A 44,311-nucleotide genomic window follows, 5' to 3' on the forward strand; every position below is an offset into this window, starting at 1 on the left:
ATTCAAACTCACACCCGCCTCCGCAGCCTCCACGGCAAGCCGACGATGCTCCTCCGGAGTGAGCCGTACCACGAACCGTCCCGAGTAGTTGCGATCAGCGTATGGCTCGGGAATCTTCCCGCCGTTGGCCTCCATGTCCGCAACGGCTTCGCCGACGACTTTCTGGATGCCGTTCAGGGTTTTCGCCGGGGATTCGTCCAACCAGCTCAGGCCGGGCAGTTCGGCGCAGGTTCCCACGTACTCTCCATCTTCGGCGGACCATTAGATCCGATATGAGTAATGGTTGACGATTACGCTGGTGTTCATGCTCATTTCATGCTCTCCTTCATGTCGATGGCTGTCAACACGACAAAGGCAGGAACATGCGATCCCCCGTGCCGATCGGACGAAAACCATACCGGGCATAGAATTCGGACGCTTTCACGCCGGCAGGTTCGACCAGCAGGGCGCGTGCGCCGATGATCTCCGCGGCGGCGCACGCGCGCAACGTGGCTTCTCGGAGAAGCTGGGAGCCGAGATGCATGGTCTGATATCGCATATCGACCCCCAGCATGCCCAACAGGACGACGGGGACCGGGTCGGGGCTGTTGCGTTTCAACCAGCCGTTCGCGTCATCGTGGGCGATGCTGTAGGCGCTGAGTGTGTAGTAGCCGGCAAGGGAGCCGTCAGCGAAAGTGCCGTATGCGACGGCGGTATGTTGCTTTGATGCGTCTTTGAGATGCCGTTGAAGCCAGTTGTTGACGACCGGCAGGCCGCAGTCGAATCCGGTGACGTCGTCGTCTGTGGTGAGTCTTCGTGGTTTGGTGAATGCGGTCATGCCCAGATCGGTTCGCTTTCCAGGAGCTCTTTCATCTGTCGGGGCATTGGCTCGTCCAGGGCGCGGATGAAAGCGTCCCAGTTTTCGTCGTCGAGGCGGATGATGCGGGATTCGTGTATGTCTCGTTCGGCGGCGTCGAGCAGATGGGTGAGCGCCCATTGCGAGGTGCTGAGTCCTTTGAGTTCGGCGGCTTGGTCGAGACGTTGCTTTTGTGTGGGGGTGAGCCGCATTTCGAATCGGCTTGCTTTGTTGGTTATTGTTTCCATACCAATAAGTGTACGGCGATTGTACGTAACAAACAATCTCCGTGGCGGCATCTTCCCGCCTTTCCCGCCAACAACCCACACGAGACTGGTTCAATAGGAAACATGGGCATCCTATGGAAGATCAGCAAATGGTACAACCGCTACCAGTTCCTCATGTGGATCATCGGAATCCTCACCGCGATAGCCGCACCCCTGGTCGGCTACGCATCCTACCTATTGAGCGCGAACGGCCGGCGTGCGGAACTCCTGTCGGACAGTCCCGAATATGCGGACGAGACGATCACGGCCAATCTCCTCCAATGGTTGACCGGACAGGCCCACGGATACGGGCGGCTGCTCGGCGTCGTCGCCGTCTTGGGAATCCTGGTCATCGTGTTCTGCATCGTGTTCTCCGTCGTCAACTGGATCGGAAGGCGCACCAAGGTCAGCGGCGTGGATGAGGCGGAGGAGCAGCAGGAGAAAGGTCGCCGTCACGCCCGTCGCACGCCATGTGCGCCGCAGCACTCCTGGCCGCCCGATATCGTGTCTCAGCGCTGTGAGATCTCGTCGATGCGCTTGAGCTCCTCGTCGGTGAACGTGGTGTTCTTCAGTGCGCCGATGTTGTCGAGGATCTGCTGCGGCTTCGAGGCGCCGGCCAGCACCGAGGTCACCTTGCCGTCGTGCAGCAGCCATGCCAGGCTCATCTCCGCGAGCGTCTGTCCGCGTTCGGCGGCGAGGCTGTTCAGGTCCACCACCTGCTTGTGCAGCTTGTCGGTCAGCGCGGAGTTGTTGAGGAATCGCGGATCGTGGGCCATGCGGCTGTCGGCGGGAATGCCGTTGAGGTAGCGGTTGGTCAGGAGGCCCTGCTCCAGCGGACAGAAGGTGATGAGCCCCTTGCCCAGGCGGTATGCGGTTTCCTTGAGGCCGTTCTTCTCCACCGTGCGGTCGAGGATGTTGTACTTGTTCTGGTTGATGATGAACGGCACGTGCAGTTCATCGAGAATGGCCGCCGCCTTCTCCATCGTCGGACCATCGTAGTTGGACAGGCCCACGTACAGCGCCTTGCCGGAGTTCACGGCCTGCGCGAGCGCGCCCATCGTCTCCTCGAGCGGGGTGTCCGGGTCCGGGTGGTGGTGGTAGAAGATGTCCACATAGTCCAGTCCGAGGCGTTCGAGCGACTGGTCGAGCGACGCAAGCAGGTACTTGCGGCTGCCGAGGTCGCCGTAAGGGCCCTGCCACATCTCATAGCCAGCTTTGGTGGAGATGATGAGCTCGTCGCGATGGTGCTTGAAGTATTTGGCGAGCAGCAGACCGCAGTTCTTCTCCGCCTGGCCGGGTTCCGGGCCGTAGTTGTTGGCCAGATCGAAGTGGGTGATGCCGTTGTCGAACGCGGTGAAGACGAGCGACTTCATCTGCTCGAACGGGGTGATGTCGCCGAAGTTGTGCCAGAAGCCGAGCGAGACGGCGGGAAGCTTGAGGCCGGAGCGTCCGGAACGGTTGTAGGTCATCGTGTCGTAGCGATGCGGGTCGGGCTGGTAAGAGGTGGTTGGCTCGAACATGGCTCTCCTTTGACGCCGTGTGAGGTGCCGATGTGCACCGTGGCACGGGTGTGTGTCGGTTGCGTTATCGGTTATCATGGTTCCAGTTCAAGTGAACTTGAAGGCAAATTTCGGGCGATGGTTCGGCGTGTTGCGGTGGGTGCCGATGATTGGTGCCCGGCGGGCCGTCGGCCGGGAAAACCGGGAAAGGTACGGCGGGGAGGTCGGATTGAAAACAGATACGGTGATGATTCCGGCGGAGTCTGCGCGGACTGCGGCCGGTGCTGTCGCGGATGAACCGGCCGGCGGCGCCGGAGCGGGAGAGGTTTCGAACGTCGACAGCGCGCAGGGCGCTCGCGAGAGAATCCATAAGACATATACGATTCGCGAGGTGGCCGCACAGTTTCATATGCAGCCGTCCACATTGCGCTATTACGAGGAGCAGGGCCTGCTCACCAATGTCGGCCGTACGGAGACCGGGCAGCGCGTGTTCGAGGACTGCCATATCAACCGTCTGCGTGCGATCTGCTGCTTCAAGAACGCGGGCATGACCATCGATGATCTGAAGAAATTCTTCGTGTACGAGTCCGATGAGCCCGAACACATCGACGAGATCCTGGACTTGCTGGAATCGCGTCGCGAGGCCTTGGACGAGCAGCGCCGCGCGCTTGACGAGGCGGCCATGCATGTGCAGCGCAAACTGCACTATTACGGCGACATCAAGCGCGCGCTCGAAGCGGGCGAACCATTGCCCGACTGGAAGTACTACAAAACCCGCCTCTACTCAATCGACTGCTGAGTCGCCGTCACAGGACGGTGACTTCAATAACCGAGCCGTTAAGCGGGCAGCCCGGTGGGCTGCCGGTAGGCGAGGGGAGCGGCTGTGCCGCGACGGATTTCTACTGAAGCCGCCGTCACAGGACGGTGACTTCAGTAGAAATCACAGGCTCGCCCTTCATCAGCGATTGCGCGGTGATCGGCAGCTCGGCAAGCGCCTTGGCGCGGTATTCGTGCGCGGCCATGATGGCGTCATGCCCCTGCCAAGTCGAATCGATCGAGCCGTGGTCCACGAAATCGACCAGCAGATCCTTCCAGCCTTCCTCCGGCGTGAACGCGGCCAGCTTGTCTTCCGAGCCGGAGACGACATGCTCGGCTTCGGCCAGCGCGTACTCGTATGAACGATAGGCCAGCTTGCGGCCAGGCACTGTGGCCTTGTCCTTCGACTTCTTGGCAACAGGCTGCATCACGCCATCCGCGCCCTCGCGTTCGGTGAGCTTGTACACCATCGCGCAGGTCGGGGCTCCGGAGCCGGTCACCAGCATTGTGCCCACGCCGTACGAGTCGACCGGTGCGGTCTGCAGGGCGGCCAGTGCATACTCGTCCAGATCGTTGGTCACGGTGATGGTGGTGTTCGTGGCACCCAGCGCGTCCAGCTGGTTGCGCACGCGTTGCGCCATCGCGGCCAAGTCGCCCGAATCGATGCGGATGCCGCCCAATTCGGGGCCGGCCACTTCCACGGCGGTCTTCACGGCCTCCTCGATGTTGTAGGTGTCGACCAGCAGCGTGGTGTTCTTGCCCAGTGCCGCGATCTGCGATTCGAAGGCGTCGCGCTCGGAATCGTGCACCAGCGTGAAGCAGTGCGCGGCGGTGCCAATAGCCTTCAGTCCGTACAACTGTGCGGCGAGCAGGTTCGCGGTGCCTTTGAAGCCGCCGACCACTGCAGCGCGCGCCGCGGCCACGGCGGCCCACTCGTTCGTGCGTCGTCCGCCCATATCCATGCAGGGGCGATCCTTGGCGGCCGACACCATGCGTGAGGCGGCGGACGCCACGGCGGAATCATAGTTGAGAATCGACAGAATCAGCGTTTCCAGCAGCGTGCACTCGCCGAACGTGCCTTCGACCTGCAGTATCGGCGAGTTCGGGAAGAACATCTCGCCTTCTCGATAGCCCTTGATGGATCCGGAGAAGCGGAAGTTCTCCAGCCACCTGATGGTCTCCGGACTGACCACATGCCGGTCGGCGAGGAATTTCAGGTCCTCGCTGTCCAAATGGAAGCGTTCGAGCTCGTCCAGGATGCGGCCAGTGCCGGCCACCACGCCGTAGCGTCGGCCTTCGGGCAGGTGCCTGGTGAACACCTCGAATACGCATTTGCGATTGGCGGTGCCGTCCTTGAGTGCTGCATCGAGCATCGTGTATTCATACATGTCGGTCATCAGAGCCGGCGAATAATCGACCATTCCAAGCCTTTCCGTTGTCGTGCACTGTGGTGTTCCACTGTGCCTCACTGTGTCGTGGCGCCTCACTGTGTTGCATCACTGTGTGCTCCACCGTGTGCTCCACCGTGTCGATTCACTGTGTTTGCTGTCCCGCTTACCCAAGCTCACTACTTTTGGTTAAGTTGACTATTAGTGTAGTCCGATGGCGGCACCGCCGTCGCATGCCCAAGAACACTAGCTGCGATGACTTTGCGGCATTGGACCTGCGAGTCAGCGAAGACAGTCATAGATGGCCTGTGGATTAATCCTGAAGAACGTCCGACGATGTCTGACGTCATGAGCCGGGCTGGACTGGGGAATGTCCCGGAATAAGCCGCCCAAAGACAAGTGCCGCGCTTGCGCATCGGACCCGGGCCGTCTCCCGAAACTGAGTACTGATGAGTACTGATGAGTATTGAGTAGACTCATGAATCATGAGATTCATCGCGGCATTATGGCGGTTGGCCATCGCAGGATTCTGCTTCGTCGGAACGTATGAGGCCTGGTCCAAGCCGCAGTATTGGGTGTATTTCACATTCCAGACCGGACTGGTGCTGGGCGTGGTGATGCTGTGGGCCGGTGCCGCCACACTGCTGAAAGGCATCCAGCCGCCTGCATGGCTCAAGGGGTGCGTCACGCTGTACGCCGTCGTCACCGCGCTGGTGGCGTTCCTCCTGATGCCGCCCGACGATCCCGCCTATGTGCCGCAGGTGATCGGCATCATGACCAACACGATGCTCCACAAAATCGGCCCGATCATGGCGGTGATCGATTTCGTACTGTTCGACCCGCATCGCCGGTTCCGCTGGCATTACATGTTGTCGTGGCTGATCTATTTCCCTGTCTATCTGACGTTCGTGCTCATCCGCGCGGCATTGTGGCCAAATTCCGGCCCGGCCGCGGGCGGCAATCCGTATCCGTACGCCTTCATCGATCTGAAGGTGCTCGGCTGGCAGGGTTTCGGCGTCAGTTGCGGCAAGCTGGCGCTCGCGTTTGTGGCGCTCGCGTTCGCAGTGTGGCTGTTGGATCGTGCGCTGCCCAAGAAGGTCCTGCTCGGTTAGTATGCCGCAGTGTGCATAGCGAACGTTGCATTCGTGCTGTACGCGTCATGTGGGTGCGCGTATGCTTGGCCGCATGGCTGAAATCAAAGATTTGCTTCCCAATCATCAGATCATCCGCGCCGACGGCCGCCAAGTGGACGAACTGCGTCCGGTGCGCATCACCCGTCATTTCACCGATGCCCCTGAAGGCTCCGTGCTCATCGAATGCGGCAACACCCGCGTGATGTGCACCGCCACGTTCACTCCGGGCGTGCCTCGCTGGCGCAAGGATTCCGGGCTCGGCTGGGTGACCGCCGAATACGCGATGCTGCCGCGCGCCACCTCCGAGCGCACTGATCGTGAGTCCGTCAAAGGCAAGCTCGGCGGCCGCACGATGGAGATCAGCCGACTCATCGGCCGTTGCCTGAGGGGCGTCGTCGATATGAAGGCGCTGGGCGAGAACCAGATCCAGCTTGACTGCGATGTGCTGCAGGCTGATGGCGGCACCCGCACCGCTTCCGTCACCGGTGCCTACGTGGCGCTGGTGGATGCGCTGAACTGGGCGGAGAAGAACAAGCACATCAAGTCCGCTGCCAAGGTGCTGAAGGATTATGTGTCCGCCGTGTCGGTGGGTGTGATCAACGGAACGCCGATGCTGGACCTGCCGTACATCGAAGACAGTCAGGCCATGACCGATATGAACGTGGCCATGACCGGTTCCGGCACGTTCATCGAGATTCAAGGCACCGCCGAACACCGCCCGTTCAACCGCGCCGAGCTCGGTACGCTGCTCGATTTGGCGGAGAAGGGCAATCGCGAGCTACAGGCCGCCCAGCGTGCCGCGCTCGCCTTGGACTGATTGATGATGCGCGCGCACGTATTCGGCCCGATACCCTGGTCGTGGCGTGCTTTGACGCGCGTCGAGACCGGATGGCGTGCTGAGCCGTGTGTTGCGCCATGTGTTGTGTCGTTGCGGCGGTGTGCGCGGTGCGCATGATTCACACACTGCGCGCTGGACTCGCACCCATGCACATGACTCGCACCCGTGCGCATGCCTCATACCTGCGCGTATGCCTCGCACCCGTGCGCATGCCTCATACCCGCGCGTATGCCTCGTACCCACGCGCTGGTGGATGCCCCGCCGCCGGAAACCGGCTGTATGTTCGCGGCTTGACGAGGTGGTCGCGAACATACAGCCTGGAACGGCTCCTAAACTAGCTGTATGTTCGCGCGTGGTTCGTCAGCTCGCGAACATATGGCCGGGAACAGCGCCTAAACTAGCTGTATGTTCGCGCGTGGGTCGTCGGCCCGCGAACATACAGCCGGTTCAGGGTCCTCGTCGGTCGGTTTCAACCTGATTCTTCTGGCGCGCCCGGTCAGGAGACTCACAGAAGGACGACTGCATGCCCATGACGCACACGATTACGCACATATGCCATCCGCCCGCCCCGCTCATGCCGCACATATCGCACATATTGCACATATCGTTTTTGCATACTGGACACATACCGGACATACTGGAGGAACTGCAATGAAAATCGTCGTCGCCACGCATAACGAAGGCAAACTGGTGGAGATCCGCCGCATCCTCGAGGAGGATCTCGGGCCTGCCGCCGCGGACATCGAACTGGTGTCGGCCGGCAGCCTGCATCTGCCCGACCCGGTGGAAACCGGTGTGACCTTCCAGGAGAACGCGCTGCTCAAGGCGCGCGATGTCGCCGGCCGCACGGGTCTGCCCGCCATCGCCGACGACTCCGGCCTCATCGTGGATGTGATGGGCAACGCGCCCGGCATCCTGTCCGCGCGCTGGGCTGGCGCACATGGGCATGACAAGGCGAACAACGCGCTGCTGCTCGCGCAGATCGAGGATATACCGGACGACAAGCGCACCGCACGGTTCCGTTGTGCCGCGGCTCTGGTGGTGCCGGATACCGCAGCCGGCATCGATGTGACCGGTGCTGATGTAACCGGTACCAATGGTGGTGATACTGAAGCAGCCGCTGGCTCGACTGCCGGCGGTGCTCCGGTGGTCGGACGATACGCCATCGCATCCGAGGTGGTCAAGCTCGGCGAAATGCCGGGTCGCATCATCCGCAAGGCCCGCGGCGAGCACGGTTTCGGCTATGATCCGCTGTTCGTGCCCGATGACCAGCCGGCAGGCCGTACCAGCGACGAGCCGGGATATGAAGGCGAGCCGCTGACCAGTGCCGAAATGACTCCGGCAGAAAAGAACGCTATTTCCCACCGTGGCAAGGCATTGAAGGCTCTGGTGCCCGAGATCGAAGCATTGCTGGCTGAGTGATGCGCTGAGATGCGGTGGTGTGCACAAAGCAGCAAATGGTTTGCACACCACTCAATCAGAATTGGTATTACCTTGTTGGGCTCCCCATGCTAGGGATGCCGGTGAAGCCGGCTGCGGGACGGTTCACAAACATGTCAATCCTGACGAAACAGAGCCAAGCCCGCTCACACGCCCATCAGTGTGTGGGCGATGGCCATCAGCACCAGCGCGATGATGGCGGTCAACGAGAGCGAGAACCCGGCGAGCTTGGCGTTGCCCAGCACCTTGTCTGTGAACAGCGTGGAGAAGATGGCGATCGGCGCCAGGCAGGCGATGACCGCCACAGCGCGCACGGACGCATCGAACGGCAGCAGGAACCAGGCCGCCAGAGCGAAGACGATGCTGAACGGCACACGCCACGCCACCACGGCCAGCACCTCTTTGACGTCATGCCTGGATTGCGGCAAGTCCATCAGCATGCCCACCATCAGCATGGAGACCAAGGCGTTCGCATTGCTCAGGGGCTGGCAGAACGTGGCGATCCAGTCTGGAACATGCACGTTGAGCAGGGTCAGCACAATCATCAGCATATAGGTGTCGAACGGCACGGAGCCGAAGAAGCTCTTGAAGATGGTGCGTCCCAGTGCGCGGCGTGCGAGTCGTTTGGCGTCGCGGTCCTTGGGTTTCTCGTAGGGCAAGGTCGGCGCGGAGCCGGCATGCTGCTCGGCAAGTGTCTTGCCAGGTTGAATATGCAGAAGCTGCTGGGTGAGCACGTTCGTGCCGGCTGCGACCATGATGCAGTTGCCGATATCGAACATCGCGGCGGGCACCACTGCGCCCGCGCCCCAGAATGATTGCACCACAGGGAAGCAGAAGCATCCGAGATTGAATCCGGCTCCGTTGAGCATCAGGAATGCGCGGTCGGTCACATTGCGTTTGCGCGTGGTGACGAAGATGAACGCCACCGGCACGGCTGAGCAGATGAAGGCGAACGCCGATAGCCAGAGCAGGGAGATGTCGTGCGGGTTCGTGGCGAATGAGTAGATGATCGCGCCGGGCAGCACCAGATTGAATTCGGCGGTTTGCAGAACGCGGTAATCCTTCTGGCCGAACAGGCCGAAGCGCCGGAACAGGTAGCCGGCAAGAATGATCAGCAGCAGGCCGACTGGCGTAAGTATGGCAGACACGACTCTCTCCTCGTTTTGCTTACTGTTTCACTATCCTCGCGGAGGGGGACGTCTCCCTGTGACGGCGGCCGCTGATGCCCATACCGTGGACGGAGCTGCCTTGCCGCCGTTGTCGATACTGTTGTTATTTGTTGCTGTTTATACCGTCGCTCAGCGTACGTGCTGCTCAGCGTACGTTTAGTGAGACTCTGCCAACCTTTTTCTCGCCAAACGTACGATGAGCGGCAGTCAGTGTACGTTTGGCGAGAAGTAAGGGCGTAAGACCTCAGCAAACGTACGCTGAGCGGGACTGAACATACGATTGCTGAGAAATGAGGAAGAAAACAACGGCAAGGAGAGGGGAATCGGGGAATCCCTACTCTGTGCGCGAGATGGGACTTGAACCCACACGTCTAAGACACAGGAACCTAAATCCTGCGCGTCTACCAATTCCGCCACTCGCGCATTGTTGCATACCGCTTGGCTGCAGGCGGGCGGAAACCGTCAGCCCACAGTTCCATATGCAAAACCCTAGGCGGACGAACCAACCTAGGGCAGTCGAGCCACTTGTCAGAATCGAACTGACGACCTGCTCATTACGAGTGAGCCGCTCTACCGACTGAGCTAAAGTGGCTTGTCTCGCGGAAGGCGTTCGCCACCCGCGCACAAAACAATAAGTGTAAGGCATGCCGTGGAAAAAGCCAAACGAGCGTGGTGTCTGTGTCGTGGTTCGCGTCGTCGTTCGCGTCATGGTTCGTGCGGGTCCTATGCCGTCGCTGTACCGGATCTGTACCAGATTCGTACCGGATTCGTACCGGATTCGTACCGCGGACTGCACGGGTAGATGGCCCGCAGATGTGCTTGGTACTGCCGCGCAACGTAGTTTCCATGGATGACACTATCCAGACACTGAATGTTTTTGTTCTGTTCATGTCTGAATTTGTGAGTATTCTGTTTGGTGATACGGAGTGATTCTGAGCTGTGTGCAAGGATGCTCCAGTCACCGAGGAAAGGAATATTCCATGGCAATCAATCCTCCTGTTGACGCCACCAAGACCCCTGCGTGGGTTGCGTTGCAGAAGCACTATGACGAGCTTCAGGCCGAGGGCATCGACCTCAAGAAGTGGTTCGCCGAAGATTCCGACCGCGTCAAGGAGCTCAGCTTCGACGCCGGCGATCTGCACTTCGACCTGTCCAAGAACCTGATCAAGCCGGAGACCCTGCGCCTGTTCGCCTTCCTCGCCGACGAAGTCAAGCTCGGCGACCGCATCAAGGCCATGTACACCGGCGTGCACATCAACAACACCGAGGATCGCGCTGTGCTGCACACCGCGCTGCGCCGCCCGGTCGAGGACGAGGGCAAGTACATCGTTGACGGTCAGGACACCGTCAAGGACGTGCGCGAGACCCTCGACAAGATCTACGCCTTCGCCGATGACGTGCGCTCCGGCAAGTGGACCGGCGTGACCGGCCGCAAGATCGAGACCGTGGTCAACATCGGCATCGGCGGTTCCGACCTGGGCCCCGTCATGGCGTACGAAGCCCTGAAGCCGTACGCGGACGCCGGCATCTCCGCCCGCTACATCTCCAACATCGACCCGAACGACCTGGCCGAGAAGACCAAGGGCCTCGACCCGGAGACCACCCTGTTCATCATCGTTTCCAAGACCTTCACCACCCTGGAGACCCTGACCAACGCCCGCGAAGCCCGCACCTGGCTGCTTGAGGAGCTCGTTGCCAACGGCGCCATCGCCGAGGGCGACGCCGCTCAGCGCGCCGAGGCCATCAAGAAGCACTTCGTCGCCGTCTCCACCAACCTGGAGAAGGTCGAGGAGTTCGGCATCGACCCGAACAACGCGTTCGGCTTCTGGAACTGGGTCGGCGGCCGTTACTCCGTCGACTCCGCCGTCGGCACCTCCCTGGCCGTGGTCTTCGGACCGGCCCGCTTCGAGGAGTTCCTGCACGGCTTCCACGAGATCGACGAATACTTCGCCAACACCCCGTTCGAGAAGAACGTCGTCGTGCTGCTCGGCATGCTGAACGTCTGGTACCGCAACTTCTTCAAGGCCGCTTCCCACGCCGTGCTGCCGTACGACCAGTACCTGCACCGCTTCCCGGCCTACCTGCAGCAGCTGACCATGGAGTCCAACGGCAAGTCCGTGCGTTGGGACGGCACCCCGGTCACCACCGAGACCGGCGAGATCTTCTGGGGCGAGCCCGGCACCAACGGCCAGCACGCCTTCTACCAGCTGATCCACCAGGGCACCCAGCTCATCCCGGCCGACTTCATCGCGTTCGTCAACACCCCGAACCCGACCAAGGACGGCGACCAGGACGTGCACGAGCTGTTCCTCGGCAACTACTTCGCGCAGACCAAGGCCCTCGCCTTCGGCAAGACCGCCGACGAGGTCCGCGCCGAGGGCACTCCGGAGGAGATCGTCCCCGCCCGCGTGTTCACCGGCAACCGTCCGACCACCTCCATCTTCGGCGTGGCCCTGACCCCGTTCGCCCTCGGCGAGCTCATCGCCCTGTACGAGCACATCACCTTCGTCGAAGGTACTGTGTGGGGCCTCGACTCCTACGACCAGTGGGGCGTGGAGCTCGGCAAGCAGCTGGCCAAGCAGATCACCCCGGCCATCTCCCAGGATGACGACGCCCTGGCCGCCCAGGACGCCTCCACCCAGAGCCTGATCCAGTTCTACCGCAAGAACCGCGAGTTCTGACCCTTTCCCTAGGTCCCCTCTGGTGAGGGGGCTGTCCCGCAAACAGCGGGACTGAGGGAGAGCAGCGTGACCACAGTAGGCTGTCTGGTGAGCAGTCTGGCGACCGCAGCTGTGTTGTCTGGTGAATGGTCTGGCGACCATTCACGTCGCGAGTTCTGACCCTTTCCCTAGGCCCCCTCTGGTGAGGGGGCTGTCCCGCAACAGCGGGACTGGGGGAGAGCAGCGTGACCGCAGCAGTAGGTGCCCGGCATCTTCGGATGTCGGGCACCTACTTTGTTATCCGATGAAATTCAGCGTGGAACAGCTCGGTTCTGGGCATATGCGGTACATCAGTGGCTCGTCGAATCCCGTTCTGGGCATATACGTATCACGAGGACGCCGAAAACAGCCTCTTCGTGATACGGTTATGCCCAGAATGCGTGTAATGGCACGGTTATGCCCAGAATAAATGCTGCGTAAATGCCCAGAATCTGTGATGGGGTGGGGCGTGCGGTCCGTTTATGCCCAGGACGGCTTGGATGGTTTGGAATGGACCGGTTGTGTCCTCCACGGTATTGTCCCGCCGATGGGTTGTCCTCCACAGCATTGTCCGCCGATGGATTATCCCCCACGGTATAGTCCATTACCCATGGCATCGTCCGCCATATTGCAGCGGCAGATGAACATTCCCATCATTGTTTATGACATTTGATTCGGCGATTATTACAAATACTCAAAACCTGTCTGGTATTGACGCGGGGCATATTTAAGATGCATTCCAGAAGCACCTGAGTGTTTGCCGAGAGGAGAAAGGCGTGGGGGGGGGTATACGGTTTCCGTCGCCGTTGTGGACGACGACCAACAAGCAGCCAACGCGCTTGCCGAACGATTGCGCGCAAGCGTCGTGAGCGTCTCCTCGTCTGCGCTTTTTCGTCCAGGCAAGGGGCGTGACGCAGGCAACGACATTGCTCCTCGGCAGGACCCGGTGTGCTTTGAAGTCTCGGTATTCACGGATACGCAGTCATCGGAATCCGCGCTCGCCGATTGCGCATATGACATCGTGCTTATGGATATCCACCTCGGTGATGAGGAGACGGGCATAGATGTGGTGCAACGGCTGTTTTCTTCAGGCTTCGATACTCAGATCATCTATGTCACGGGATACCCGCAATTTCATACGCAGGTGTATGCCACTGAACATCTGAGCTTCCTGACCAAGCCGGTCTCCGATGATGATCTTCATGCTGCGCTCGCCAAAGCCGTGCAGATTATCGACAGCCGCCGCAGCCGTCCGATCCGTGTGTATTCCGGTACCAACATGTATGCGATCGAACCTCGCGAAATCCGATACATCGAAAGCACCCGCCGAGTGCTGCACATCCATGCCATCGGTGTGGTGGACACCTATGCCACGTTGAGCCAATTTTGCCGGTTGCTGCCGCATCAGTTCCTGCAATGCCACAAAAGCTTTGTATTCAATATGGATTTCTTCAAGGTGTTCACCGGAGATCGCATCATTCTGCTCACCGGAGAGTCGATTCCGGTCAGCCAGCGCAGACGTGCATATACGCGTGAGCGCCTGAGTGCCTATTTTCGCGGCATCTGACGAATCTACGCGACCCTGATCGGGGCATGCGCTACATGCCGGCATACGAGCCAGAAATACAGTCAACGAATTTCCGGAGCAGACCACTGGCACGCCACTGGCAGGCCACTGGCACACCGCGTTCGGCACCCTGAGAACTGCGATTTTGACCCCAGCAATATCGTTAATGGCGTCGCTCTGGTGTCCCGGGAATTCGACATTAGCCTTGAAATCGTTCGGATATCGGGCGCGAGAGAGAAGGGCGCTATGGCGGTAATCGGAATTGACCGGGGAACCACGTATTCGGCTGCGGCGGTGTCCGTCGATGGGCACAGCGCGCAGGTGCTGCCCAATCAGGAAGGACTGAATACCACTCCTTCCGTGGTGTTCTTCCCTGATACCAATGGCGCAGAAGAGCCTCTGGTCGGTGAGATGGCCAAGAATTCCGCCGCCGGCTCGCCGTACAACGTGGTGCAGTTCATCAAACGGCAGATGGGCAACCCCGATTTCGTATACACTTCGCCGAACGGCACGGATTTCCGTCCGGAAGAGATCTCGGCCCTTATCCTCAAATACATCAAGCAATACGCCGAGCTTGATCTGGGCGAGCCAGTGACTGATGCGGTGATCACTGTGCCGGCGTACTTCGATGACGCCCGTCGCACGGCGACCAAACAGGCCGGCAAGCTTGCCGGGCTGAACGTGCTGCAGGTGTTCAATGAACCTACTGCGACGGCGATCGCCTATGGCTTGACTTCCCAGAACAACGGCCGCGTGCTGGTCTATGACTTGGGCGGTGGCACATTCGACATCACGCTGATGGAGATCCGCGACGGGTCGTTCAACGTGATTGCCACCGATGGCGACCCGAATCTGGGCGGGTTCGACTTCGATAATGAGATCAGCGATCTCATCGTCGCCGATCTCGCCAAGCAAGGATATGAGGTCGATGAATACGACGACCAGTTGCATGCGGAGATTCGCGAAAAGGCGGAGATTCTCAAGCGTGGCCTGAGCAATGTGGCACAGAGCACCGCCATCTTTACCATCGACGGCAAGACCTACCGCGTGCGTATTACACGCGACGAGTTCGAACAGGCCACTGAGACGCTGCTCAATCGCACTCGTGAGCGGCTTGAGTTGCTGCTTGAGAACCAGCACGTGCAGTGGAGCGATATCGATTACTTGCTGATGATCGGTGGCTCGACGCGCATGCCGATGGTACGCAAGATGCTGGAGCAGATCTCCGGCCGCCAGCTCAAGCATGAGATCGATCCGGACACGGCTGTGGCAATTGGTGCCTCCATTTATGCGGCAAGCCTCAGTGCGTCAGGCAATGGTTCCGTTGCATCGTGTGCCGCCGGTGCCACTGGCTCGGACATCATCATTTCCGATGTCACGTCACAGTCGCTGGGCGTGATTGTTGTCGGCTCGGGCGGCAGGGATATCAACAGCATCATCATCCGGAACAACACACGGATTCCTGCCAAGGCTTCGGATGTGTTCTACACGACCGTCGACAATCAGCGAGAGCTCAATGTGCAGGTCACCGAAGGCAACGATGACGACCCGAAGTATGTGAAGATACTGGCCAATCAGATCTTGCCCGTGCCGCCGCATCCTGCAGGTTCTCCCATCCGCGTCACGTTCGCCTATGACATCGACCAGACCGTGTTCGTCGAGGTCGAGGATCTGACGGAGAACAAGTCGCTTGGCACCTTTGATATCGACCGCACAGCGAATATGTCCGCGGACCAGCTGATGCAGGCCCGCACCAAGATTGACGGCATGAACGTGGACTGAGGAAAGCGAGAGGACATGACTGCACCGACATCTCAACCGAATCAGGATGCTGCAACATCCGCGCAACGACATGACGGAGTCTCGCCCGATGATGTCGCGCGCATGCTTGACGGCATCGATCAGTTGACCGATCTGTTCCGCCGTCGGCTACTTGATGACAAGGTCAAAGCCCAGGCGATCAACGCTTTGTCCGCAGCGGCGGATGCGCAGCGCCTCGCACCGCTGTGTCGCGAGTTCGCCTTGCTGCTGGACCGGCTCGCAGCCTACCGCAGCGAAGACAAGGATGCGCAGGATTTCGTCGCTTCGATCGATGACGAGATCCTCGCGATTCTGGCGCATTACGGATTAGAGCCGATCGCATCGCAGCGAACCTTTGATCCGGCTGTGCAGCGCATCGTCGGCGTCAGCAGTACTGCTGAGGATGCGCGCCATGAAGCCGCCGCCACGCCCGACAACACGGTGGTGGCTGTTCAGAAAACCGGATACCGCCTCAATGGCACGGTCATCCGCCCGGAAGAAGTAATCGTCTACCGCAGCGCACGCACTACCGCAGAAGCTGACGCATAGAACGGGGACGCCGTCGGATCCGTAGCGTGATGCGGTGGCGTGCCCAATCAGTAGACCCCCAATGAATAGACCATCCCATCAGTAGACCACTCGATCAGTGGAACACAGGGATCATAAGAAGAAGGAGCCATCATGGCAGAGAAGGTCAATTACTACGAACTTCTCGGTGTCGCGCGTAACGCCGGCGCTGATGAGATTCGCGCCGCGATCAAGAAGCAGCGCACCATCTGGTCGAACCGAGCCTCGCGCGGCGGTACTGTCGGTGCCGAGGCGCAGAACAAGGTCAAGCTGATCGGCGAAGCCGAGAAGACGCTGCTCGACGATGCAGCCCGCGCCGCCTACGACCAGAGCCTGAATGACAAGCCTGAGAAGACGTGGGTCAATGATGGCGAACGCGACTGGTTGCAGATTGCTCAACATTATATTCAAGATGGCGATGTCAAGATGGCGGAGGCCGCCATTGAACAGGCTGAACGCCAGCAACCGGATAATCCCGAAGTGTGGGATACCGCAATAATGATTTATGAAAGCCTCGAAGAGGGGGCGGATTGGAATCGAGTGGAGAAAGCCGCCACGCAGGCCATTCTGCTCGATCCGGATAATGCCTTTGGATACGCTGCCCGTGGCGATGTGTATTGGAAAAAGGACGACGAAGACAAGGCTAGAAGTCAGTACCAAAAGGCATCCGAACTGGGACAGGCTCAGGGCAATCAAGCGATAGTGGATTATGTGCAAGAGATTTTGACGAGGATGGATATCTTCGATGTCCTAAGTAGCCGAGGAAGCCAACTCGATAAACGCTACCAAGCCGTGCTGAGTGAGTCGGGATTCATCAGCTATACGAAAGAGAATAAGGATGAACTTGCGTCGATTCAGGATGGGTATCGATCGTTGATACGCACGGTGGATAGTCTCAGTGCAAAGGTAAAGAACCCCACTTCCGATTTCACAAAGGATATAAGTTCAGAGAAATCTGAGATGGAATCCGAAATCAAGAGAATTGATGACATCCTTGACAAGGAAAAAGATGCGTTGAGAAAGCCAATTATCCTTAATGTTGTGGAGTTGGTTGTATTCTTCTTCATGTGCGTCCTTGCCGGGCCAGCTGGTGCGGTATTGGGTACGATAGGGCTCGTTATACCGCTGAACTGGCTATTGACCGGAGACAAGATTCCGTTCAACAATATCAATGATTTACCAGAGTGGAGTTTAGGCTACATCATTGGCAAGGGGCGTACGGCTCTCTGGATACTCGCCAATTTGGTGCTCGGTCTGCTGGCCATTTGGATTACCTCCCAAATGGGATACAAGGGACTCTGATTTCTACACAGTGATTCATCATGGCGACGCTGAACGTGGCCGGGCGCATTGCGCTCGGCCGAGAGGGATTACCGGTCGATGCGGTCGGTCGCGGCAACATCTGGCTTGAGGAGGATTATGGCCCCCGCACGGTGCAGATCGCGCAGGAGATCATGCTCAAGTCGTTGCTCGGCACCGATCCCGGCGAACTGGAACTCGTCGTGTTCGACTACAATCTGCGCGGCGTCGCCGCTCCTTTCGCCGGCCTGCAAGCCGACCATCTGCTCCGCGTGCTCATCACGGAGAAAGAACTGGGCGACTACTGCGTCAAGCTCGAGCAGCATATCCACGGTGTGCACACGGTGATTCAGGGACGTCAGCGCTCGCTGCTTGATTTCCGCCGGGCCACGGGTAAACGGGTGGAGAGCTACATACTGGTCGTCATCACCGCCGACATGTACATGCTCAATGACCATACCAAGGAATTGATGTCCATCCTGATGGCCGCAGGGCCAGCTGCGGGCGTCACCTTCCTCATCGTCTCGCCCACCCCGGATGACGCGAGCGTCATGTTCCTGTCGAACAAATGCCATGTCATCACCACGAACACGTCACTGACCCCTAACGTCTCAGCGAACACCATCATCGACTCCTGTGCTGATCTCGCCGAACGATTCTCGAAATCCACCATGGATCCGGTGCTGTTCGAAGACGTGTGTGATACGTCGCCACAGGCCATGTGGACGGGCAACAGCTCCGACGGCGTGACTTTCGACGTCGGCATGTACGGTCTCGAAACCACCCGCGTGACCATCGGCTCCAACCGTGAGCAGCTGCACAATGCGCTGATCACCGGCGCTGTCGGTCAGGGCAAGTCGAACCTCATAGCCGTCATCCTCCATAGCCTATGCCAACGGTATTCGCCGCGTGAGTTGGAGCTGTACCTCCTTGATTTCAAGGAAGGCGTCACGCTGCGGCAATATGCGAACATCGACCATCAGGACTATCTGCCGCATGTGCGTGCACTTGGCTTGGAAAGCGATGTGGAATTCGGTATGGCGGTGCTCCAGCACCTCTATGCCGTCTACCAAAGGCGCATGCGTCTGTTCAAACGCCATAGCTGCCAGAACATCAAGCAGTACCGTGAATCCACGGGTGCAGTCGTTCCCCGTATTGTTGTGGTGATCGACGAATTCCAGATGATGCTCGACGACAAATCTATGGCGCGCGACGTCGTGGCCATGCTGTCCAAGTCCACGCGCCTGTTCCGTGCTGCGGGCATTCACTTCATCCTCGCCTCGCAGACCATCGCCAGCGGCATCGAACTGAGCAAGGACTCCGACATCTTCGCGCAGACGCCGATTCGTATTGCGCATCGCAACTCCATTCGGGAATCCGAGGCGACGCTGGGTCTGGGCAATACGGCAGCCGCCGACCTGCATATGGGGCAGGCCATCGTCAACCTCGACTATGGCGCCATCGCCTCGAACCGTAAGGTCGCCGTTGCCTGGGCGGATGACGCCGTGCTTTCACGGCTGAGGCGAAACTGGTGGATTCACGCCCGCGATTTCACCAGGCCGCCATACGTGTATGACGGCACAAAGGTCATTCGTCTGGATGCCGCCTCGGCGGAAATGCTCGCCACGCGCGGCGGCCGGCCGGAACTGTTCGTGGGCGAGCGCATCTCGGTGGGTGGCTCTTCGCTCAAGCTTGACTTCGGCGAGGATTCCGGACGCAATATGGCGGTATTCGGTGCTGGTGAAGAGCAGTTCGACGATGCCGACATCGATGTCGATGAGGTGACCGGCATTGGTCCCGGTGCGACTGATGATGCGTCGGATGCGGATGCGGATGCGCAGGATGAGGAGCATGTGAACAATGCGATCGGATTGCTGCAGAATGCCGCGATAGCGCTCGCCCTTCGGAACACCAAAGGCAACGCGCAGTTCATCGTGTGCGATCTGACCGATGCCGATGCCGCGAAGCGCAATGACATGAACGGTTTCTATCAGTTCATGGAATCCATCGGATTCCCCGTGCAGCGCGTCGAAGGCAAGGCTCTTGGCGCGGTGGTGAACGATTTGGCTGATTCCCTGACCTCGCGGACCGCCGATGACGATCTGGTCTATCTGATCGGCTTCGGCCTCGACAAGGTGGCCGATATGCCGAAAAGTTTCGGCAAGCTCGTCAAGGACGGTCCGGCGAAAGGCGTGCATGTGCTCGGCTGGTGGATGAAGACCAGCGTATTCGAGTCGCACGTGGGTTTCGGCAACAACGGATACTTCGACATCAAGATCATGCTGCGGCTGGATGAGCGTGAAGTGCAGCGGCAACTCGGGCCATTCACGGCATGGAAGCCGCGCGCGAATCGTGCTCTCGTGGCCGACAGCACGTATCTGTCCGAGCCGGTGACGGTGATTCCGTATACGCCGGTGAATCTGGAAACACGACGTCGCATCACATCGGCGTTGTTCGGATATTGAACCGCAGCGGAAAGGATTGTATATGGATGAAATCATCCAGCTTATCGATAGCTATGTTTCCCAATTGGAGCAATATAACAAGATTCTCGTCGAAGATCAGGTGAACTTGCAGAATAATCTTCGCGCGTTGAGTGAGGCGTTTAGCGGCGCGCGAAGCGGCGATGTTCAAGGATTCATCGACAGCGCGGCTACCGCGCGTGACTTATATTCCCAAGCCGGCGAGACCGTGTATCAGGCCAAGGAGCAGTTGGCGCAAATGCGCGACGGCTTGTGATGCGACAGTGATGCGACAGATAGGTCTCTCCATACACGCTGTAAGGAAAGGAACAAGTTATGGGAATGTATCAAGATAAGAAAGATGTACTCAAGCAGATTGCGGATCAGACGCTCAGCGGTGCTGGCGATACGCAAAAAGTGCAGGAAGAGCTTGAGCGGCTCGCTGCCGAAGTCAACAGTCAGCTGAGCGGCAGCGCCACGGGAGAACGCGCCGCGGCCATCCTAGACAATGCGGCGAGCGGATTACAGACTGTGGTCAGCGCTCTGCTTGAGGCGAAATCGAAGATGGATTCGTATTACTCGCGCCTCGAACAACTCTGATTGAGGGAATGATATGGATGATGATTTGCGTGCATATCTGCAGGGCGTGAAGGATCAGGTTCATGCGCAGTATGAAGTTATCGACGATAGGTATAAATCCGTCGAGAGCAACATCAATACACTCTACGACGTATATGGCGGTGACAAAGACTACGTTGCGTTACTCGAGAATGTCCGAGCTCAGTATCGTGGAGTGTTTGGATGCCTTGAATCTTGCTGAAACAGAGTTTATTGCATTTTTCGGTTGTTTGTAATCGTGGGATTGAAATAGTCGGGAAGGTCTTATGAGCTTGATTCAGGATCGCCAGAAGATGCTCGAGCAGATGAGGGCCGATGCCGAAGCCGATATGCAGACCGTCATTCTGCTGGAGCGGGCCTTTACGTCGTTCGCCCATCGTGTGAATGCGGAGATTAAGGACGTGCCGGCGCCTTCGTTTGTATCGGCCTTGTCTGCGTTGAGCAATACGGCTGATGATCTGCATATGCTCGCCGTCAATCTTCGTGACGGTGCCCAGAAGGCCAAGGAGTATAGTCGTCGGCTCGGCATGTGATTGGGATATGCGCGAAGTCGGCGGAACGAAAGGTAGGCGATATGGAAGATGGCGAGCAGCTGTCTGATAGGTGGATGAGACTGCTTGCGCTCGGTGATCCGGAGGCCATCCTTGAGGAATTCAGGGGTCGTGCCGCCCAGCTCGATGCCATGCGCCAGCGTCTCATAGCCGAGGCGAAGGCGCTTGACGTCGGTTCCGATGCCGCAACGCAGATTGTTGATTCATTGCAACGTACCTCACGTCGTTGCGAACAGGTCATGGAGGATATCGCCACGTCCGGAGAGCTGCTGGCTGCGGGCAAAAGGGAGTGGAACGACTACGAGGAGCGGCGAATGCGCGCGATGCGGGATCAGCAGTAGCTTCAGCAGTAGCTCAGAGAGCTTTGAGTTGTGGTGCAGCAATTGCCGCATCGGCTCGGTTACTGCTGTTTCGTACGTGCGGCAGGTCACACCACCTGGAACAGGAAGCACTTGAGATAGTCGGTCTCCGGCACGCCCCAGACAATCGGATGATCCGGTGCCTGCTGGCGTTCCTCGATCTGCCGCAGGCGCACGCCGGCATCCTGCGCCGCTTCGGCGATTATGCGCTTGAACCGTTCGTGATCCATGAAATGCGAGCAGGAGCAGGTCGCCAGATAGCCGCCGCGCGGCAAGATGCGCATCGCCCGATAATTGATTTCGCGGTAGCCTCGTTCGGCTGAGCCGATGGTTCTGCGGCTCTTGGTGAATGCGGGCGGATCGAGGATGATGAAGTCGAAATGCTCGGGGTTGCGCGTGCGCTCTAGCTCGGGCAGCAGATCGAAGATATTGGCGACGGTGAAGTCCATGCGACCTGCGACATCCGGCCCGTTGAGCCGTGCGTTCTCCCGGGCCATGTCGATGGCGGTTTCGGATACATCCACCGCGCGCACGAATTCCGCGCCGCCGAGCGCCGCGTTGAGGGCGAAGGAGCCGGTATGCGTGCAGCAGTCGAGTACGCGCCGCCCTTGTGCCAATCGAGCCACGGCCCTGCGGTTGTACTTCTGGTCGAGGAAGAATCCCGTCTTCTGGCCGTTCGCGAAATCGACGTGATACCTGACGCCGTTCTCGGTGATGTCGGTGACGGTCAGGTCTGAATCGGCAGCGTCGGTATGAGCGGCAGCGTCTACAGTGTCGCCGGCACTGTCATCGTCTGATTGCGGCGACCACCAGCCGGTCGTCTGTTCCAGTCCTTCCAGAGAGCGCGTGGCGACATCATTGCGCTCGTAGATGCCGCGCAGCGACACCCCGTCTTCGGCAAATACTTTGATCAGTGCCGAGAAGACCACGGGCTTGAGGCGTTCCATGCCGGCGGACAACGTCTGAGTGACGAGCACATCGTTGAACCGGTCCACAATCAGACCGGGGAACTCGTCGGCTTCGGAGAAGATCACGCGGCAGGCATGCGCATCGTCGCCCATCACGGTTTTGCGATACTCCCATGCCCAGCGAACCTTGCGCTCCCAGAACGCGGGGGAGAAGTCATCGTTGGCGTTGCGCGTCACCAGTCGCACGCGGATGCGACTGTGCCGGGACAGCAGGCCGGTGCCGAGATACGAGCCCTTGAGGCTCACCACGTCCACAATCGAGCCGTCAGGCAGGGCCTCGAACGGAATGATCTCGTCCTCGGTCTGGGGTGCATTGAGGAGTTCCTTGCGCCGACGGCGCTCGCGGAAGTCGTTGGCGGGGCGCTGCCGCCGTGCGGATTGTGCGGATTGCTCGGATTGAGCGGGATCCGCGGATTGTGCGGAATCCGCTGCCTCTCCGGAGCCGGTCGAATCCCACGCTCCGGGCTTGAGCGAACCGTTATTGTCCCATGAATCGCCTGAAGGCAGCTCGAATCGCCTCACTTCGCCCTCGTACACCCAGGGATGTCCCTCTTCGATCGAGCGCGCGGCCTTTGCGGTAACCACGGCACGTGGGTGTGTTCTGTTCGTCTTCATAGCGTCATGTCCTGTTCGTCTATCGCATCCGGCTCACCCTTTATTGGCCTTTGTCAGTGTGTGAGCACGGGTATGAGTGTATCAGGGGAGAGGGGACCGGTCGGCAGGAATCCCGATACAGGAATCCGCATCAGACTGCGGTCTCGCGTGCCCATCGGGTAGTCGGCGTACGCGCAGATGCGATGCTGTCCGTAGCCGACGCGATACCGTGTCGGTTTGGATTCGGGCGCGTTCTGGTTTGCCGCGTCTTCCTGCCCGGTGCCTCCGGAGCGCTCGCCGCTGATGGCCGTGGCTTCGACACTCGGATCGCCGTAGCCGAACCACATCTCCAGAAATGTGCGCTCCCGCACCGAAGGAACATCGAATTCCAGCTCGGGTGATGCCTCAGGGTGCTTTTCCAGCTGTTCTGACGCCAAATCCATCTGACTGCGAACCGCGTTCCAGTCCATCGCGTCCCATTCGAGCCGGTTGTATTCCTTATGCCTGCTCGGCCAGAAATCGTCATCGAATGCGCCGTCATACGGTTCGCTTACCTGTGGGAATTCGAGACGGCCCAACGGGACCGCTTTCCACACGGCCTGCTGGCCGATTTCATTGTTGGCCGTCAGAGAAAACGCGACCATGATTACCCTCCGCCACCCTGATATCCTCTTGGCCGCGGGCGCTCAGTTACGTGCCGCGGTCGGCCGCCCCTTCAGCGGTCACCGGTTATATGTTCATTATGTGAATGATAAAGTCCGTAATGTGGACATTTATGAACCGAGGGTTCATGCTAGAACATGGTGGTCGGCCGCCGCAATCGGCGTCCGACTCGCGGACCGGGCGCGTCCGGCTCACGGAATTGATATGGCAGGCTCGCGGAATGTGCTTTCGGAGACTGGGCCGCTTGCGTAGTGTTTCGATACGCTACGCTTCCATGACCCGGGTGCGCACCCCGGCGGCATCAACGAATCGGATGGCCGGCAATCCTGCGACCTGCGCGCCGTCGATGTTGTATGGGGAATCGTCCACGAACAATGTGGACGCGCGGTCCACGCCGAACCGTTCGATTGCGAGGTCGAAGAACGCCTCATCCGGTTTGGCGGTGCCATTGCCGTCGCGGCCGGAGACGACGACGCCGTCCAATGCCCTGATGAGCTCCGGGAATCGGCTGGCCATGACGGGCCATGTGTCCCGCCCCCAGTTGGTCAGCCCCCAGATGTGGACGCCTTGATGCTGCAGGTCGGCCAGTAGCTCCGGCATGCCGGGCATCGGGCCGACCAGCGTGCGATCGATATGTGCCGCATAGACTCGCATCATCCGGCCCAATTGCGTGCCGTATTCCTCCTCGTATGCGGGCAGCAGTTCGGAATAGTCCGTACCGCGATCGTGCAGATCGTCGAAATACATGAATCCACAGCGATCGTCATCGGCAAAGAACGCTGCAACGTCCTTCTCAGGGAACAACCCCTCCAACGCGCGGCGCGGCTGCCAATCGACCAGCACACCGCAGAAATCAAAGATCACGTCGTTGACCATGTCCACCCGCCCTCCTGTTCTGGGCATATACGGTATATCAGTGGCTTGTCGAATCCTGTTCTGGGCATAGACGTATCACGAGGACGACGGAAACGGCCCCCTAGTGATACGTCTATGCCCAGAATGTGCGTAATGACACGGTTGTGCCCAGAATAAATGATGCGTGTATGCCCAGAATCCGTGATGGGGTGGGGTGTGCGGTCTGGTTATGCCCAGAACAGTCGGTTATGTCCAGGACATGTCGGGTGATTGGGTGGACGCGGCTCGGCGCAGCATCCGCTCACGCCGAACTGATAGGCGAAGGCGGATTATCCGTTCTTTAAGTGCGCGGTATCGCGGTGTCGGAGCCTTACTCCATGTCGAGCGGCTCTTTGCTGGTCGGCGCGGGGAATGCGTCGTCCAGCGCCGCGAGTTCATCCTCGCCGAGCGTGATGTCGAGTGCCTTGAGATTGTCAAGCACATGCCCGGCGCTGCCGCTGCAAGGAATCGCAATTGTATCGGGGCGTCGCAGCACGAACGCGAGCAGCACCTGCATCGGTTCCACACCATGTGCCGCGGCAATCGAACGTACCACGGGCGAGCCGAGCAGCCTGTCGTGCAATCGACCCGCCTGCGCCAGCGGGCAGTACGCCATCAGCGGCACCTGATGTGCGTCCATCCACGGCAGAAGATCGTATTCCACGCCGCGCGAGCCGAGATGATACAGGTCCTGGTTCACCGCACAGGCATCGCCGCCCGGAACGTCGAACAGTTCACGCATGTCGGCGGTGTCGAAGTTCGACACGCCCCAGTTGCGGATCAACCCGTCCGACTTGGCCTGTTCCATGCATTCCACGGTCTCGGCCAGTGGCACCGAACCACGCCAGTGCAGCAGGTACATGTCCAGATAATCGGTGCCAAGACGCCGCAGCGAGGCCTCCAGACTGTGGCGCAGGTGGCGACGTCCGGCATTGTGCGGGTAGACCTTGGAGACCAGAAACAGCCGCGACCGGTCACGCCCCGCAATCGCCCGCCCTACCAGCGACTCCGCGCGTCCGTCGGCGTACATCTCGGCCGTGTCAATCAGCGTCAGCCCGGCGTCAAGACCGGCCTGCAATGCCCCAACCTCCTGCCGCTCGGACCGCCGCCCCTCGGCCAGATGCCACGTGCCCATACCCAGCCTCGGCATCGCAGTGCCGTCGTGCAGCGTCACCGTCTCCTGGAAAGCCATATATCCTGCTCCTTAGGCCCTGGATTCATAAAAACAGGCTCATGCCGGGTTGCAAGCCGACATGAGCCTGAGGAACCGGTATTACTCCGCAATCCTATACGGGCAGGGGCCGAGACGGAACTTCCTTGAGATCAGGCCGTGAACCGCACTGCCGACCATGAAATCTCGGGTAGCACATAGGAGGCTACAGCACCATCCACGGACACGTTCAACACCTGCGGTACCACGGCGTCCGGCTTCTCGGCACTGTTGCGACGATACGGATCGTCGTCATGCAGCATCTCAGCGTGCGTCACCGCAAAACGCGTGGCATCCACGCCGGGCAGGCCGGAAACGTCAACGGAAAGCTCGTGCGCCGCGTCAGAATCACGGTTCACGGCCAGAATCAAGCCTTCGCGCGTCTCCTCATCCCAAGTCACCACGGCCTCCAGCGCCTGCACGTCGCCATACGTCTCAGTGAGGAACGTCGGGCCGTCGATCACAGGCGCATACGCCACTCCGCGGGCGTGATTCGCGGCCTCGGCGAACGGGTAGAAGATAGTCTGCCGCCATGCCGGGCCGTTGTCCTCCGCCATGATCGGCGCAATGACGTTGACCAGCTGTGCGCGCGAAGCGGACCGCACGCGGTCGCAGTGCTTGAGCAGGGTGATCATCAGAGAGCCTTCGACCACCGCGTCGGACGCGGTGTACACGTCCTCGAGCAGATGCGGCGCCTTAGGCCACGGTTCGGTGTGCAGCCCCTCGGTTTCGGCCGCCTTCCACTCAGCCTCCTGCTTCTGCCAGATGTCCTGATACCACACGCCCCATTCGTCGAAGGAGATCGCGATGTCCTTGCTGCCATGGTTGGCCTCGCGCGCATAATCGGCGCAGGATGCCACAGTGGCGATGAACTGCTTCATATCCTCGGAGGAAGCGAGGAATTCGCGCATGCCTTCCGGCTTGTGCGACTCGTGGTCGTGGTCATGGTAATAGGCGTGCGCGGAGACGAAGCTCAGATACTCATACGCGCGGGTGAGCACGGTCTTCTCCCATGTACCGAACGTCGGCATCTGGGCGCTTGACGATCCGCAGGCCACCAGTTCGAGGCCGGACTCGGCGAGCTTCATGGCGTGCGCCACCTTCTCCACCCGGCTGGCGTATTCCTCGGGTGTCATGTGGCCCACCTGCCAAGGGCCGTCCATCTCGTTGCCGATGCACCACATGGCGATGTTCATCGGTTCGGGAATGCCGTTGGCTACACGGCGGTCCGCGATCGTGGTACCGGGTGCGCCGTTGACGTACTCCAGCTCATCGAGCGCTTCCTGCAGTCCGCGGGTGCCCATGTTGACCGCGAGCATGATTTCGGTGCCGGCCTTCTTGCTCCAGTGATAGAAGTCGTCGATGCCGACTTCGTTGGTTTCGGTCTGGTGCCAGGCCAGCTCGCGGCGCACCGGGCGCTGCTCGCGCGGGCCGGTGCCGTCCTCCCAGCGGTAGTTGGAGACGATGTTACCGCCCGGGTAGCGCACGCAGGTGACGCCGAGCTCCTTGACGAGGTCGAGTACGTCGGTGCGGAAGCCGAATTCGTCGGCGGTTGGATGGGTCGGCTCATAGATGCCGCCGTACACGCCTCGGCCCAATTGCTCGACGAACGAGCCGAAGAGGCGACGGGGCACATCCGCCACGGGTGTGAAGGAGGAGATGGTGGTGTTGGGTTGGGGTATCGCGCTCATGATGCTGTCCTTAATGAAGCAGGTGCGTAATGACGAGGTTATGGGAATTGTGGATTGTGGTTATCGTTGACCGGAAGATCATCAGAGCCAGGTTGTGCTCATAGCAAGTATGGCGTCAAGCCTGGCTCATGGATGATGGGTGACAGTAGGTGTTACTTCACGCGCTTGATCATCATGATCAGCAGGCCGCCGATCACGCAGATGATGGTCTCGGCCGGGAAGATGGCGCGGTAGCCGAGGATGTTGATCACGCCGGCGGCGATCATCGGTCCGAAGACCTGTCCCAAGGTGTTGGCCATGTTGATGATGCCCAGATCCTTGGCTGCGGTCTTCGGGTCGGGTAGCACGGCCACGTTCAGTGCGCCGTCCACGGCGTTGTAGGCGCCCATGCCGATGCCGGCCACCAGCGCGTAGGCGAGCATGGTCCACGGCTTGGCTTCGATGAACGGGAAGAACGCGCCCACGCCGAGCATGATGGTGGTCACGGCCACCGGTGCCTTGAGACGGTGGAACTTGTCCGCCAGCGGGCCGGCGATGGCGCAGAACACGATGCCGGTGATCATGAGGATGACGGACATGATGGAGACGGAACCCGCGGTGGCCTTGTCGTCGAGCTTCATGTAATCGGTGAAGATGTACAGCTGGTAGCCCACGATCACGTACTGGCCGGTGACCATGAGGATCTTGCCGGCGAGCGCCAGATAGTAGTCGCGGCAGTTCTTGGTCGGGAACATGAAGTTCTGTTTCAGGGTGTCGAGGCTGAACTCTGCGCGCGGTTCGTCGAGGTTGCTGGGTTCCTTGGCGATGACGGCGGACAGGATGCCGCCGATTACGGCGAAGGCGGCGAGTACTTGAATTCCGGTGCCCACGTTGCCGAGGAACTGCGAGGCGATGATGCCGGAGCCGTAGTTGCCGAAGGCCATGCCGATGCCATAGAAGGAGGAGATGGTGCCACGCCAACGCGGGGCGACGCGGTCGGACAGTTGGGCGATCATCGGGGCGACGACGGCGTTGAGCACGGCCTGATAGACGGCCCATACGCCGAGCAGCACCGGGATGTTCGGCGCGGCGGACAGCAGCCACAGCAGAACGCCGGAGAGAATAGAGCAGATGACGATCCACGGGGTGCGCTTGCCGTGCTTGGTGCGGGTGATGTCGGATAGCGCGCCGGCGAGGATGTTGGCGATTGTGGCCACGACCATGGCCACTGCGGAGAAGGTGGCCACCAGGGTGACTTTGTCGTTTGGGGCGAGCTGCTGGATCTTGGCGGGCAGCAGGGTGACGGATGTGCCGACGTATGGGCCGAGCCAACAGGCCGGGCCGATGACCAGCGCCCATCCGATGCGCGTGGGCAGCTTCGGCTGCGATTCGTTGGTGACGCCCACCGTGGCGGTCGCTTCATTGGAAGACATGGGGGAAGTCCTTTCTTCGGTTGTTCCCTAGGCAACAACGCTGCATTGCATAGGCAAGAGTTATTCTCTCAAGAAACTTTCTTTCTATGAGAGAAACATCGATGTTCATTTGTGAACAATAACGCGAGGTGTTTGAAGTGTGAAATACGGCGTGTTTGTTGATATATCAAGGTTTATTGCGTATTGTGTATCTTTCATAAGAAAGAAGAAAGTTTCTAGAAAACTTTTCCTGTATGATGGGATGTGATGATATTTCGCATGGTGCCATCGCGTATTGCCTGTGCGGTGCCGTGGAGGAGGTTTGTATGGATTCACAGCGCACGTCATCTTCGCAGCGCGGTGCGGTGAGGGCGCCGGCCTCGCAGCCCGGTGGTGCCAAGCTGGCCCAGATTGCCCGCGAGGCAGGGGTTTCGCTCTCCACTGCCTCCAAAGTGCTCAACAATCGTCCGGGTGTTTCCGACGCCACGCGCAAGCGCATCGAACAGCTCTTGGAGAAGAACGGATACCGTCGCCGGCGCCGTACCGAACAGACCACCACCGATATCGTCGAGCTGCTGCTCGATGACCTCGACACACCATGGTCCGAGGAGATTCTCTCCGGTGTGCTGGCTGGTTTGCGGAAGCCATATGTCCCAGTGGTCTCCGCCCGGACCGGTGATAATTGGAGCATTGGCGTGTGGCTTGAGGAAGTGCTCGCCCGCCGCTCGGCCGGGGTGATCATCCCGCTGTTCGAATTCCCGAAGGAGGCCGAGGAGCGATTGGCAAGGTCGGGTATTCCGGCGGTCCTGGTCGATCCTACTGGTGATGTGCCCCAGAATGTGCCCACGGTGGGATCGAACGACTATGCCGGCGTGCGCGAAGCCACTGAATACCTGATTGCCCAAGGCCATACGCGCATCGCCTTCATCGGCGGTCCCACGTATCTGCAGACTGCGGCGGCCAGATTGGACGGATTCCGCGGGGCCATGCGGCAGGCGGGGCTTACGGTGGATCCCGCATTGGTCAGCTCCGGTGAATTCCGGTACGACGACGGCAAGAAGCATGCGTGCGAGTTACTGTCCATGCCGAATCCGCCCACTGCCATATTCGCGGCGGGCGACATGCAGGCCGCCGGCGTATATGCGGCGGCATGGGAGCGTGGCCTTCGCATACCGGACGATCTTTCGGTCGTCGGTTTCGATGATCTACCCACCAGCCGGCTGCTATTGCCGCCTCTGACCACCGTGCATCACGCCGTGCGTGAGATGGCGCAATTCGGTGCCGCCACCCTGATGCAGATCCTGGAAGGTTCCGCCGGCGGGATGCCCACGCACCTCGAACTCACCACCAGTCTGGTGATACGTGAGAGTGTCCGCAAGTTGCCGTAAAATCGTCGATTGCTGTGTCGAGAAGCAGGCCGCCGCATAAGCCGGCTTCTCCGTGGGTCCAGTCGAACGGTTTCGCCGTGTTCCGCCTTATGGTGCGGGATGTGCGCGATACCTGACTTTCGGCGGATCGGCAGGCCTCCCTGAGGCAAACCTGAGGGAAGCACGTCAGCGATCGCATCCGTTCGCGCTAATGGGGCGCGTCGTGCGCGGCAGGACCGCACGCGCGGCATGCGACGCCAAACCTGGGGCTGATATGCGGCAGCACTGAAGGAATAACAATGGTTAACGCTATTGAGGCTTTTGACGCCAAGCACATGAAGCCGGCCGAGGAGATCCCGGCCTTCCGTCCCGGCGACACCGTCGACGTGAACGTGAAGATCCAGGAAGGCAACAACTCCCGTATCCAGACCTTCACCGGTGTGGTGATCGCCCGTCAGGGTGCCGGCGTGCGCGAGACCTTCGTGGTCCGCAAGATCAGCTTCGGTACCGGTGTGGAGCGCCGCTTCCCGCTGCACTCCCCGTCCATCGACTCCATCAAGCTCGTGCGCAAGGGCCGTGTGCGCCGCGCCAAGCTGTACTACCTGCGCGCCCTGCGCGGTAAGGCCGCTCGTATCGTCGAGCGCCGCGACAACTCCGCCAAGTGAGTTCGTCCATCAGACGTTTGTTCGCATGCTGACATGGATGATGACGGTGTTCATCGCCCACATCGCAGCGAATGAGGCGTGAGATTCAGCCCGGAGGCCATCGGCTTTCGGGCTGAATTCGTAGAGGGCAAGTAAGATATCGCGCTGAGTGCCGATGAATGCGGTGCCGGACACGACCCACGGAGGATGCGTAATGCAGAACGATGAACATGGCCAGGGCGACGAGGCGCTGCCATATCCCGTGATTGGCGAAGCTGCCGGCGACCATTCGCAAGGTGTCGCGGGCTCCGTTCGCGCATTTGATTCGGGTGATTCCGTCGGCATGCCGGCTGCTGCTGACGTTACCGGCGCCGGAGCCAGTGCTGACGCTGCCTCAGCGGCCCCTTACGATGACGAAGCATCGCTGGCTCGCGATTCGCGGACGGTTCAGGTGGCCGATCATGGCGTTGATGTGACGCCGGTGCCGCCTGCGGTGCCGATTGCCGCCGCTGCGGGTGCGGGCGCTGCCGCACTGGTTGCTGCCTCGGCGGCTCGCGGCGCGTCGCATGGCTCGGCTGGTTCCCGTAAGAAGGACGACAATAGTTTCACGCTGCGCGACTTCTTCCTGTGGTGCGGCATCCCGGTACTGGTCGTAGTACTGATCCGCGTCTTCCTTGTCGGTTTCTATGAGATTCCCTCCCGCTCTATGATGGACACCATCGTGCCCGGCGACCGAGTGATCGCCAGCAAGCTCACGCCGAAGTACTTCGATCTGCAGCGTGGTGACATCGTGGTGTTCAAGGATCCCAACAACTGGCTGTCCGAGGAGCAGAGCAGCGGGCTCGGCGGCGGATTCCTCATCAAACGACTGATCGGACTGCCCGGTGACGTGGTGGAATGCAAGGGCGCCGGCCAGCCGATCACCATCAACGGTGTGGCCGTCAACGAATCGTCGTACATCCGCCCGGGCGTCGACCCCAGTTCCTTCCCCTTCTCGGTGACCGTGACCGAGGGGCACGTGTTCGTCATGGGTGACAATCGCGCCAATTCAGCGGACTCCCGCTACCATCAGGACGATGGCGACCATGGTCTGGTGCCGATCTCCGATGTGGTCGGCACCGGTCTGGTAACCTACTGGCCGCTGAACCGCATCGGCATGCTTGACGCGCATCACGAGGTGTTCGCCGACGTGCCCTCCGCATCGTCCTCGGCTTCCTGAACCGGTTCCGCGTCTATGCCGATTCGCATCCCGTAAGACGCTCAGCCGGTGCTGTGCATGACATGGATAAGACACGGATGAGACAAGGCCATGACATGTCTATAACGCCGACACAGCCATAACGCCGACGCAACCATAACGACAGCACGGTGTCGACCCGAATATCAGGCAATCGAAAGGAACATCCCGCAGTGATCACCCCGACCCTTGAGCTCGAACAGAGCCTCGCCGCCCAAGGCTATGACCTGGTCGTCGGTTTCGATGAAGTCGGCCGAGGCGCGCTCGCCGGCCCGGTCATGGTGGGGTGTGCGGCCATCTGGTCGCGCGATCTGACCGCTGCCGATGATGGCGAAAGGCTTGATGTGCCCGCCGGGGTGGCCGATTCCAAGATGCTCACCGAACATCGTCGCGAAGCCATCTATGAGGAATTGTGCGATTGGTGCGCTGCCTGGGCTGTCGGACAGGCCAGCAACGCCGAAATAGACGAGTGGGGTATCAGCCATGCCCTCGGCGTCGCGTCGTTGCGCGCGCTGACCCAAGTCGAGCACCGGCTCGGACTGCAATTGCCTGATACTTATTGGCTCCCCTCTGGAGGGGAGCTGGCGCCGCAGGCGACTGAGGGGAGGCCCATCACGGTCGGCGCAATCCTCGATGGCCCAAACGACTACATCACCAAAACACTAGGTACCTTCGACGCGCCGGAAGTGCCGATTCCGGCCACAGTCACCACCAAAGTCAAAGGCGACCAGCATTGCGCCACGGTGGCCACGGCCGCGGTGATCGCCAAAGTGACGCGAGACCGGCTGATGGTTGAGCTCGCACACAGCGATCCGCGATACGCGCCGTACGGGTGGGATCATAACAAGGGCTATGGTTCCGCCGCCCATCGCGCGGCCATCGCCAAGCACGGGCCGACGCCATTGCATCGCGTCAGCTGGCACCTCACCTGAGCATGCCGGTTGCGGCGCGACACGATGCTGTGAGCGTTCACGTCCAAATCAGCGCAACGCGCTAAAGTCTCTACCAACAGCATCGTAGGTTCGTGCACAGGATGCCGGCGACTGCGGAAAGGTTCAGGTGGTATGGTGGCCAACCGCGCAATCAATAAACGTCCTTCCATGTTCGAAGTGGCCAAACTGGCTGGAGTGAGCCATCAGACGGTGTCCCGTGTGATCAACAATTCGCCGGACGTCTCGGATGCCACGCGCGCCAAGGTGCAGGCAGCCGTGGATCAGCTCGGCTACCGCCCTTCCAACTCCGCCCGGGCGCTCGCCTCCCACCGATCGCGCACCATTGGCCTGATCGCCGGCGGTATGAAGTTCTTCGGGCCGATTTCCGCCATCACCTCCATCGAATCCATCGCGCGCGAGCATGGCCTGTTCATGAGCGTGATGATGGTGCATGAGGCATTGTGCACGCAGGCGGAATTCGACAATCTCTGCGATACGTTCATCGAACAGAACGTGGATGCCTTCATTTTCCTGACGCCCACTGATGTGATGTTCGCGGCGGCCTGCCGGGCCAAGGTCAACCAGCCGCGCGTCATCGTGACCTCCACGCACGGGCAGATGACCGTGCGCGAGGGGCTGAGCCTGATCTCCACGGACAACAAGCGCCGGACGGCACTGGTCGGCATCGACCAATGGGATGCTATGGCCAGAATCGTGGGAATGATGAGCGAATACGGGCACAAGTCGGCGCTGTACTTCGCCGGACCAAACGAGTGGCGCGATGCGCATACGCGTCTTGACGCATGGCGCAAGCTCTCCGCGATGCATTCCATCGATTCGCAGATCGTCCGCTGCCATACGTGGAATTCGGACGAATCCTATGCACAGATGAACCATCTGCTTGACGAATACGGCATGAAAGGCGCGCCGCTGCCCACTGCCGTGGTCTCCGCAAACGACAATCAGGCGGTGGGCATCATCCGCTCGCTGCATGAGCACAAGCTGCGCATCCCGCAGGACATCAGCGTGGTCGGTTTCGACGACATGCCGGGCATGGATAACCTCTATCCGCCGCTGACCACGGTGCAGCCTGACTTCGAGGCATTGGGCGGTGTGGCCATGCGCGAGACCCTGCGTCTGCTGGGGGAGGGACACGAGCCGGTGTTCCTGACCAATCAGCATGGAGTGGGGCTTATTCCGGCCAAGGTCAAGGCCCGCAGTTCGCTCGGCCCCGCCCCGCGCCGGTAGCGCACGTTATCGAACCGTTATCTACGACACAACGCTATAAGTTGTGTTGAACCCCAGTTATCGGTACATTGTTTTCTGGAAATTGTGAGCGCTAACAAAAACCCCAAGGAAGGGGAAGGAACCCCTTGGTGCTCCACGGCGTAAGGAAAGATATGGCAGCAGTCGACAACGCGGCCGAACAGGTCGCTAACATCGCCGAGAAGATCCGCGCGGGCAAGACCACGCTGGGTATCGAATTCGGTTCCACCCGAATCAAGGCAGTCCTGATTGACGACACCTTCCACACCATCGCCTCCGGCGATTACAGCTGGGCATCCCATCTGGAAGACGGCCTGTGGAGCTACTCCACCAAGGAGATTTGGGGTGGTCTGCAGTCCGCCTACGCCTCCATGGCCAACGATGTCGAGACCGCGTACGGCGAGAAGCTTACCCGTATCGGCCACATCGGCTTCTCCGCCATGATGCATGGTTACCTCGCCTTCGACGAGAACGGCGAGCTGCTCGTGCCGTTCCGCACCTGGCAGAACACCAACACCTCCGAAGCCCACCAGAAGCTCTCCGAGCTGTTCCAGTACAACATCCCCGAGCGCTGGTCCATCGCACACCTGTATCAGGCGGTGCTCAACAAGGAAGAGCACGTCGGCAAGGTCGCCTACTTCACCACCCTGGCCGGTTATGTGCACTGGAAGCTCACCGGCAAGAAGGTGCTCGGCGTGGGCGATGCCTCCGGCATGTTCCCGATCGATCCGACCACCCACACCTACGAGACCGAATTCATCGAGAAGTTCGACGCCCTGCCCGAGGTCGCCGCCCAGCCGTGGAAGCTCGAGAACCTGCTGCCCACCCCGCTTGTGGCCGGCACCCCGGCCGGCGAGCTGACCGAGGAAGGCGCCAAGCTCCTCGACCCGACCGGCACGTTGGAGCCCGGCGTCGTGCTCGCCCCGCCGGAAGGCGACGCCGGCACCGGCATGGTGGCCACCAACTCCGTGCGCGTGCGCACCGGCAACGTCTCCGCCGGCACCTCCATCTTCGCGATGGTCGTGCTCGAGCGCAAGCTCAAGGCGCTGCATCCCGAAGTCGACCTTGTCACCACCCCGGCCGGCGATTTGGCCGGCATGAGCCACGCCAACAACTTCACCTCCGACCTCAACGCATGGGTCGGCCTGTTCGGCGAATTCGCCAAGGCCATCGGCAGTCCCGTGGACGCCGGCACGCTCTACGGCGCCCTGTTCCGCTCCGCCATCGCGGACGATGTGGATGCCAACTGCGGCGGCCTGCTCAACTACCCGTTCCGCTCCGGTGAATTCCTCGCCGGCCTGCCCGAAGGCCGCCCGCTGTTCGCCCGCAGCCCCGAGGCCCACATGACCCTCGGCAACTTCATGCGCGCCCAGCTGTTCTCCGCGTTCTCCCCGGTCAAGATCGGCATGGACGTCATGACCAAGCAGGAACACGTGCAGATCGACTCCCTCGTGGGTCACGGCGGCATCTTCACTACTCCGAAGGTCGCCCAGAAGATCCTAGCCGCCGCCTTCAACACCCCGATCAAGGTCATGTCCACTGCCGCCGAAGGTGGCGCATGGGGTATGGCCGTGCTCGCCAACTACCTGTGGAACACCAACGAGGAGCACACTAACCTCGCCGACTTCCTCGACGGCTGCGTCTTCAAGGACGCCAAGTCCGTCACCGAAACCCCTGAGGCTTCCGACGTGGTCGGCTTCGAGAACTTCTTCGATCGCTTCACCAAGGGCCTGCCCATCGAACACACCGCCATCGAGACCATCGATCTCGAAGACAAGTAATTCTGCAGCTCAGGCTCCCCTTGTCAGGGGAGCTGGCCGCTGTAAGCGGTCTGAGGGGTAGCGGAAGAAAAACCAGCCGGCCATCAGGCCGTCCATATCCACAATATTTCAACAAACGTCCATCCATCACAGTGGAAAGGAAAACCAACAATGGCAACTTTGGCTGATTACGGTCCTGAGGTCCGTGCCGAGGTCAAGCAGGTTCGTGAGGTCGTCTCCAACCTGCACCAGCAGCTCATCAAGTGGAACCTGGTCGTGTGGACTGCGGGCAACGTCTCCCAGCGTCTGCACACCGCCGACCTGTTCGTCATCAAGCCTTCCGGCGTGCGCTACGAGAACCTGACCCCGAACTCGATGGTCGTCGTCGATCTCGACGGCAACGTGGTCGACGGCACCGAGGCCCCGTCCTCCGACACCGCATCCCACGCGTACATCTACCGCAACATGCCTGACGTGTACGGTGTGGTGCACACCCACTCCACCTACGCCACCGCCTGGGCGGCCACCGGCCAGAACATTCCGTGCGGCCTGACCATGATGGGTGACGAGTTCGGCGGCCCGGTGCCGGTTGGCCCGTTCCGTCTGATCGGTTCCGAGGCCATTGGCGAGGGTGTCGTGGAGACCCTGAAGAAGTACCCGAAGTCCCCGGCCGTCCTCATGCAGAACCATGGCCCGTTCACGATCGGCAAGGATGCTGAAGGCGCCGTCAAGGCCGCCGCCATGACTGAGGAGGTCGCTCACACCATGTGGGCCGCCCGTCAGCTCGGCGACATCATCGAGATCGACCAGGCCGATATCGATAAGCTGAACGACCGCTACCAGAACGTCTACGGCCAGCACTGATTTAGCTTAAACAAAACCCCATAAACAACGAAGTAAAGGAAGTAACCCTATGGTTATGGAAAACCCCTTTGAGGGCAAGGAAATCTGGTTCGGCGTCGGTTCCCAGGACCTGTACGGCGAGGAAGCCCTGCGTCAGGTCGCCGAGCACTCCGCCGAAATGGTCGACTACCTGAACAAGACCGGCAAGATTCCGGCCAAGATCGTCCTGAAGCCGACCCTGAAGTCCTCCGACGGCGTCAAGCAGTTCATGGTCGAAGCCTCCGCCAACCCGAACGTCATCGGCGTCATCACCTGGTGCCACACCTTCTCCCCGGCAAAGATGTGGATTCGTGGCCTCGAAGTGCTGACCAAGCCTCTGCTGCAGTTGGCCACCCAGCACCACAAGGAGATTCCGTGGGAGACCATCGACATGGACTTCATGAACCTGAACCAGGCCGCCCACGGCGACCGTGAGTTCGGTTACATCGTCTCTCGCCTCGGCATTCCGCGCAAGATCGTCGTCGGCCACTACACCGACCCGGAAGTCGCCGAGAAGGTCGGCACCTGGGCCCGCGCCTGCGCCGGCTGGGATGCCTCCAACAACATGAAGGTCATGCGCTGGGGCGACAACATGCGTAACGTCGCCGTCACCGAAGGCGACAAGACCGAAGCCGAGCGCGTGTTCGGCGCCTCCATCAACACCTGGGCCGTCAACGAGCTCGTCGCCGCCTACGACGCCGTCAAGGACGATCAGGTCAAGGAGATCATCGAGGACTACAAGGCCAAGTACGACGTCGACCCGGCTCTGCTGGACGCCAAGTACGACTCCCTGTTCATCGCCGCCAAGGAAGAGGCCGCGATGGTCAACATGATGCGCGCCAACGGCTGCACCGCCGGCGTCGACAACTTCGAGGACCTCGGCGCTCTGCCGCAGCTGCCGGGCGTCGGCCCGCAGCGCTTCCCGTCCGAGTACGGCTGGGGCTTCTCCGCTGAAGGCGACTGGAAGACCGCCGTCCTCGTGCGCATCGGCGCCGTCATGGGCTATGGCCTTGAGGGTGGCGCCTCCCTCATGGAGGACTACTCCTACAACTTCACCGAGGGCAACGAGCTCGACATGGGCTCCCACATGCTCGAGGTCTCCCCGTCCATCGGCACCATCGCCAAGCCGAAGCTGGAGATTCACCCGCTGGGCATCGGCGGCAAGGCCGACCCGGTCCGCCTTGTCTTCTCCGGCGCTCCGAAGAAGGACGTGGTCGTCGTCTCCATGGCTGACGAGCGCGAACGCTTCCGTCTGCTCATGGACGTCGTCGACGTCGTCGAGCCGCAGGGCTCCCTCAAGGAGCTTCCGTGCGCCCGCGCCGTCTGGAAGCCGAAGCCGGACCTGAAGACCGCCGTCCAGTGCTGGATCACCGCCGGCGGCTCCCACCACACCTGCATGACCACCTCCGTCGGTCGTGAGGCGTGGGAGGACTTCGCCCGCATCGCCGGTGTCGAGCTCGCCGTCATTGACGAGAACACCACCGCCCGCCAGTTCGAGAAGGAACTGCAGCTGTCCGAGATGTACCACCGTCTCGACAACCGTCACTGATTAGCTGTTGACTGCTGCAGCTAAGGAAGGGGCTGTTCCGGGAAACCGGAGCAGCCCCTTTGCTATTGATTTCTCAGTTACAACTTTGTAGGAGATTAGATATCTTGTAGGTAGACACCTTGGTGAGTCGAATATGTACCAAGCCAGTAATGGCTTCATTTAGGCTTTGAGACATTACACATCGAGGTCCGCTGACACCTGCCTGCACACATAATCAGCCTACAGAATTGATAAAGTCCTCAGTCCCCCCATGTATGCGTTCCTCTTGTGAAACAGCAGTAATACGGCCAGTGCCAGAAATATCGCTCAAGCTGACAGTCGCAATTATTATGCGTTTACTGTTCTTGCCCGAAGAAATCTTCAGTGCTGTATTCCTTCCATTTGAGGTACATTTCCCGATAGTTCTTCTTGATGAATTTCTGGATAACCGTGACCTCTCTCGCAGTGAGCCTTCCTTGTCTCTCCAGCGTCGTGTCGCCATTAGCCTTCACGAAGAATTTTGCAGAACCGGACTCGGTGAGCTTGGTATCGCTCGCATGTACATGCATGCATTCGATAACGCAGAACGAAGTGAAATACAAGTAATATCCGGCAACCATGAACTGGAAGTATTTAGGCATGACTCATCTCCAAGAATTCCTTGTTGTTGCGGTAATACTCTTGGACTATGCCGATTTCCAAATCATCCATGCTTGTTTCTAGCACGTTGCCGTTATGGTCAAGTACCAGTGCCGAACTGGGTGCGTTGAGATTCAATACTTTGACATGACCGTCAACGGTATTGGTAAATGCGTAGCCATTTACAATCATTCCTGCCGTACTGGCGATTGCTTTAACATCAAGCATGGGCTAATTCCACCTTTTTAATCGGCTTCACAAACTGATTGGCATCGATATACAGGTTTGAAAGTATCGGTTCCAGATCGATATATTCCTCTTCAGGAGTGTCATCATGCTTATATTTCGCGTTCACAACAAGATATCCGTTGTCCCATTGCTTGATGCCGGTGTATCGCTCTAGCGAATAGGGAGCGCGGAATCGTATACGGGATTTGCCATATTCAAATACAGTAAAGCCGTCCTCGGCACTGAGATATGCGGTGTCATGCAACGGCTCAGGAATGCTGTCGACTACGGTCATCGTCAATCCTCCTTCTCAAGCATAACTGCCGTTTACCTAATTATAAGTAGGGAATTCTCTAGCTTGAATGTGTTTGCACGGTAGCGCGGCTACATGGTTACAGCGATGCATAGCAAAAAGGGAAGGGCGCGCGAAAGGCCCTTCCCTTATGCCGAATAATGAATTGCGCGGATCACCGCTTGCCGTTGTAGATCTCGTTGTCGATCACATCGGCGAAGACGCGGTTCACCGCCGGGCGCACCACCTTCAGCGATGGCGTCAGGCACTTGTTATCCTGCGTGAACTGCGTATCCAGCACCGCGAACTTGCGCACGGACTCGGCGCGCGACACCGTGGAATTCGCCTTGTCCACATACTGCTGGATTTCCTCGCGCACCGCCGCGTTCGCGGCCAGGCGATCCACCGGAGTTTCGACGGACAGCCCATGCGCAGGCAGCCACACGGCGAGCGACTCCGGGTCAAGCGTCACCAATGCGCCGATGAACGGCCTGCGGTCGCCCACCACCACGCAGTGCTCCACGATCGGGCACTTGGCAATCTCCTCCTCCAGCGGGATGGGGGAGACGTTCTTGCCGCCGGCCGTGATGATGATGTCCTTGATACGCCCGGTGATGGTGATGCGTCCCGCATCGTCGATCTCCGCCAGATCGCCGGTACGCAGCCATCCGTCGGCGGTGAACGCCTCGGCCGTCTTCTCCGGCAGATTGTGGTATCCGCGGAACACGTTCGGGCCCTTGACCTGCAGCTCGCCCTCGTCGGAGATGCGAATCGACGAACCGGGTGCGGGCTGGCCGACCGTGCCGATCACATTGTCGGTCACGCGCGTGGCGGCGAACGGCGCCGCCGTCTCGGTCATGCCGTAGCCCTGAATCATCGGCAGGCCGATGCCGTTGTAGAAGTGCGCCAGATCCAACGACAGCGGAGCGCCGCCGCAGGCCACGTACTTGATCTTGGGCCCCAGAGCGCCGCGAACCGTGCGGTACACGAGAGCCTCGTACTTGGCGCGGTCGGCGATCTCGGCCAGCGTATGCTTCTCGCCAGCCTGTTCCTTGCGGCTCCATGTGCGCGCGGCCTCCGCGGCCTTGGCGAACAGCCGTCCTTTCCAGCCGGTGCCGGCCTTGCGGGAAGCGGCGTTATAGACCTTCTCGAACACGCGCGGCACGCCGAGCAGATACGTCGGCTCGAAGGACCGCAGGTCGGGCAGCAGGGACTTGGTGTCCGGCAGATAGCCGACCACGCCATCGTCGGAGGCAATCGATGCGTACTGGATGAACCGGGCGAAGCAGTGGGCGAGCGGCAGGAACAGCAGCAGGCGCGGATGGTTGTCGAGAATCACCTCATGCAGGGCCTGCGAGGCGGCGATTGTGATCGAGACGAAGTTCTTATGCGTCAGTTCTGCGCCCTTCGGGTTGCCGGTGGAGCCGGACGTGTACACGATCGTGGCCAGATCGTCGGTGTGCACGGAAGCCACGCGCTCTTGAAGCTCCTCGTCGGAAACGGTCACGCCCAAGCCTTCCAGCGCGCCCAGCGCATTGCCGTCGAACATCAGGATCTGCCGCAGCGTGGGGCAGTGGTCCTTGACGGAATCGAGACGGTCGAAGCGTTCGCGATTGTCCGCCACGGCGAGTTTGACCGAGGAATCGTTCATGATGCGCTGCGCCTGCGAGGCGGAATCCGTGTCGTAGATCGGCACGCTCACCGCGCCGATCGCAGCCAGCGCGAAGTCAAGAATGCCCCATTCGAGGCGGGTGGAGGAGAAGATGGTCACTGCGTCGCCCTTGCCGATGCCCAGTGCGATCAGGCCTTTGGCTGCGGAGGTCACGCTTTTGTGGAATTCGCCGGTGGTCACGTTCTGCCAGTGTCCGGGGCCGAGTTTTCTGGCGGCGATCACGGTGTCCTCGCCAGTGCGGGCGATGCGGTCGGTGAGCAGGGAATAGATGGTCTGATCGTCGCGAACCACGATCGATTCGCCGGGGGTGGTGTATTCGGTGAGCATGTGCGCTGTTGTTCCTTAATTGATGATTGCCGAGTGAAGTGGCCGTTCATCATGACTGTGGAAGTGGGCTGTAGGGCTATGTGAAGTTATGGTTGTGTGCTGTTATGTGCGATAGCTGGCGTGCTATGCCGCAGCACTGTTCGTTCGGTCGGCGTCGCATACGATGGTTCCCCGGCCATGCTATTCACAGAGGTTACGCTGGCGTAGGTGATGCCGCGTTGTGCGGAGTGGAGAAGTCCGGCGTGCGCTTTTGTGCATCGCCTACAAGTTCGGCTTCACTCATCTCGCCAAACGTACGCTTGTGTGCCGCGTCGTAAGTCCGTTGATTTATATGGCTCCCCTTGTCAGGGGAGCTGGCCCGGCGGGACTGAGGGGTAGTCAATTCATCAAAGAGCTACTGATGCAGGATATACGATGAGGTTTCGCGCCCTGTTATCTCAGTAAACGTACGCTGAGCGGCGGTAAGCGTACGTTTGGTGAGGTGAGGGGTACTGAAGCCGCAGTAAACGTACGCTGGCTGTGTGATAACGGGGCGCTGCGCGCTGCGTGACGCGCGCAGCGGGCTATCGCCGCCGCGATCCGTCCGGCCGCCGCGATCCGTCCGGTTGTTGCAGCACTCAATAACGATTTCGCAACGGTGCGATAACGGAATGACAACAATCGGGGTCGGCTGATAACAGTTCCGCAACGATTCGCGCGCAGGGAAGATTTTGAGCGTTTTTGTGCGTAAGTGCATTCTAATATGCCATTTGGTTATCGGTGATACCGCAAACATTACCGATAAAACACACATGAAGTAATCAATTCAGAACAATAAACAGACGTGTAAGAGAGGAAGCACTATGTCTGTTGCCCTGACTGGACACGTGGCCACGACCACGGACAACACGAAAGCACAAGGAGAAGCCGCCGACGGGAACTTCGATGGCGTGCTGCCGCTGAAGGAGAAGCTCTCCTACCTGAGCACCGATATGGCAGGCAACCTGCTGTACTCCTCGCTCGGCACCTACATCATGTTCTTCTACACCGACGTGTTCGGCATCACCGCCGCCGCTGCCGGCTGGATCCTGCTGATCGCCCGTATCGGCGACTGCATCTCCGCCCCGGTCTGGGGCTCCATCGTCGACCACACCAAGACCAAGTGGGGCCAGTCCCGCCCGTTCTTCCTGTGGATGGCCGTGCCGTTCGCACTGACCGTGTTCCTGGCGTTCACCGCCCCTGACCTGCCGCCGGCAGGCAAGGTCGTCTACGCCACCGTCACCTACATCCTCGCCGCCGGCCTCGTCTACACCGGCATCCAGACGCCTATCACCGCAATCCTCTCCAACCTCACCCCCGACCCGGCCGAGCGTGTGAAGGCCAACACCTTCCGTCTGTCCGGTGGCCTGTTCGGCACCTTCATCACCGCCGTGTGCACCCTGCCGCTGGTCAACTGGGCAGGCAAGGCGATCACCGGCGAGACCAACCAGAAGGTCGGCTTCATGTTCACCTTCGCGGTTTACGGCGTCATCGCCGTGGTCCTGCTGTGGTTCGCCTTCCGCAACATCCGCGAGCACAACTACGATCCGAAGACCCAGAACCCGCTGCCGTTCAAGGAAAGCCTGCACGCCATCAAGGGCAACTGGCCGTGGATCACGCTGATCATCGCATTCGTCATCTTCTGGATCGCTCAGGAGGACCGCATGTCCGTGGCCGTGTACTACGCCAAGTACAACCTGAACAACGAGAACCTCGCCACCGTGCTCAACGGCATGCAGATCCTCGGTCTGATCACCACCTTCCTCATCCCGCCGCTGTCCAAGAAGCTGGGCAAGGCAGGCAAGACCGACACCATGATTCTCGGCATGGTGATGGCCATCGTCGGCCAGCTGCTTCTGCTTACCGCCTCCAACAGCTTCGCGCTGTTCGTGGTCTTCTGGGCCATCTCCATCCTCGGCGCCGCCATGGCTCTGGCCATGCCGTTCGCGATGCTCGCCGACACCGTCGACTACGGCGAATGGAAGAACGGCATCCGCGCCGCCGGCCTGCTCTCCGCTGTCGGCGCCTCCTTCTGCATCCAGTTCGGTTCCGGTCTGGGCAACCTGATCCCCTCCAAGATCATGGCCGCCGCTGGCTACGTGGCCAACCAGCAGCAGACCCCCGAGGCCCTGAACGCCATCCAGTTCTGCTTCATCTGGCTGCCGATCATCGTGTACGCGATCTGCATCTTCATCATGCTCTTCTACCGTCGCTTCGAAAAGAACGAGCCGGCCATCCGCGCCGCGCTGGCCGACCGTCGCGCCAAGGCGGACGCCGCAGCCGACGCCGCCGCAGCAGTCGCCTGACGCCAACCGAAGAGTTCTGAAACATCAGGATGCCCTGTATATGGCGGCATCTTGTCTGACGGCGTGAGGTGCCGTATCCACATGGGATACGGCACCTCACGCCGTTTGTATTTGCAGGGCGTATGCGGTCGTATCGGTGGTTATGCGGTTATGCGGTTATGCGGTCGTGTATCGAGCATCCAGACGGGCGCAAACACCGCGGGTAGTGTTCTGCCGTCGCTCCGCCGACGAGGCTATGCCTTCGACTCTCTTCTTCGAGATAGCACTCTGGTTGATTCTCAGGTTGTTTCACGGATTGGTTCCTGACATGAGCAGATGGGTGAGCAGATGAGCAGACGGGTAAACATCCGGTAAACACCAACAATGCGGCGAGAATTGAGCATTCCCAGCAATCCATGAGTGGTATACCGTATATAAGGGGGATTAGAAGTTGTTTTGGATTGAGCCCCTGTAGAAGAGATACAAACTAAGGAGCAATCCGTGGAGAAGGTGTTTC

The 44,311-nt window shown here is 60.0% G+C and carries 40 protein-coding genes and 2 tRNA genes; 24 read left to right on the forward strand and 18 right to left on the reverse strand.

Annotated features, from left to right (window positions below):
- The 4 genes from BW09_RS09055 to BW09_RS09075 all read right to left on the reverse strand — a co-directional run.
- Nucleotides 1–237, reverse strand: a 237-nt coding sequence (locus tag BW09_RS09055; RefSeq protein WP_219846525.1) for a toxin-antitoxin system HicB family antitoxin, incomplete at its 3' end; no start/stop codon positions are given.
- Nucleotides 238–340: 103 nt separating this feature from the next.
- A complete protein-coding gene (locus tag BW09_RS09060; RefSeq protein ID WP_258185045.1) occupies nt 341–817 on the reverse strand; it encodes a GNAT family N-acetyltransferase in 477 nt (158 codons plus the stop codon).
- Nucleotides 814–1,083, reverse strand: coding sequence for a DUF1778 domain-containing protein (locus BW09_RS09065; protein ID WP_044089041.1), 270 nt, complete (start codon nt 1,081–1,083; stop codon nt 814–816). The genes BW09_RS09060 and BW09_RS09065 overlap by 4 nt, the downstream gene beginning before the upstream one ends.
- Before the next feature lie 527 nt (nt 1,084–1,610).
- Nucleotides 1,611–2,621: an aldo/keto reductase gene (locus BW09_RS09075; RefSeq protein WP_044089581.1), complete on the reverse strand. Its 1,011-nt coding sequence runs from the start codon at nt 2,619–2,621 to the stop codon at nt 1,611–1,613.
- Nucleotides 2,622–2,964: 343 nt separating this feature from the next.
- Between BW09_RS09075 and BW09_RS09080 the strand changes: the two genes are divergently transcribed.
- Nucleotides 2,965–3,399: a MerR family transcriptional regulator gene (locus BW09_RS09080; protein ID WP_258185046.1), complete on the forward strand. Its 435-nt coding sequence runs from the start codon at nt 2,965–2,967 to the stop codon at nt 3,397–3,399.
- Between the two features lie 115 nt (nt 3,400–3,514).
- Here BW09_RS09080 and BW09_RS09085 read toward each other — a convergent pair whose 3' ends face one another.
- Nucleotides 3,515–4,837: a nicotinate phosphoribosyltransferase gene (locus BW09_RS09085; RefSeq protein ID WP_044089580.1), complete on the reverse strand. Its 1,323-nt coding sequence runs from the start codon at nt 4,835–4,837 to the stop codon at nt 3,515–3,517.
- Between the two features lie 452 nt (nt 4,838–5,289).
- Here BW09_RS09085 and BW09_RS09090 point away from each other — a divergent pair, with 452 nt between their 5' ends.
- From BW09_RS09090 to BW09_RS09100, 3 genes are all read left to right on the forward strand, one after another.
- On the forward strand, nt 5,290–5,916 hold the full coding sequence (locus BW09_RS09090) for a Pr6Pr family membrane protein (protein WP_044089579.1): 627 nt from the start codon (nt 5,290–5,292) through the stop codon (nt 5,914–5,916).
- Between the two features lie 73 nt (nt 5,917–5,989).
- Entirely contained in the window at nt 5,990–6,754 is a 765-nt protein-coding gene (rph, locus tag BW09_RS09095) for a ribonuclease PH (protein ID WP_044089638.1), read from the forward strand.
- A 672-nt stretch (nt 6,755–7,426) separates the two neighbouring features.
- Nucleotides 7,427–8,197, forward strand: coding sequence for a non-canonical purine NTP pyrophosphatase (locus BW09_RS09100; RefSeq protein ID WP_044089578.1), 771 nt, complete (start codon nt 7,427–7,429; stop codon nt 8,195–8,197).
- A gap of 164 nt (nt 8,198–8,361) precedes the next feature.
- Here BW09_RS09100 and BW09_RS09105 read toward each other — a convergent pair whose 3' ends face one another.
- From BW09_RS09105 to BW09_RS09115, 3 genes are all read right to left on the reverse strand, one after another.
- Complete coding sequence (locus tag BW09_RS09105) at nt 8,362–9,363, reverse strand: AEC family transporter (protein ID WP_044089577.1); 1,002 nt, start codon at nt 9,361–9,363, stop codon at nt 8,362–8,364.
- 363 nt (nt 9,364–9,726) lie between these two features.
- Nucleotides 9,727–9,807 (reverse strand) — tRNA-Leu (locus BW09_RS09110).
- A 96-nt stretch (nt 9,808–9,903) separates the two neighbouring features.
- Nucleotides 9,904–9,976 (reverse strand) — tRNA-Thr (locus BW09_RS09115).
- A 388-nt stretch (nt 9,977–10,364) separates the two neighbouring features.
- Here BW09_RS09115 and pgi point away from each other — a divergent pair.
- The 11 genes from pgi (at nt 10,365) to BW09_RS09170 (ending at nt 21,288) form a co-directional block, all read left to right on the forward strand.
- The gene (gene pgi, locus BW09_RS09120) at nt 10,365–12,065 is read left to right on the forward strand and encodes a glucose-6-phosphate isomerase (RefSeq protein WP_044089576.1); all 1,701 of its coding nucleotides are present in this window, start codon (nt 10,365–10,367) and stop codon (nt 12,063–12,065) included.
- 826 nt (nt 12,066–12,891) lie between these two features.
- A complete protein-coding gene (locus tag BW09_RS09125; protein WP_052382085.1) occupies nt 12,892–13,650 on the forward strand; it encodes a LytTR family DNA-binding domain-containing protein in 759 nt (252 codons plus the stop codon).
- Between the two features lie 246 nt (nt 13,651–13,896).
- Nucleotides 13,897–15,432, forward strand: coding sequence for an Hsp70 family protein (locus tag BW09_RS09130; protein WP_140464049.1), 1,536 nt, complete (start codon nt 13,897–13,899; stop codon nt 15,430–15,432).
- 102 nt (nt 15,433–15,534) lie between these two features.
- A complete protein-coding gene (locus tag BW09_RS09135; protein WP_161788311.1) occupies nt 15,535–15,999 on the forward strand; it encodes a nucleotide exchange factor GrpE in 465 nt (154 codons plus the stop codon).
- Nucleotides 16,000–16,131: 132 nt separating this feature from the next.
- Nucleotides 16,132–17,319, forward strand: a complete 1,188-nt coding sequence (locus tag BW09_RS09140) for a DnaJ domain-containing protein (protein WP_052382083.1) — start codon at nt 16,132–16,134, stop codon at nt 17,317–17,319.
- Nucleotides 17,320–17,339: 20 nt separating this feature from the next.
- On the forward strand, nt 17,340–19,781 hold the full coding sequence (locus tag BW09_RS09145) for an FtsK/SpoIIIE domain-containing protein (protein WP_140464051.1): 2,442 nt from the start codon (nt 17,340–17,342) through the stop codon (nt 19,779–19,781).
- 22 nt (nt 19,782–19,803) lie between these two features.
- Nucleotides 19,804–20,055: a hypothetical protein gene (locus tag BW09_RS09150; RefSeq protein WP_044089573.1), complete on the forward strand. Its 252-nt coding sequence runs from the start codon at nt 19,804–19,806 to the stop codon at nt 20,053–20,055.
- 59 nt (nt 20,056–20,114) lie between these two features.
- Nucleotides 20,115–20,378, forward strand: coding sequence for a hypothetical protein (locus tag BW09_RS09155; RefSeq protein ID WP_044089572.1), 264 nt, complete (start codon nt 20,115–20,117; stop codon nt 20,376–20,378).
- 13 nt (nt 20,379–20,391) lie between these two features.
- Nucleotides 20,392–20,598 (forward strand): hypothetical protein, encoded by a 207-nt coding sequence (locus BW09_RS09160; RefSeq protein WP_044089571.1) that lies wholly within the window; start codon nt 20,392–20,394, stop codon nt 20,596–20,598.
- 64 nt (nt 20,599–20,662) lie between these two features.
- Entirely contained in the window at nt 20,663–20,929 is a 267-nt protein-coding gene (locus tag BW09_RS09165) for a hypothetical protein (RefSeq protein WP_044089570.1), read from the forward strand.
- Between the two features lie 41 nt (nt 20,930–20,970).
- Complete coding sequence (locus BW09_RS09170) at nt 20,971–21,288, forward strand: hypothetical protein (protein WP_140462558.1); 318 nt, start codon at nt 20,971–20,973, stop codon at nt 21,286–21,288.
- 86 nt (nt 21,289–21,374) lie between these two features.
- Here the strand turns inward: BW09_RS09170 and BW09_RS09175 are convergent, their stop codons facing one another.
- The 6 genes from BW09_RS09175 to BW09_RS09200 form a co-directional block, all read right to left on the reverse strand.
- Nucleotides 21,375–22,889 carry a class I SAM-dependent rRNA methyltransferase gene (locus tag BW09_RS09175; RefSeq protein ID WP_140462559.1) on the reverse strand — a complete coding sequence of 505 codons (1,515 nt, stop codon included), beginning with the start codon at nt 22,887–22,889 and terminating at the stop codon, nt 21,375–21,377.
- Between the two features lie 53 nt (nt 22,890–22,942).
- A complete protein-coding gene (locus BW09_RS09180; RefSeq protein ID WP_044089568.1) occupies nt 22,943–23,512 on the reverse strand; it encodes a hypothetical protein in 570 nt (189 codons plus the stop codon).
- A 283-nt stretch (nt 23,513–23,795) separates the two neighbouring features.
- Complete coding sequence (locus BW09_RS09185; protein WP_081886622.1) at nt 23,796–24,434, reverse strand: HAD family phosphatase; 639 nt, start codon at nt 24,432–24,434, stop codon at nt 23,796–23,798.
- Between the two features lie 322 nt (nt 24,435–24,756).
- A complete protein-coding gene (locus BW09_RS09190; protein ID WP_044089567.1) occupies nt 24,757–25,617 on the reverse strand; it encodes an aldo/keto reductase in 861 nt (286 codons plus the stop codon).
- 131 nt (nt 25,618–25,748) lie between these two features.
- Nucleotides 25,749–27,326, reverse strand: a complete 1,578-nt coding sequence (locus BW09_RS09195; protein ID WP_140462560.1) for an alpha-N-arabinofuranosidase — start codon at nt 27,324–27,326, stop codon at nt 25,749–25,751.
- A gap of 152 nt (nt 27,327–27,478) precedes the next feature.
- Complete coding sequence (locus BW09_RS09200) at nt 27,479–28,738, reverse strand: MFS transporter (RefSeq protein ID WP_044089565.1); 1,260 nt, start codon at nt 28,736–28,738, stop codon at nt 27,479–27,481.
- Between the two features lie 305 nt (nt 28,739–29,043).
- Here BW09_RS09200 and BW09_RS09205 point away from each other — a divergent pair, with 305 nt between their 5' ends.
- The 8 genes from BW09_RS09205 (at nt 29,044) to araA (ending at nt 38,354) form a co-directional block, all read left to right on the forward strand.
- Nucleotides 29,044–30,105: a LacI family DNA-binding transcriptional regulator gene (locus BW09_RS09205; protein ID WP_044089564.1), complete on the forward strand. Its 1,062-nt coding sequence runs from the start codon at nt 29,044–29,046 to the stop codon at nt 30,103–30,105.
- A gap of 278 nt (nt 30,106–30,383) precedes the next feature.
- Nucleotides 30,384–30,749, forward strand: coding sequence for a 50S ribosomal protein L19 (gene rplS, locus BW09_RS09210; protein ID WP_044089563.1), 366 nt, complete (start codon nt 30,384–30,386; stop codon nt 30,747–30,749).
- Nucleotides 30,750–31,071: 322 nt separating this feature from the next.
- Entirely contained in the window at nt 31,072–31,947 is an 876-nt protein-coding gene (gene lepB, locus BW09_RS09215; RefSeq protein ID WP_081977829.1) for a signal peptidase I, read from the forward strand.
- A gap of 191 nt (nt 31,948–32,138) precedes the next feature.
- A complete protein-coding gene (locus tag BW09_RS09220; protein ID WP_044089562.1) occupies nt 32,139–32,897 on the forward strand; it encodes a ribonuclease HII in 759 nt (252 codons plus the stop codon).
- 168 nt (nt 32,898–33,065) lie between these two features.
- Nucleotides 33,066–34,145, forward strand: coding sequence for a LacI family DNA-binding transcriptional regulator (locus BW09_RS09225; protein ID WP_375137580.1), 1,080 nt, complete (start codon nt 33,066–33,068; stop codon nt 34,143–34,145).
- A 152-nt stretch (nt 34,146–34,297) separates the two neighbouring features.
- The gene (locus BW09_RS09230) at nt 34,298–35,944 is read left to right on the forward strand and encodes a xylulokinase (protein ID WP_140462561.1); all 1,647 of its coding nucleotides are present in this window, start codon (nt 34,298–34,300) and stop codon (nt 35,942–35,944) included.
- Between the two features lie 150 nt (nt 35,945–36,094).
- Nucleotides 36,095–36,787 (forward strand): L-ribulose-5-phosphate 4-epimerase, encoded by a 693-nt coding sequence (locus tag BW09_RS09235; RefSeq protein WP_044089558.1) that lies wholly within the window; start codon nt 36,095–36,097, stop codon nt 36,785–36,787.
- A 49-nt stretch (nt 36,788–36,836) separates the two neighbouring features.
- Nucleotides 36,837–38,354 carry an L-arabinose isomerase gene (araA, locus tag BW09_RS09240; RefSeq protein WP_044089557.1) on the forward strand — a complete coding sequence of 506 codons (1,518 nt, stop codon included), beginning with the start codon at nt 36,837–36,839 and terminating at the stop codon, nt 38,352–38,354.
- 335 nt (nt 38,355–38,689) lie between these two features.
- On the opposite strand, the gene BW09_RS09245 is transcribed toward araA, so the two are convergent.
- The 4 genes from BW09_RS09245 to BW09_RS09260 all read right to left on the reverse strand — a co-directional run bounded on the left by BW09_RS09245 (nt 38,690) and on the right by BW09_RS09260 (nt 41,491).
- Nucleotides 38,690–38,974, reverse strand: coding sequence for a DUF4160 domain-containing protein (locus BW09_RS09245; protein ID WP_140462562.1), 285 nt, complete (start codon nt 38,972–38,974; stop codon nt 38,690–38,692).
- The gene (locus tag BW09_RS09250) at nt 38,967–39,200 is read right to left on the reverse strand and encodes a hypothetical protein (RefSeq protein WP_140462563.1); all 234 of its coding nucleotides are present in this window, start codon (nt 39,198–39,200) and stop codon (nt 38,967–38,969) included. The genes BW09_RS09245 and BW09_RS09250 overlap by 8 nt, the downstream gene beginning before the upstream one ends.
- A complete protein-coding gene (locus BW09_RS09255) occupies nt 39,193–39,495 on the reverse strand; it encodes a hypothetical protein (RefSeq protein WP_140462564.1) in 303 nt (100 codons plus the stop codon). The genes BW09_RS09250 and BW09_RS09255 overlap by 8 nt, the downstream gene beginning before the upstream one ends.
- 172 nt (nt 39,496–39,667) lie before the next feature.
- Nucleotides 39,668–41,491, reverse strand: a complete 1,824-nt coding sequence (locus BW09_RS09260; RefSeq protein ID WP_140462565.1) for a long-chain fatty acid--CoA ligase — start codon at nt 41,489–41,491, stop codon at nt 39,668–39,670.
- A gap of 842 nt (nt 41,492–42,333) precedes the next feature.
- Here BW09_RS09260 and BW09_RS09265 point away from each other — a divergent pair.
- Nucleotides 42,334–43,815: an MFS transporter gene (locus BW09_RS09265; protein ID WP_140462566.1), complete on the forward strand. Its 1,482-nt coding sequence runs from the start codon at nt 42,334–42,336 to the stop codon at nt 43,813–43,815.
- Nucleotides 43,816–44,311 lie beyond the last annotated feature (496 nt).

The organism is Bifidobacterium sp. UTCIF-1 (genome assembly GCF_006408915.1).
In the GTDB taxonomy this organism is placed as follows: domain Bacteria; phylum Actinomycetota; class Actinomycetes; order Actinomycetales; family Bifidobacteriaceae; genus Bifidobacterium; species Bifidobacterium reuteri.

Bases quoted from the DNA above. Each gene is read 5' to 3' on its own strand.
- lepB (WP_081977829.1), top strand. From the start codon at position 31,072: ATGCCGGCTGCTGCTGACGTTACCGGCGCCGGAGCCAGTGCTGACGCT.
- BW09_RS09165 (WP_044089570.1), top strand. From the start codon at position 20,663: ATGAGCTTGATTCAGGATCGCCAGAAGATGCTCGAGCAGATGAGGGCC.
- BW09_RS09230 (WP_140462561.1), top strand. From the start codon at position 34,298: ATGGCAGCAGTCGACAACGCGGCCGAACAGGTCGCTAACATCGCCGAG.
- BW09_RS09170 (WP_140462558.1), top strand. From the start codon at position 20,971: ATGGAAGATGGCGAGCAGCTGTCTGATAGGTGGATGAGACTGCTTGCG.
- BW09_RS09100 (WP_044089578.1), top strand. From the start codon at position 7,427: ATGAAAATCGTCGTCGCCACGCATAACGAAGGCAAACTGGTGGAGATC.
- rph (WP_044089638.1), top strand. From the start codon at position 5,990: ATGGCTGAAATCAAAGATTTGCTTCCCAATCATCAGATCATCCGCGCC.
- araA (WP_044089557.1), top strand. From the start codon at position 36,837: ATGGTTATGGAAAACCCCTTTGAGGGCAAGGAAATCTGGTTCGGCGTC.
- BW09_RS09155 (WP_044089572.1), top strand. From the start codon at position 20,115: ATGGGAATGTATCAAGATAAGAAAGATGTACTCAAGCAGATTGCGGAT.
- BW09_RS09150 (WP_044089573.1), top strand. From the start codon at position 19,804: ATGGATGAAATCATCCAGCTTATCGATAGCTATGTTTCCCAATTGGAG.
- BW09_RS09090 (WP_044089579.1), top strand. From the start codon at position 5,290: ATGAGATTCATCGCGGCATTATGGCGGTTGGCCATCGCAGGATTCTGC.
- BW09_RS09140 (WP_052382083.1), top strand. From the start codon at position 16,132: ATGGCAGAGAAGGTCAATTACTACGAACTTCTCGGTGTCGCGCGTAAC.
- BW09_RS09205 (WP_044089564.1), top strand. From the start codon at position 29,044: ATGGATTCACAGCGCACGTCATCTTCGCAGCGCGGTGCGGTGAGGGCG.
- BW09_RS09255 (WP_140462564.1), bottom strand. From the start codon at position 39,495: ATGACCGTAGTCGACAGCATTCCTGAGCCGTTGCATGACACCGCATAT.
- pgi (WP_044089576.1), top strand. From the start codon at position 10,365: ATGGCAATCAATCCTCCTGTTGACGCCACCAAGACCCCTGCGTGGGTT.
- BW09_RS09250 (WP_140462563.1), bottom strand. From the start codon at position 39,200: ATGCTTGATGTTAAAGCAATCGCCAGTACGGCAGGAATGATTGTAAAT.
- BW09_RS09265 (WP_140462566.1), top strand. From the start codon at position 42,334: ATGTCTGTTGCCCTGACTGGACACGTGGCCACGACCACGGACAACACG.
- BW09_RS09135 (WP_161788311.1), top strand. From the start codon at position 15,535: ATGCTTGACGGCATCGATCAGTTGACCGATCTGTTCCGCCGTCGGCTA.
- BW09_RS09065 (WP_044089041.1), bottom strand. From the start codon at position 1,083: ATGGAAACAATAACCAACAAAGCAAGCCGATTCGAAATGCGGCTCACC.
- BW09_RS09060 (WP_258185045.1), bottom strand. From the start codon at position 817: ATGACCGCATTCACCAAACCACGAAGACTCACCACAGACGACGACGTC.
- BW09_RS09195 (WP_140462560.1), bottom strand. From the start codon at position 27,326: ATGAGCGCGATACCCCAACCCAACACCACCATCTCCTCCTTCACACCC.
- BW09_RS09190 (WP_044089567.1), bottom strand. From the start codon at position 25,617: ATGGCTTTCCAGGAGACGGTGACGCTGCACGACGGCACTGCGATGCCG.
- BW09_RS09085 (WP_044089580.1), bottom strand. From the start codon at position 4,837: ATGGTCGATTATTCGCCGGCTCTGATGACCGACATGTATGAATACACG.
- BW09_RS09200 (WP_044089565.1), bottom strand. From the start codon at position 28,738: ATGTCTTCCAATGAAGCGACCGCCACGGTGGGCGTCACCAACGAATCG.
- BW09_RS09175 (WP_140462559.1), bottom strand. From the start codon at position 22,889: ATGAAGACGAACAGAACACACCCACGTGCCGTGGTTACCGCAAAGGCC.
- BW09_RS09130 (WP_140464049.1), top strand. From the start codon at position 13,897: ATGGCGGTAATCGGAATTGACCGGGGAACCACGTATTCGGCTGCGGCG.
- BW09_RS09225 (WP_375137580.1), top strand. From the start codon at position 33,066: ATGTTCGAAGTGGCCAAACTGGCTGGAGTGAGCCATCAGACGGTGTCC.
- BW09_RS09185 (WP_081886622.1), bottom strand. From the start codon at position 24,434: ATGCCCAGAACAGGAGGGCGGGTGGACATGGTCAACGACGTGATCTTT.
- BW09_RS09145 (WP_140464051.1), top strand. From the start codon at position 17,340: ATGGCGACGCTGAACGTGGCCGGGCGCATTGCGCTCGGCCGAGAGGGA.
- BW09_RS09235 (WP_044089558.1), top strand. From the start codon at position 36,095: ATGGCAACTTTGGCTGATTACGGTCCTGAGGTCCGTGCCGAGGTCAAG.
- BW09_RS09160 (WP_044089571.1), top strand. From the start codon at position 20,392: ATGGATGATGATTTGCGTGCATATCTGCAGGGCGTGAAGGATCAGGTT.
- BW09_RS09260 (WP_140462565.1), bottom strand. From the start codon at position 41,491: ATGCTCACCGAATACACCACCCCCGGCGAATCGATCGTGGTTCGCGAC.
- rplS (WP_044089563.1), top strand. From the start codon at position 30,384: ATGGTTAACGCTATTGAGGCTTTTGACGCCAAGCACATGAAGCCGGCC.
- BW09_RS09245 (WP_140462562.1), bottom strand. From the start codon at position 38,974: ATGCCTAAATACTTCCAGTTCATGGTTGCCGGATATTACTTGTATTTC.
- BW09_RS09075 (WP_044089581.1), bottom strand. From the start codon at position 2,621: ATGTTCGAGCCAACCACCTCTTACCAGCCCGACCCGCATCGCTACGAC.
- BW09_RS09180 (WP_044089568.1), bottom strand. From the start codon at position 23,512: ATGGTCGCGTTTTCTCTGACGGCCAACAATGAAATCGGCCAGCAGGCC.